Origin of the sequence: Roseomonas gilardii subsp. gilardii, assembly GCF_023078375.1 — a bacterium.
In the GTDB taxonomy this organism is placed as follows: domain Bacteria; phylum Pseudomonadota; class Alphaproteobacteria; order Acetobacterales; family Acetobacteraceae; genus Roseomonas; species Roseomonas gilardii.
In genome coordinates, this window is record NZ_CP095554.1 from 3,372,518 (window position 1) to 3,428,403 (window position 55,886).

53 protein-coding genes, 1 tRNA gene and 2 pseudogenes (2 of these 56 running past the window's edge) are annotated in these 55,886 nt (G+C 70.1%); 18 read left to right on the forward strand and 38 right to left on the reverse strand.

The genetic code is table 11. From position 1 onward, the window contains the following. Positions 1–197, reverse strand: the 5' portion of a protein-coding gene (locus tag MVG78_RS15520) for a 1-phosphofructokinase family hexose kinase (RefSeq protein WP_247552928.1). It extends 742 nt beyond the left edge of the window; the window shows 197 of its 939 coding nt (coding positions 1–197); its start codon is at positions 195–197; its stop codon lies beyond the left edge, outside the window. A gap of 100 nt (positions 198–297) precedes the next feature. Continuing rightward, a complete protein-coding gene (locus MVG78_RS15525) occupies positions 298–1,005 on the reverse strand; it encodes an SDR family oxidoreductase (protein ID WP_247552929.1) in 708 nt (235 codons plus the stop codon). A 153-nt stretch (positions 1,006–1,158) separates the two neighbouring features. Between MVG78_RS15525 and MVG78_RS15530 the strand changes: the two genes are divergently transcribed. After that, positions 1,159–1,791 (forward strand): DUF938 domain-containing protein, encoded by a 633-nt coding sequence (locus MVG78_RS15530; RefSeq protein ID WP_247552931.1) that lies wholly within the window; start codon positions 1,159–1,161, stop codon positions 1,789–1,791. Between the two features lie 16 nt (positions 1,792–1,807). On the opposite strand, the gene MVG78_RS15535 is transcribed toward MVG78_RS15530, so the two are convergent. Beyond that, positions 1,808–2,977: a multidrug effflux MFS transporter gene (locus tag MVG78_RS15535; RefSeq protein WP_247552933.1), complete on the reverse strand. Its 1,170-nt coding sequence runs from the start codon at positions 2,975–2,977 to the stop codon at positions 1,808–1,810. 206 nt (positions 2,978–3,183) lie between these two features. Beyond that, the gene (locus tag MVG78_RS15540; protein WP_247552935.1) at positions 3,184–3,717 is read right to left on the reverse strand and encodes a DUF2141 domain-containing protein; all 534 of its coding nucleotides are present in this window, start codon (positions 3,715–3,717) and stop codon (positions 3,184–3,186) included. Between the two features lie 353 nt (positions 3,718–4,070). Here MVG78_RS15540 and MVG78_RS15545 point away from each other — a divergent pair, with 353 nt between their 5' ends. Beyond that, positions 4,071–4,217: a hypothetical protein gene (locus MVG78_RS15545; RefSeq protein ID WP_247552937.1), complete on the forward strand. Its 147-nt coding sequence runs from the start codon at positions 4,071–4,073 to the stop codon at positions 4,215–4,217. 27 nt (positions 4,218–4,244) lie between these two features. Here the strand turns inward: MVG78_RS15545 and MVG78_RS15550 are convergent, their stop codons facing one another. The 10 genes and pseudogenes from MVG78_RS15550 to MVG78_RS15595 all read right to left on the reverse strand — a co-directional run bounded on the left by MVG78_RS15550 (position 4,245) and on the right by MVG78_RS15595 (position 14,152). Beyond that, a complete protein-coding gene (locus tag MVG78_RS15550; RefSeq protein WP_247552939.1) occupies positions 4,245–6,098 on the reverse strand; it encodes an AI-2E family transporter in 1,854 nt (617 codons plus the stop codon). A 194-nt stretch (positions 6,099–6,292) separates the two neighbouring features. Then, entirely contained in the window at positions 6,293–6,625 is a 333-nt protein-coding gene (locus MVG78_RS15555; protein ID WP_247552940.1) for a PsiF family protein, read from the reverse strand. A 111-nt stretch (positions 6,626–6,736) separates the two neighbouring features. Continuing rightward, positions 6,737–7,456 carry a gamma-glutamylcyclotransferase gene (locus tag MVG78_RS15560; protein ID WP_247552942.1) on the reverse strand — a complete coding sequence of 240 codons (720 nt, stop codon included), beginning with the start codon at positions 7,454–7,456 and terminating at the stop codon, positions 6,737–6,739. Positions 7,457–7,674: 218 nt separating this feature from the next. Next, on the reverse strand, positions 7,675–8,034 hold the full coding sequence (locus tag MVG78_RS15565; protein ID WP_247552944.1) for a DUF6481 family protein: 360 nt from the start codon (positions 8,032–8,034) through the stop codon (positions 7,675–7,677). Between the two features lie 304 nt (positions 8,035–8,338). After that, positions 8,339–8,414: transfer RNA gene (locus MVG78_RS15570), tRNA-Lys, on the reverse strand. A 104-nt stretch (positions 8,415–8,518) separates the two neighbouring features. Further along, positions 8,519–9,670 carry a rod shape-determining protein RodA gene (gene rodA, locus MVG78_RS15575; protein WP_247552946.1) on the reverse strand — a complete coding sequence of 384 codons (1,152 nt, stop codon included), beginning with the start codon at positions 9,668–9,670 and terminating at the stop codon, positions 8,519–8,521. Positions 9,671–9,698: 28 nt separating this feature from the next. After that, a pseudogene (gene mrdA / locus MVG78_RS15580) lies at positions 9,699–11,573 on the reverse strand (penicillin-binding protein 2); the annotation flags it as partial. 25 nt (positions 11,574–11,598) lie between these two features. Further along, complete coding sequence (gene mreD / locus MVG78_RS15585; RefSeq protein WP_247552948.1) at positions 11,599–12,147, reverse strand: rod shape-determining protein MreD; 549 nt, start codon at positions 12,145–12,147, stop codon at positions 11,599–11,601. Positions 12,148–12,187: 40 nt separating this feature from the next. Beyond that, positions 12,188–13,060 (reverse strand): rod shape-determining protein MreC, encoded by an 873-nt coding sequence (gene mreC, locus MVG78_RS15590; RefSeq protein WP_247552950.1) that lies wholly within the window; start codon positions 13,058–13,060, stop codon positions 12,188–12,190. 48 nt (positions 13,061–13,108) lie between these two features. Beyond that, entirely contained in the window at positions 13,109–14,152 is a 1,044-nt protein-coding gene (locus MVG78_RS15595) for a rod shape-determining protein (RefSeq protein WP_019461572.1), read from the reverse strand. A 205-nt stretch (positions 14,153–14,357) separates the two neighbouring features. Between MVG78_RS15595 and MVG78_RS15600 the strand changes: the two genes are divergently transcribed. The 4 genes and pseudogenes from MVG78_RS15600 to MVG78_RS15615 all read left to right on the forward strand — a co-directional run. Continuing rightward, positions 14,358–14,597, forward strand: coding sequence for a YMGG-like glycine zipper-containing protein (locus MVG78_RS15600; RefSeq protein ID WP_247552952.1), 240 nt, complete (start codon positions 14,358–14,360; stop codon positions 14,595–14,597). Between the two features lie 214 nt (positions 14,598–14,811). Further along, complete coding sequence (locus MVG78_RS15605) at positions 14,812–15,564, forward strand: SDR family NAD(P)-dependent oxidoreductase (RefSeq protein ID WP_247552954.1); 753 nt, start codon at positions 14,812–14,814, stop codon at positions 15,562–15,564. Positions 15,565–15,658: 94 nt separating this feature from the next. Then, on the forward strand, positions 15,659–16,648 hold the full coding sequence (locus MVG78_RS15610; RefSeq protein ID WP_247552956.1) for a Bug family tripartite tricarboxylate transporter substrate binding protein: 990 nt from the start codon (positions 15,659–15,661) through the stop codon (positions 16,646–16,648). A gap of 455 nt (positions 16,649–17,103) precedes the next feature. Further along, a pseudogene (locus MVG78_RS15615) lies at positions 17,104–17,448 on the forward strand (transposase); the annotation flags it as partial. 61 nt (positions 17,449–17,509) lie between these two features. On the opposite strand, the gene MVG78_RS15620 reads toward MVG78_RS15615, so the two are convergent. Beyond that, complete coding sequence (locus tag MVG78_RS15620; RefSeq protein WP_247552958.1) at positions 17,510–19,087, reverse strand: 2-isopropylmalate synthase; 1,578 nt, start codon at positions 19,085–19,087, stop codon at positions 17,510–17,512. A 756-nt stretch (positions 19,088–19,843) separates the two neighbouring features. Here MVG78_RS15620 and mprF point away from each other — a divergent pair. Genes mprF through MVG78_RS15635 form a run of 3 tightly spaced genes read left to right on the forward strand, consistent with a single transcriptional unit; the run spans position 19,844 to position 24,126 of the window. Further along, a complete protein-coding gene (mprF, locus tag MVG78_RS15625) occupies positions 19,844–22,678 on the forward strand; it encodes a bifunctional lysylphosphatidylglycerol flippase/synthetase MprF (RefSeq protein ID WP_247552960.1) in 2,835 nt (944 codons plus the stop codon). Then, positions 22,605–23,192 carry a virulence factor family protein gene (locus tag MVG78_RS15630; RefSeq protein ID WP_247552962.1) on the forward strand — a complete coding sequence of 196 codons (588 nt, stop codon included), beginning with the start codon at positions 22,605–22,607 and terminating at the stop codon, positions 23,190–23,192. Before mprF ends, MVG78_RS15630 begins: the two co-directional genes overlap by 74 nt. Then, positions 23,182–24,126: a TraB/GumN family protein gene (locus MVG78_RS15635; RefSeq protein ID WP_247552963.1), complete on the forward strand. Its 945-nt coding sequence runs from the start codon at positions 23,182–23,184 to the stop codon at positions 24,124–24,126. Before MVG78_RS15630 ends, MVG78_RS15635 begins: the two co-directional genes overlap by 11 nt. An 18-nt stretch (positions 24,127–24,144) precedes the next feature. On the opposite strand, the gene puuE is transcribed toward MVG78_RS15635, so the two are convergent. From puuE to thiS, 11 genes are all read right to left on the reverse strand, one after another. Further along, positions 24,145–25,089, reverse strand: a complete 945-nt coding sequence (gene puuE, locus MVG78_RS15640) for an allantoinase PuuE (protein WP_247552965.1) — start codon at positions 25,087–25,089, stop codon at positions 24,145–24,147. Between the two features lie 141 nt (positions 25,090–25,230). Further along, positions 25,231–25,368, reverse strand: coding sequence for a hypothetical protein (locus MVG78_RS15645; protein WP_247552967.1), 138 nt, complete (start codon positions 25,366–25,368; stop codon positions 25,231–25,233). 5 nt (positions 25,369–25,373) lie between these two features. Next, on the reverse strand, positions 25,374–26,423 hold the full coding sequence (locus MVG78_RS15650) for an ABC transporter ATP-binding protein (RefSeq protein WP_247552969.1): 1,050 nt from the start codon (positions 26,421–26,423) through the stop codon (positions 25,374–25,376). After that, entirely contained in the window at positions 26,420–27,445 is a 1,026-nt protein-coding gene (locus tag MVG78_RS15655) for an ABC transporter ATP-binding protein (RefSeq protein ID WP_247552970.1), read from the reverse strand. Before MVG78_RS15655 ends, MVG78_RS15650 begins: the two co-directional genes overlap by 4 nt. Beyond that, positions 27,442–28,380, reverse strand: a complete 939-nt coding sequence (locus MVG78_RS15660) for an ABC transporter permease (RefSeq protein WP_247552972.1) — start codon at positions 28,378–28,380, stop codon at positions 27,442–27,444. Before MVG78_RS15660 ends, MVG78_RS15655 begins: the two co-directional genes overlap by 4 nt. Beyond that, entirely contained in the window at positions 28,377–29,351 is a 975-nt protein-coding gene (locus tag MVG78_RS15665; RefSeq protein ID WP_247552975.1) for an ABC transporter permease, read from the reverse strand. The genes MVG78_RS15660 and MVG78_RS15665 overlap by 4 nt, the downstream gene beginning before the upstream one ends. An 87-nt stretch (positions 29,352–29,438) precedes the next feature. After that, on the reverse strand, positions 29,439–31,010 hold the full coding sequence (locus MVG78_RS15670; protein ID WP_247552978.1) for an ABC transporter substrate-binding protein: 1,572 nt from the start codon (positions 31,008–31,010) through the stop codon (positions 29,439–29,441). A 181-nt stretch (positions 31,011–31,191) separates the two neighbouring features. Next, positions 31,192–31,656, reverse strand: a complete 465-nt coding sequence (locus MVG78_RS15675; protein WP_247552980.1) for an Lrp/AsnC family transcriptional regulator — start codon at positions 31,654–31,656, stop codon at positions 31,192–31,194. A gap of 116 nt (positions 31,657–31,772) precedes the next feature. Beyond that, the gene (locus MVG78_RS15680) at positions 31,773–32,903 is read right to left on the reverse strand and encodes a type III PLP-dependent enzyme (RefSeq protein WP_247552983.1); all 1,131 of its coding nucleotides are present in this window, start codon (positions 32,901–32,903) and stop codon (positions 31,773–31,775) included. Positions 32,904–33,377: 474 nt separating this feature from the next. Beyond that, positions 33,378–34,169, reverse strand: coding sequence for a thiazole synthase (locus tag MVG78_RS15685; RefSeq protein ID WP_247552985.1), 792 nt, complete (start codon positions 34,167–34,169; stop codon positions 33,378–33,380). A 5-nt stretch (positions 34,170–34,174) separates the two neighbouring features. Continuing rightward, positions 34,175–34,411 carry a sulfur carrier protein ThiS gene (gene thiS, locus MVG78_RS21805; RefSeq protein WP_247552986.1) on the reverse strand — a complete coding sequence of 79 codons (237 nt, stop codon included), beginning with the start codon at positions 34,409–34,411 and terminating at the stop codon, positions 34,175–34,177. A gap of 164 nt (positions 34,412–34,575) precedes the next feature. On the opposite strand from thiS, the gene aroQ reads away from it, so the two are divergent. The 4 genes from aroQ (at position 34,576) to aat (ending at position 37,663) form a co-directional block, all read left to right on the forward strand. Further along, on the forward strand, positions 34,576–35,046 hold the full coding sequence (gene aroQ, locus MVG78_RS15695; RefSeq protein WP_027280399.1) for a type II 3-dehydroquinate dehydratase: 471 nt from the start codon (positions 34,576–34,578) through the stop codon (positions 35,044–35,046). Continuing rightward, complete coding sequence (gene accB / locus MVG78_RS15700; RefSeq protein WP_247552988.1) at positions 35,043–35,510, forward strand: acetyl-CoA carboxylase biotin carboxyl carrier protein; 468 nt, start codon at positions 35,043–35,045, stop codon at positions 35,508–35,510. Before aroQ ends, accB begins: the two co-directional genes overlap by 4 nt. Before the next feature lie 10 nt (positions 35,511–35,520). Continuing rightward, positions 35,521–36,873 carry an acetyl-CoA carboxylase biotin carboxylase subunit gene (gene accC, locus MVG78_RS15705; RefSeq protein ID WP_247552991.1) on the forward strand — a complete coding sequence of 451 codons (1,353 nt, stop codon included), beginning with the start codon at positions 35,521–35,523 and terminating at the stop codon, positions 36,871–36,873. 124 nt (positions 36,874–36,997) lie between these two features. Further along, positions 36,998–37,663 (forward strand): leucyl/phenylalanyl-tRNA--protein transferase, encoded by a 666-nt coding sequence (gene aat / locus MVG78_RS15710; RefSeq protein WP_247552993.1) that lies wholly within the window; start codon positions 36,998–37,000, stop codon positions 37,661–37,663. Here the strand turns inward: aat and MVG78_RS15715 are convergent. From MVG78_RS15715 to MVG78_RS15760, 10 genes are all read right to left on the reverse strand, one after another. Continuing rightward, positions 37,552–39,054, reverse strand: a complete 1,503-nt coding sequence (locus MVG78_RS15715) for an alpha,alpha-trehalose-phosphate synthase (UDP-forming) (protein ID WP_247552995.1) — start codon at positions 39,052–39,054, stop codon at positions 37,552–37,554. The genes aat and MVG78_RS15715 overlap by 112 nt on opposite strands. Positions 39,055–39,170: 116 nt before the next feature. Next, the gene (gene otsB / locus MVG78_RS15720) at positions 39,171–39,935 is read right to left on the reverse strand and encodes a trehalose-phosphatase (protein WP_247552997.1); all 765 of its coding nucleotides are present in this window, start codon (positions 39,933–39,935) and stop codon (positions 39,171–39,173) included. A gap of 73 nt (positions 39,936–40,008) precedes the next feature. Then, complete coding sequence (locus tag MVG78_RS15725; RefSeq protein WP_247552999.1) at positions 40,009–40,845, reverse strand: NAD kinase; 837 nt, start codon at positions 40,843–40,845, stop codon at positions 40,009–40,011. A gap of 175 nt (positions 40,846–41,020) precedes the next feature. Further along, entirely contained in the window at positions 41,021–42,025 is a 1,005-nt protein-coding gene (locus tag MVG78_RS15730; protein WP_247553001.1) for a GNAT family N-acetyltransferase, read from the reverse strand. After that, entirely contained in the window at positions 42,022–43,224 is a 1,203-nt protein-coding gene (locus MVG78_RS15735; protein WP_247553003.1) for a pyridoxal phosphate-dependent aminotransferase, read from the reverse strand. Before MVG78_RS15735 ends, MVG78_RS15730 begins: the two co-directional genes overlap by 4 nt. A 138-nt stretch (positions 43,225–43,362) precedes the next feature. Then, on the reverse strand, positions 43,363–44,565 hold the full coding sequence (locus MVG78_RS15740; RefSeq protein ID WP_247553005.1) for a pyridoxal phosphate-dependent aminotransferase: 1,203 nt from the start codon (positions 44,563–44,565) through the stop codon (positions 43,363–43,365). Positions 44,566–44,609: 44 nt separating this feature from the next. After that, positions 44,610–45,446 (reverse strand): ABC transporter permease, encoded by an 837-nt coding sequence (locus MVG78_RS15745; protein WP_247553007.1) that lies wholly within the window; start codon positions 45,444–45,446, stop codon positions 44,610–44,612. After that, positions 45,439–46,272 (reverse strand): ABC transporter permease, encoded by an 834-nt coding sequence (locus MVG78_RS15750; RefSeq protein ID WP_247553009.1) that lies wholly within the window; start codon positions 46,270–46,272, stop codon positions 45,439–45,441. The genes MVG78_RS15745 and MVG78_RS15750 overlap by 8 nt, the downstream gene beginning before the upstream one ends. Then, positions 46,272–47,318: an ABC transporter ATP-binding protein gene (locus tag MVG78_RS15755; protein WP_247553010.1), complete on the reverse strand. Its 1,047-nt coding sequence runs from the start codon at positions 47,316–47,318 to the stop codon at positions 46,272–46,274. The genes MVG78_RS15750 and MVG78_RS15755 overlap by 1 nt, the downstream gene beginning before the upstream one ends. An 11-nt stretch (positions 47,319–47,329) precedes the next feature. Continuing rightward, positions 47,330–48,460, reverse strand: a complete 1,131-nt coding sequence (locus tag MVG78_RS15760; RefSeq protein ID WP_247553012.1) for an extracellular solute-binding protein — start codon at positions 48,458–48,460, stop codon at positions 47,330–47,332. A gap of 219 nt (positions 48,461–48,679) precedes the next feature. On the opposite strand from MVG78_RS15760, the gene MVG78_RS15765 reads away from it, so the two are divergent. The 5 genes from MVG78_RS15765 to MVG78_RS15785 all read left to right on the forward strand — a co-directional run bounded on the left by MVG78_RS15765 (position 48,680) and on the right by MVG78_RS15785 (position 53,946). Continuing rightward, the gene (locus tag MVG78_RS15765) at positions 48,680–49,018 is read left to right on the forward strand and encodes a hypothetical protein (RefSeq protein WP_247553014.1); all 339 of its coding nucleotides are present in this window, start codon (positions 48,680–48,682) and stop codon (positions 49,016–49,018) included. A 140-nt stretch (positions 49,019–49,158) separates the two neighbouring features. After that, positions 49,159–49,806, forward strand: a complete 648-nt coding sequence (locus MVG78_RS15770; protein WP_247553015.1) for a hypothetical protein — start codon at positions 49,159–49,161, stop codon at positions 49,804–49,806. 47 nt (positions 49,807–49,853) lie between these two features. After that, positions 49,854–52,313: a glycosyl hydrolase family 28-related protein gene (locus MVG78_RS15775; RefSeq protein WP_282615014.1), complete on the forward strand. Its 2,460-nt coding sequence runs from the start codon at positions 49,854–49,856 to the stop codon at positions 52,311–52,313. Further along, positions 52,313–53,557 carry a hypothetical protein gene (locus tag MVG78_RS15780; protein WP_247553016.1) on the forward strand — a complete coding sequence of 415 codons (1,245 nt, stop codon included), beginning with the start codon at positions 52,313–52,315 and terminating at the stop codon, positions 53,555–53,557. The genes MVG78_RS15775 and MVG78_RS15780 overlap by 1 nt, the downstream gene beginning before the upstream one ends. Before the next feature lie 14 nt (positions 53,558–53,571). Further along, a complete protein-coding gene (locus tag MVG78_RS15785) occupies positions 53,572–53,946 on the forward strand; it encodes a phage tail fiber protein (RefSeq protein ID WP_247553017.1) in 375 nt (124 codons plus the stop codon). A 31-nt stretch (positions 53,947–53,977) separates the two neighbouring features. Here the strand turns inward: MVG78_RS15785 and MVG78_RS15790 are convergent, their stop codons facing one another. Beyond that, positions 53,978–54,370, reverse strand: a complete 393-nt coding sequence (locus MVG78_RS15790) for an MAPEG family protein (protein WP_247553019.1) — start codon at positions 54,368–54,370, stop codon at positions 53,978–53,980. A gap of 69 nt (positions 54,371–54,439) precedes the next feature. Then, positions 54,440–55,886, reverse strand: partial view of a GGDEF domain-containing protein gene (locus tag MVG78_RS15795; protein WP_247553022.1) — the 3' portion only. 260 nt of this gene lie beyond the right edge of the window; 1,447 of the gene's 1,707 nt are visible here — the last part of the coding sequence; its start codon lies off the right edge, out of view; it ends in the stop codon at positions 54,440–54,442.

A 55,886-nucleotide genomic window follows, 5' to 3' on the forward strand; every position in this document is an offset into this window, starting at 1 on the left:
GCACCGCCCGCCAGCATCAGGGCCAGGGTCTCGCCGCCGAATGCCTTCACCACGCGGGACACGTTGATACCGCCGCCACCGGGGTCATGGGCCTCGGATTCGGTGCGGATCTTGTGGATCGGTCGGATCTTCTCCGCGACGCTGGTCAGGTCCACCGACGGGTTCAGCGTCAGCGTCACGATGCGGGATTTCGTCAATGGCGCGTGTCCTGATCCTTGGGTTTCCCGCCGGAGCATGCCATGCCCCGGCCGCCCTCTCTCCACCACGGGCGCGGCCACGATGCCGCTACCCGGCCTGCTACTCTGCGTAGATCATCTTCCGTGTCATGCCGCCGTCGGTGATGAATTCCGCCCCGGTGACGAAGCCGCTGTCCGGCCCCAGCAGCCAGGCGATCAGCGCCGCCGTGTCCTCCGGGCGGCCGACCCGTCCCGCGGGGTGCTGGGCATGGTCCTCGGGGCGCAGCGCCTCGCCCTTCGTGTCGATCCAGCCCGGGCTGACGCAGTTCACCCGCACATCGGGCCCGAGGCTGATGGCCAGGGCATGGCTCAACGCCAGCAGCCCGCCCTTGCTGGCGGAATAGCTTTCGGTATCCGGCTCCGACTGGTGCGCGCGGGTGGAGGCGACCGTGACCACCGCGCCCTTCGCCGTGCGGAGCATCTCCTCGGCAGCCTTCACCAGAAGGAAGGTGCTGGTCAGGTTGGTGGCCAGCACCGAGGACCATTCGGCGAGGCTGAGCTCGCGGATCGGCTTGCGGATCATGAAGCCCGCGTTGCAGACCAGCGCGTCGAGGCGCCCCTCCCCGTCGCGGATGCCCTCGACCAGCGCCCGCACCGCCGCCGCCTCCGCGACATCCGCCCGGACGAAGCGTGCCGGCACATCCGGCGGCGGCTCCGCGCGATCGGCGATCACCACCCTGTAGCCGTCCCTGGCCAGGCGCCGGGCCACCGCCAGCCCGATGCCATGGGCGGCGCCCGTCACCAGCGCGACGCGTTGTTCCTGCGGCATGATCCTGCCCTCCTCTCTGCTGCCCATGAAGCGCCCGGGGCGCGGAGCGGCTGCATCCCCGCCGCGCCCTTCCGCCCCGGCGCCCGGGCGGGTTGCCGGACGCTCTTTCGCCGGGATCATGATGCGCGGCATCGGAGCGGAGGGTCGCGGCGCATGAGTGACGGCAGGACGAGCAATCTGGAAGACCCCCGGCGCCACGCCCCGGCGGCGGAGCGCAACCGCGACCCGATCCTGGCGGTGCTGCGGCGCCACCTTCCGGCGGAAGGGCTGGTGCTGGAGGTGGCGAGCGGCACGGGACAGCATGCGGTGCACTTCGCCGCCGCCCTGCCCGGGCTGGTCTTCCAGCCCAGCGACCCGGACTCCTCGGCCCGGGCCAGCATCGATGCCTGGGCGGCGGCGAGCGGCCTGCCCAACCTGCGCCCGGCCCTGGATCTGGATGCCGGCGCGGAGGACTGGCCCGCGCTCAGCCCCGTGGCGGTGCTGTGCATCAACATGATCCATATCTCGCCCTGGGCGGCAACGCGGGGCCTGCTGGCGGGGTCCGCGCGGGTGCTGCCGGCCGGCGGGGTCCTGCTGCTCTACGGCCCCTATCGGCGGGACGACGTGGAGACCGCGCCCAGCAACGAGGAGTTCGACCGCAGCCTGCGGCGCCGCAACCCCGCCTGGGGCCTGCGGCGCCTGGAGGATGTGACGGCCGAGGCCGCCCGGCATGGCTTCCGCCGGCAGGAGGTCGTGGAGATGCCGGCGAACAATCTCTGCGTGGTCTTCCGCCATGCCGCCGGATGAATGGAGGCTCCGCCCCTCAGGCGGCGCGGCGACGGAACCAGTCCGCGGCCAGCGCGCCGCAGACGCCGAGCAGCATGGTGAAGGCGAGCGGCCGCGCCGTGCCGTCGCTGAGCACGCCGACCACCAGCGCGGCGCTGGCGGCGATGGTGAACTGCAGCATGCCCATCAGCGCCGAGGCCGAGCCGGCCCGCGCGGCCTGCCGCGACAGGGCGCCCACCGCCGCATTGGGCATGATCAGCGAGGAGGTGGCGATGGCGAAGAAGATCGGCAGGAAGACGCTGAGCAGGCCAAAGGGACCGGTCAGCGTGACCACGACCAGGACCAGGATGGCCAGAAAGCAGAAGCGTGCCGCCCAGCTCATCACCCGGTGGTGGCCATAGCGCCCGACCAGCCAGGGATTGAGCTGCGACATGCCGATGAAGCCGATGGCGTTGATGCCGAAGAGCATGCCGAAGACCTGCGGGCTGAGGCCGAAGATCTCGATGAAAACCGGCGGCACGCCGCCGAGATAGGCGAACATCACGAACATCATGAAGCCGCCCATCAGCATGTGGGTGACGAAGCTGGGGTCGCGCAGGATCGCGATGTAGCGCGCGAGGAGGCTGGCGACGCCGAGCGAGACGCGGAATTCCGGCGGCAGCGTGTCCGGCAGGAAGCGCCAGACCAGCAGGCAGGACACGACGCCGTAGAAGGCCGAGACCCAGAAGATCATCCGCCAGTCCGCCACGCCGAGCAGGAGCCCGCCGAGGGAGGGCGCCAGGATCGGCGCCACGCCCATGATCAGCATCAGGCGGGACATCAGGCGCGTGGCCTCCAGCCCCTCGGCCTTGTCACGGATCACGGCGCGCGGGATCACCATGCTGGCGGAGCCGCCGAAGGCCGCGATGGCACGGCATATGGACAGCGTGGCGAGGTCCGGCGCGACGGCGCAGCCGACCGAGGCCAGGGTGTAGATCGCCGTTCCCACCAGCAGCGGCCCGCGCCGGCCGAAGCGGTCGGACAGGGTGCCCTGGGTGATCTGCCCCACGGCCAGCCCCATGAACCAGGCGGCGAGCGTGACCTGCGCCGAGCCGGCACCGCTTCTCAGGCTTTCCTCGATCGCCGGGAAGGCCGGCAGGTACATGTCCGTCGAGATCGGACCGATGGCGGTCAGGAAGCCGAGAAGAAAGGGAAGCCAGGAAGGCATCAGGACACGGGCACCGGTGGAAGGCGGCGATGCGTCGGCATCGGGGCAAGGAGGAGGAGGACGACGCCCGGACCCTGCCGCAAAGCAGTGGCCATGACCATGGGCGCGATCACGGATTCACCCGGCTGGGCGAGATATCCATGCACCTCCCCCGCCAGCCCGGCGCAATACCGGCAGGCGGAAGCCGGGGCCTTTGGGCCCCGCGGTCAGTAGCGCAGGCGGACCGTCACCTCGGTCAGGCCGGGCCCCGCCTGGAACCCGGCCTCGCGCAAGGACGGCGCGCGCATCGGAGTCGGAGCGTCGTTGGAGAAGCCGTATCCCTCCTCCGGCAGGCCGAGCAGGGAGCGGTTGAAGTGATGGTCAGCGTTCTCGTCATGATAGATGGAGACGGCATAGAGCCCCGGGCCTGAAATGGCGAAGCAGGCCTCCAACTGGGTCGCGCCGTTGAGGGGTACGCGCTGCCGCGCGATCGACCCGCCGCTGGCGAGGAAGCGGTCCGGTTGCGAACCGTAAAGGGTGACGGCCACTTCGCCCTTACCGCTGCGCGCGCCCACGACATGGACCATGATCCTCGGGTCCTGGCTGGTGGCGTTGCAGGGCATGGCGCTCTGCTCGGCCTGTGCCGGGCCCTCGGCACGGACCTGCCCCGGGGCCAGGGATGCCCACAGCATCGCCCCGGCGCAGGCCAGGGCCAGGTTCCGGGCGGTGTGGCGGCCCGGGATATGGGATCGCTTCGTCATGGCGGACCTCTCCCCTGATCTCGCGCGACCCGGGGCACGGCCGGCCGGGCCGGGTCCCGGGCCGTCATCCGGTGTCGTCCGTCAGGGCGATACCCCTTCGCCGACGGCTTGTCTGCTGCCGATGGCGCGATCGAGCCATGGCCCAGGAGCAAGTCTTATAAAAGTTATAGAATTTGCCGGAGGATGCATGAATTCTTGTGCAAGACAGATAACCCCTAGAAAAACCTACCAGACATACTTGGAAGTCATTGCTTTTGACTTGAATCATCCGTGTGGAGGGTCCATCTTGCGGTGCAGCGAGACAGGGAAAACGGCGCAGCCAAGCGCCCCCGCCGCAGATGAGGGAAATCGGGATGAACACTTTCCGTGAGATGGGTGAGTCGATGATCATGGCCCATGAGGGTCAGCGCCAGCTCGCCGAGATGCTCTTCGCCAAGCTGCGCAGCTTCTTCAGCCAGATCCGTGCTGCCCGCGCCGCCGCGGACGCCGTCTACCGCTGATCCGGCCGAGCACCAGCCGCCGGCTTTTCAGCCGGCGGGCTGCTCCTCGTCCTTGAGGGCCCAGGCCGATACGGCCTGACAGAGCGCCACAGTCTCCCGCAGGGATGTGGTGATGGTTTCGCCGGGGTTCTCGCTCCTCAGAGCGGAGAGCATCAGGCTTCCGGCCGGTGCGTGCCAGAGCGCCACCACGATCCGGGTTTCCGGCAGGCGCCGCCTGATGCGGCGCAGGAAATGCCGCACCCCCGCAGCGCTGCTGCCTTCCTCCAGAACCGACAGACAGCAGAGACGGATCGCCGCGGGGTCCAGCCGCTCCAGATTCGCCGTCTCCAGCACGTTGTTGCTTTCCGCCCGCGCGCCGAAGCCGTGGCGCCGGAAGATCTGCACCGCCATTTCCGCCGCGAGGTCGTCGAGCTCGCCCCGGCCCGCGATCACCACCATGGCGCCGTCGTTGCGCCAGGACGGTGCCGGCAACCCCTGCCGAATCGGGATCGCATCGGACTCCGCGAGTTCCTCGCCAGGGGCGGGAGTGGGCGGCGGGTCCTCGACCCCGACCGCCAGATCCTCCAGCAGCATGGCCACGTGCCGGCGCAGTTGCCCGAACTGCTCGGGCCCCAGTTCCTCGCGCGAGCGGTCCTCCTGCGCCAGGGTGAGGCCGCGCAGAGCGACCTCGTCGTAATAGACCGAGAGCGGCGTGTGCCGCAGCATCTGCCGCGCCTGGGCCACCAGCCCATCCACATCCCCTTCCAGCGCCCGTTGGTAGAAGGTCTCCTCCGGCCGCAGCGGCGGACCGTCCCCCAGCATGATGTCAAGGAACTTCATGCGTTCGACATGCCGCCCCAGCACCACGAGGCAGACGGTGAGCGGCGTCGCCAGCAGCAGGCCGATAGGGCCCCACATGAAGGCCCAGAAAGTAGCGGAAACGATCACCGATACCGGGGAAAGGCCCGTGCTGTGGCCGTAGAGGAGCGGCTCCAGCGCCTGTCCCATCAGGGGGGCGCTGCAGGCGAAGAGCAGCAGGACATAGATGGCCATGGACCAGCCGGGATCGACCGCCAGGGCCAGCAGCACCGGCGGCAGCACCGCGATGGGTGTGCCAACGAAGGGCACGAAGCGCATCACCCCGGCCAGGATTCCCCAGAGCACGGGATTGGGCAGGCCGATGAGCCAGAGGCCCGTGCCGACGAAGATGCCGTAGCCGGCGTTGAGCGCGACTTGCGCCAGGAAGTAACGCGACAGTCGATAGGCGGCATCGGTCATCGCCGTCATGGTGCGGTGAAGATCCCGCGTGCCGGCGAGGCGGATCAACCGGTCGCGCAGGTCCTCCCGGTACAGAAGAACGAAGATGGTGAAGACCACCACGATGCCGGTGGTCGCGATCGGCTTGAACAGCGGCTCCGCCACGCCACGGGCCAGTTCGAGCGGCGTCAGGTCGGATTGCGCGGAGACGGGTGGCGGGCGCCGGATGGTGCGGGCGCTGTCTTCCAGATTGCCCATGCCGCGCAGCAGCGTGTCCACCTGCCGCACCAGCTCATCCAGCCGCAGCGCGTTGACCTTGCGCTGGATCGCGGCCTGGTAGGTGGAGAGGTTCCCCGCCAGTTGCGCCCCCTGACGGCTGACCGCCAGGCCAATCCCGAGCAGCAAGGCGAAGGCGAGCAGCACCGAGATCAGCACGGCGGGCGCGCGGGGCAGGCGGAAGCGGCGCAGGACCCGCACCACCGGAGCCAGCACGAAGGCCAGCAGCACGGCCAGCACGATCGGCACCAGCAGATCGCGGCCGAGATAGAGGCCGGCGATGACGATGGCGCTGGCGATCAGGGTCATGATGCCCCGTGCCGGAATGGCAACCGGCAAAGGCGGCCGTCTGGTCTCGAACATGCTCATGCAACCGCCTGCTGTACCGCGTCGCCCTGACCCCCGCCACGATGGGCGTGGAATGCGGAGGCAACGCCGGCCGGCCATCCGGGTTCAGGCGGGGGGCCCAGCCCTGATGCATCGCACCACAGGCCGGACCAGTCAGGCAATGCCGCCGGAGCCGGCGGACGGACCCAGTACCCGGATACCTAGTGCCCGGATGCCTAGTGCCCGGACAGGCAGGCGCTCATGAAGCTGCGGCGCGCGTCGCCGGCCAGCTTCTTCGTGCCGGCCTCGGCATTGCAGCTCTTCATGCGGTCCTGCTGGGTGGCGGGCGCGGCGGCGCTTTGCGTGCTGTCCGCCTTTCCGGAGAGGCAGGCGCTCATGAACTGCTTCCGGCCGTCGCCGGACAGGGAACGGGTCTTGGCCGTGGCGTTGCAGTCCGTCATGCGCTGCTGCTGCGCCGTCTGGGCTGCCGACTGGGCGTGGGAGACCGAATAGGCGCCGGACAGGCTCAGAAGCGCTGCCGAGGCCAGGAGAGTCGGGAACAACCGCATGGCAGGAGGATTCTCCGCTACGACAGGCTCATGCCCGTCCGGCGCAGCAGAGACCGGTTTGCTCGCGGCGAGCAAGCATTCTCGCCCCGCCTGATGCGGGACACGAGGTTTTCACGCGGCGGCGCCGAATCCGGCCACCAGACCGGCCAGACGCTCGATGGCGGGATCGTTCAGTTCGAGGGCCGCCAGGCCCTCCCGCGTCCGGAACAGGTAATCCGCGGAGGAGCCGATCTGGCCCCGCGCGGTGGCGAGCCGGCGCACCGTCTCTTCCTCCCCGAGCCGCACGCATTGCGGCCCTGTGGGGTCGATGACGAAGGCGATCCCATGGCCGAAGACCTGCCCTTGGATATCGTGGAGCGGTACCCAGACGGGGCGATAGGCGCCGGTCAGCATCTCCCGCCGCCAGAGCAGGGAAAGCTCGTCCGGGAGGTGCTTCTCATCCAGGCGGAGGGCGACACCGTCGCAGCGCCCACCCTCGTCGAGGGCCAGGACGAGACCCGGATTCTCGGGCGTGCCGCGGCCGATCGGGGTCGAGAGGCAGAAGGAGCGGTGCCACCCCTCCACCCTCGCCACGCGCCGTTCGACATGATGGATGGTGGGGTTCCACATCAGGGAGCCGTAGGCGAAGACCCAGGCACCGTCCGCGCCGTCGGGCCGGGCCGCCAGGGTCTGCCGCAACGATGCCTCGCGTTCCGCATCGCTCATCAGGCGCAGGCCGGGCACCGCGGCGGATACCATCCGGTCCAGCTTGCCCGAACGCAGCAGGTCGCGCGTCAGGGCAGTGGAGACCTGGTCGGGATCGGCCGGGGAGGATGAATCGGTCAGGGACATGGGCTCCGGTTCGCCACGCCCTTCAGGGGCGCGAGAATACGGGGCCCCCTATGCAACAGCCCGGGCATTCCGGGAATGTGCCAAATCCCGATCCAGAACATCACGTAAACCGATGGTCCGCGAGGCCGCCGTGACGGGATCGGCGATTCTGTATCGCCGCCTGGGCCTCTGAGGTCTTTCCCGGGCTGCGGGGCAGCCCCGGGACGACCGGAAAAAGGTCAGCGCTGGTGCTGCGCCTTGCGGGCTTCCCGCGCCGCCTGATGGCCGGCCAGGATGGAAGCGACGCGCGAACGGGTCATCGGCTTGCGCTGGTTCTGCTCGCGCAGGGCGGCGGCGCGGGCTTCGGCCTTGGCCTTGCGCTCCTCCTTCTGGCGCTCGATCTCGGCCAGGCGCTCGGCACGGCGGGCAGCCATACGGGCTTCGCGGGCCTGCTCCGCGGCGATACGCTCGGCGCGGCGGGCGGCGAGTTCGGGATCGTCCTGGGTCGGGCGCGCACGAAAAGCCTCCAGCATCGCCTGCTTCGCCTTGGCCTGATCCTCAAGCCGCTGGGTCAGGCTTCCGGGGGTATGCTTGCTCATGCTCAGGCTTCAGCCTCCTTGCTGCGTGGAAATGGAATGGTCCGGCGCGGTTCCGCCGGGCACGGATGGGAGATGCCTTCCGGCCGCTGCCTGCCGCAAGCGGGTGGCCAGGACACAGTTCGTGCCGGAAGGACCATGCTGCATCAGCATAGCCCAGGAATCTCGGTTCCGGAAAAGAAACGGATCAACGACCCGCATGGACAGGGCTTGGGGCTCTTCGCCCGGGCGAGGTTCCCGATGGATCCCCGGATGTGCCGTCCACAGTGACAGTGGGTCGAATACCAGATCAAGTGATGGAAGGAATTGGTGGGCGCACTAGGGCTCGAACCTAGGACCCGCTGATTAAGAGTCAGCTGCTCTACCAACTGAGCTATGCGCCCGACCTTTTCGAACCGCCCCGCTTTTCAGTGGCGCCGTCCGTGTCGGTGGCGCCTATTTACCGTCTTCAACGGCAGGGTCAACCCCCTGCCCCAACTCTTTGCCGCTATTCCTTCGCCGCGGCGAATTCGGCGTCGCGATGCACCCAGACGCTGGCCAGAAGGCCGAAGCCGACCATCGCGGTGATCATCGCCGAGCCACCATGGCTGATCAGCGGCAGCGGCACGCCGCCCACAGGGATGGAGCCGGTGACCATGGCGATGTTGACGAAGACGTAGAGGAAGAAATTGGTGCCGAGCCCGACCGCGACCAGGCGGCCGTACTGGTGGCGGCAGCGGATCGCGACGAGGAAGGCGAAGATCACGACCAGCGCCAGCAGCCCCAGCGTGGCGATCGCGCCGAAGAAGCCGAATTCCTCGGCGATCATGGTGAAGATGAAGTCCGTCTGCTTCTCGGGCAGGAAGTTCAGGTGTCCCTGGGTGCCCTGCAGGAACCCCTTGCCCCAGAGCCCGCCGGAGCCGAGTGCGATCTTGGATTGGATGATGTTGTAGCCGGCGCCGAGCGGATCGCTCTCCGGGTCGAGGAAGGTGGTGATCCGCGCCTTCTGGTAGTCGTGCAGATGGTCGTAGGCGATGGGCGCCGCCGTGCCGATGGCGGCGAAGAGCAGGGCGAAGAGATACCAGCGCGCCCCGGAGGCCCAGAAGATGGCCAGGCCGATGGCGCCGGTGATGAGGGCCGTACCCAGATTCGGCTGCTTCAGGATCAGCGCCATCGGCACCAGCACGGCGATGGCGGGCGGGATCAGGAAGAAGAGGTTGCCCACCCTTTCCCAGGAAGCGCGGTGGAACCAGGAGGCGAGCGCCAGGACCAGGAGGATCTTCATCAGCTCCGAGGGCTGGAGCTGGACCGGGCCGATATCGATCCAGCGCTGCGCGCCCTTGCCCACCTGCCCGTGCAGCATCACCAGGACGAGCAGGCCGACTCCGAGGGCATAGCCGAGCCAGGACAGTTTCGCGATCACGCGGATGTCCACCAGCGCGATGCAGACCATCAGGATCAGCCCGAAGGCGAAGCGGATGGCATGCTTGCTGGCATAGATGGCTGGGTTGCCGCCGCCCGCCGAGTAGAGGGCGACATAGCCGACCCCGGCCAGGGCGCAGAGCATGAGGATGAAGAGCCAGGGCATGGCCCAGAGCTTCTCCAGCACGCCGAAGCCGCGCTCGACGCGCAGCAGGCGGCGTTCGTAGAGGCCGGACATCAGCGCCTCCCCCCGGGGGCCGGGGATTGGGGTCTTCCAGGGAGCCGGCATCGGCCACGCGGGGACCGGCGGGGTTGGGCACCTGCCGGAAGCGCTCGATGGTGTCCATCATGATCTGCTTGCCCAGCGGCGCGGCGGCGGCGGAACCGGCGAGGCCGTGCTCGACCACCACGGCCACGGCATAGCGCGGGTCCTCGTAAGGGGCGAAGCAGACGAAGAGCGCGTGCGGGCGCCATTCACGCGGCAGGTTCTCGGCCCGGAAGCCGCGTTCGCGCTGCTCGCGTGTCACGCGCTTGACCTGCACACTGCCCGTCTTGCCGGCAAGGATGCCATAGCTCGCGGGGATGCGGCCGGCGGCGCCGGTGCCGCGCTCCTCGTTCACCACGGCGAACATGCCTTCCCGCATCAGCCGCAGGTCGCGTTCCGGCATGCCCATGGAGGGCCAGTCCTCCGCCTTCACGCCACGGACCAGCTTGCCGCCGATGGCATGGGTCAGGTGGGGCTGCACCGCCCTGCCGGTGGCGAGACGGGCGGTCATCGTGGCCAGGGAGAGCGGGGTGAGCTGGTAGAAGCCCTGCCCGATGCCATGGACGACGGTGTCGCCGAGATTCCAGGGCTTGCCCTGCTTCAGGCGCCATTCGCGGGTGGGGACGAAGCCGCTGCGCGTGCCGGGAAGCTCGATCTGCAGGTCGACGCCCAGGCCGAACCGCTTCGCCATGGCGGCGATGCGGTCGATGCCGGTGCGCTTGGCCATCTCGTAGAAATAGACGTCGCAGGAGAATTTGAGCGCGTTGCGCATGTTGATCGAGCCGTGGCCGTAGCGCGACCAACAGTGGAAACGCGTATCGCCCAGATCGTAGTAGCCGGGGCAGAAGACCCGGTCCTCCGGCGTGACCACCTTGGCATCCAGCGCCGCCATGCCCACCACCATCTTGAAGGTGGAACCCGGGGCGTAGAGGCCGTTCGTCACCTTGTTGATCAGGGGCGTGGAACGCTTGCTGGTCCATTCCTTCCACTGGGCGGCGGACACGCCGGAATCGAAGAGCGAGGGGTCGAAGGAAGGCTGGCTCGCCATGGCCAGGACCTCGCCCGACTTCGCATCGAGCACCACGGCGCTGGTGCCTTCCTCGCAACGGCCGCGCACGGTGCGCTGGAGCTGGGCATCGACGCTGATCTGGATGTCCTGGCCTGGCACGCCCTCGCGCCGGTCCAGCTCGCGGATCACTCGGCCGACGACATTCACCTCGAGACGCTGCAATCCCGCACGGCCACGCAGGATGACGTCGTGATAGCGCTCGATCCCCGCGCGGCCGACCCGGACGCCCGGCAGTTCCAGCAGTGGATCCTTGCCAATGTCCCGTTCCGCCGGCGGAGCGACGTAGCCGACCACATGGGCGAGCTGCTCATGCTCCGGATAGTCCCGGGTGGTGCCGACATCGATGCTGATCCCGGGCAGATCCGGTGCATTGATCTCCAGCAGCGCCATCTCGTCCCAGGTCAGGAAGTCGCGGACGGTGACGGGAATGAAGCGGCGGCGGCGGCGGATATCGCGCTCGATGCGGGCCTTCTCGTGATCCTGCAACGGCAGCAGCTTCGAGAAGGTCTCCAGCACCGCCGGCACGTCGCCCGCGGATTCCGCGGTCAGCAGGGCCCGCCAGTTCAGCCGGTTGGCGGCGACGATCTCGCCATTGCGGTCCATGATCCGGCCGCGCGGCGGCGCGAGGAGGCGTGAGGAGATGCGGTTCTCCTCCGCCAGCGTGGCATAGCGGTCGCCCTCATCGACCTGCAGCCGGTGCAGGCGGTAGCCGAGGAAGCCCAGCCCGCCGAGCTGGATGCCGCCCAGCACCAGGGCGCGGCGGGTGAAGATGGAGCGGCGGCGCTCCTCCTCGCCCCGGCGGCTCATGGGCGGCCCCCTGGGTGCCGGGCGCTCATGCCAGGCTCTCGGCCTGCCGCATGGCCACATGGACCCGCGTCAGGATGGCCGCCACGGCCGGATAGGCGCCTGCGGCGAGGCCGGCCTGGACCAGGGCGGGCATGGGAGGCGTGAGCTGCCAGCTGAGCACCATCTGTAGAAGGTAGGAGAGCCCCGCCACCGCAAGGGCGAAGGCGCAGAAGATCAGCCAGACCGTGGCGAAGGAGCGGCGGGCGATGAAGCGGCGCAGGCGAAAGGCCGTGCCATGCACCAGGAGCAGGGTCAGGATGCCCTGGCCAAGCGGAGCGAAGTTCAGCAGGTCCTGCAGGAATCCCAGGCCGAAGACCGCCAGGGCCGGCATGGCCGAGGGGCGGAAGACCGTCCAGAAGAAGACGCAGCCCAGCACCAGCCCGGGCCCCAGCGCCGGCAGGCCGACCGGGGTGGCGGCGAGAATGAGGATCAGGGCGGCACCGGCCACCGGGATGGCGGCGCGTGCGAAGGCATCCAGCCGGCGCAGCAGCCCGGGCGCCGGGTCCGGCTGCCCCAGGGGAGGACGTCGCCACATCAGCGGGAGGCCGGTCCAGGCGGGGAGCAGGGCACCGGCACTATTTCCGGGGTTCCGGACGGGGTTCCGGGCGGGCCACCGCTTCTGGCGGCAGGATGCCGGCCAGGCCAAAGTCGAAGATCCGCACCATGTCCAGCCGGCCCAGTTGCGCGAAAAGTTCCACTTCCGGCGCGCCGGAATCCTCCGACCAGTGGACCACGCCGACAGGCAGGCCCGTGGGGAAGGCGGCGGCCTCGGCGCTGGTCACCACGCGCTCGCCCTCCTGCGGCGGCGTGCCCTCGGGCCAGTGCTGCAGGCGCGGGCGGGCGCCGTTGGTGCCGATCATCATGGCGCGGGAGCGCGATCCCTCCAGCACCACCGGGATCCGGCTGTTGATATCCGTGAGCAGCAGGATGCGGGCGGACCGCTCACCGACCTCGGTGATGCGGCCGGCCAGGCCGCGCTCGTCCAGCGCCACCTGTCCCTTGCGCAGGCCGAGCCCTGGTGCCTTGGCCACCAGCACCGCCCGGGCATAGATGCCGCCGGCATCGGCCACCACCCGCACGGTGTGGTAGGTGGCGGACGCGCTGGAAACGAAGGAGAGCTGCCGCCGGAGCTGGGCGTTCTCAGCCTCCAGCGCCAGGGCGGCGTTCTGCCAGCGGCGGAGGAGTTCGTTCTCCTCGCGCAGCCGCGCATTCTCGCTACGGAGTTGCCAGAGCTCGGTGGCCTGCTGCCCCAGCCCCTGCGCGGCCTCGACCGGCCGCGACAGCACCGCATAGAGCGGCGCCAGCGAATCGGCCAGCGACATGCGCAGGCGCTCGACCAGCAGCGGATCGGCCTTGCCCAGGAGCATCGCCCCGAAGGCCGCTGCGATCAGCACGGGCAGAGTCAGCCGTGACAGGGCCTGCCGGAGCGGGATGCTCAGTCGGATCATTCACACATGTCCTGGCGGGCGCCCGGCTCGGCCCCGCGATGGGAGTCCTCAATACATCGAGGACAGGACGTGGCGAAGCCGCTTCATCTCCTCAAGGGCCCGGCCAGTGCCCAGCGCGACGCAGGACAGGGCCTCGTCCGCCACGGAGACGGGCAGGCCGGTCGCATCGCGCAGCACCTGGTCCAGCCGGTACAGCAGGGCGCCGCCGCCGGTGAGCACGATGCCCTTGTCCACGATATCGGCGGCCAGTTCCGGGGGCGTGTTCTCCAACGCCACCTTCACCGCCTCGACGATCGCCGTCACCGGCTCGCTCAGGCTCTCGGAGATCTGGCGCTGGCTGACCCAGACCTCGCGCGGCACGCCGTTCATCAGGTCGCGGCCACGGACCTCGATCACCGGGCCTTCCTCGCCGTAATCGGGCACGGCGGCGGCGCCGATGGCCATCTTGATGCGCTCGGCCGTGCTCTCGCCGATCAGCAGGTTGAACTGGCGGCGGATGTAGCTGATCACCGCCTCGTCCATCTTGTCGCCGCCGACGCGGACGGAGCGGGCATAGACGATGCCGCCCAGCGAGATCACCGCGACCTCGGTGGTGCCGCCGCCGACATCGACGACCATGGAGCCAGAGGGCTCGGTGACCGGCAGGCCGGCGCCGATGGCCGCCGCCATGGGCTCCTCGATCAGCAGCACTTTGCGGGCGCCGGCGCTCTCGGCGCTTTCCTGGATCGCGCGGCGCTCGACGGCGGTGGAGCCGGAGGGCACGCAGATCACGATCATCGGCGAGGCGAAGGAGCGGCGGTTATGCACCTTGCGGATGAAGTGCTTGATCATCTCCTCCGCCACCTCGAAATCCGCGATCACGCCGTCGCGCATCGGGCGGATGGCGGCGATGTTGCCGGGGGTGCGGCCGAGCATGTGCTTGGCTTCCTCGCCCACGGCGAGGACCTGCTTGCGGCCACGGAGATCGGCGATGGCCACCACGGAGGGCTCGTTCAGAACGATGCCGCGGCCCTTCACATAGACGAGGGTATTGGCGGTCCCAAGATCGATGGCCATGTCGGCCGAGAGGAAGCCGAACATGCGGGAGAACATGCGCTTGACGCCTCGTGCGTGAGGAAGGGGGTAGCGGGGGAGCGCGCCTGACTAGCTCCCCTGGCGCGTAGGCTCAAGCCCCTCTTGCACCATTGCCGGCATGGCAGGGCGTCTCGAAAATGCAACCACGCGATGTGTGGCACGTTACCGGGCCGGAAAGCCAAATCAGCCTTTGGCTGCAAGAATGCAACGATGGAGCGAAGCCATGCGCAAGTCCACCCTCGCCGTCCTGGCCCTGGCGGGGCTGTCGCTGGGAGCCTGCGGCTACAGCACCGGGGACCGTGCGGTCTCGGGTGGGCTGTTGGGTGCCGGCACCGGTGCGGCGATCGGGTCGCTGTCCGGCAATGCGGGCACGGGTGCCCTGATCGGCGGCGGCGTCGGCGCCCTGGGTGGCGCGGCCACCAGTGGCAATGACGTCAACCTGGGCCGGCCGATCTGGCGCTGAGACGCCTCGCCTCCAGCAGACGAATTCCTGATGCCAAGACGCCGCCCCTGGCCATCCGGCCAGGGGCGGCGTTTTTCATGTTGCCGGCTTCATGGCGCCGGCGCCGCCCTCCGCGTGACCGGAAATCCCGCTTGATTCTACCGTTCAGTAGGTGAATGATTGGTCCATTGGAACGATGCCGGAAAAGGCACGGCCGGGGGAAACCAGAGATTCCATGAGCAGGACCGACACCCTTCCTTTGCGGGGGCGCCGTGCGATCGTCACCGGGGGCGCCCGCGGGATCGGCCGGGCCATCGCACGCGCCCTTCACGAGCATGGCGCGCAGGTGGCGGTCTGGGACCTCAGCCCGCAAAGCTTCGACCCGGATGATGCCGGTTTCACCCCGGCCCTGTTGCAGCAGGTCGACGTCGCCTCCCTGCCCTCCGTACAATCCGCCTTCGCGGAATGCCTGGCCACCCTGGGGCATGTCGATATCCTGGTGAACAATGCTGGGATCAACGGCCCCGTGGCACCGTGCTGGGAATATCCGCCGGAGGCCTGGGCGAAGGTGCTGGCCGTCGATCTGAACAGCGTCTTCTACGGATGCCGCACCGTGATCCCGCATATGCGGGAGCGCGGCCATGGGCGCATCGTCAATGTCGCCTCCATCGCGGGCAAGGAAGGCGTGCAGTTCATCTCGGGCTACTCGGCGGCCAAGGGCGGCGTGATCGCCTTCACCAAGGCGGTGGCGAAGGAGCTGGCGCAGGACGGCATCCTGATCAACTGCATCGCCCCCGCCATGGCGGAGACGGAGCTGCTGTCGCAGATGTCCGAGGCGCATATCGCCGCCAGCAGGGCCAAGATCCCGATGGGCCGGCTGCTGCGGGTGGAGGAGATCGCCGCCATGGTCGCCTGGATCGTCGGGCCAGGCTGCTCCTTCACCACCGGCTTCACCTTCGACCTCACCGGCGGCCGGGCGACCTATTGACCCCCGGCCGGGGCACCGGACGAGCACGACACCACGCCTGACCAGGCCGCCGGAGAGCGGCCGGGAAAACAAGATCAGTCCGAGGAAGAACATCATGACCCTGCTTCGACGCCATCTGGGCCTCTCAGCCTTTGCCCTGACCGCCACCGCCGCCGGGCGCGCGCGGCCAGCGGCGGCACAGGCCGCCTATCCGACGCGGCCGGTCTCGGTCGTCGTGCCCTTCGCAGCCGGTGGCTCGACGGATTTCGTGGGGCGGCTGATCGCGCAGAGCCTGTCCACCGCCTTCGGCCAGCAATTCGTGGTGGACAACCGCAGCGGGGCCAGCGGCACGGTGGGCGCCACCTATGTCGCCCGGGCGCGGCCGGATGGCTACACGCTGCTGGTCAGCCCGAACAGCACCTTCGCCATGGCGCCTTTCCTGTACAAGCTGCCCTATGACAACGAGAAAGCCTTCGCGCCCATCGGGCTGCTGGCCTCCAACGCCATGGCCGTCTGCGTGCAGGCCAACTCGCCCTATCGCACGCTGGCGGATCTGGTGGCCGCGGCGAAGGCGAAGCCGAACGAGATCAGCTTCGGCTCCGGCGGCACCGGGGTGTCGAACCACCTGGCGGTGGAACTCTTCGCGGCGCAGTCGGGCATCCAGATGCTGCATGTGCCCTATCGCGGCGGTGCGCCGGCGGCACAGGCGCTGCTGGGCGGGGAGATCCAGCTTTCCTTCATCGACACGGTGACCGCCGTGCCCTTCGTGCGTGACGGCTCGGTGCGGGCGCTGGCCGTGACCTCGGCGCAGCGGAACGGGCAGTTGCCCGACGTACCGACCGTCGCGGAGTCCGGCCTGCCCGGCTTCCAGGCCTCGACCGATATCGCGCTCTTCGCCCCGGCGGGGACGCCGGAACCGATCCTGAAGCGCCTGTCCGAACTGTCCTCGGCAGCGATGCGGACGCAGGAGGTGAAGGACAAGCTGGCGCCGCTCGCCATCGATCCGGTGGGCGGCACGCGGGAGGAGTTCCCGGCCTATTTCGTGGCGGAGAGCGCCAAGTGGGGCGGCATCATCCGCGAGCGGAACATCAGGCTGGAGGGGTAGGCGTTATCCTTCTCCGGCCCCTCGGGGGAGCGAGGGGCCGGGACGCCGGGTGCGGGTCAGTACAGGGGCCTCTGGCCGGCGCATGGGGCAGAGTAAAGTCGGGGCAGGCGGCTTCGAGCCCGAAGGCAAGGACAATCGTCACGCGATAGGAAAATATTGATATTTCGCCTCAAAAGGAATATTATCCCCCCCGGGGGGAGCATATCCCTTGTCAAACTGACCGAGGCCGATCTGCGCGCAGCCATGAGGGATCCCCTCTATTGGGGTTCCCATCAGCCTGGACAAACTGGCTTCCGCGACTGGGTCACGCGGGGATGGTGTGCCCTGGCTCAGGCGGAGACACGCGGTGGCGGCACCGTGCATGTGCGCGCTTATACGCGCACCCGTCATGGCCGGACGGAACAGGTCTCAGCCTAGAGGCTGTTGTGGACTGATGGGAGGGCCAGATTTGCGGGATGACCCGCAAGTCCTATCCGTCCGACGTATCTGATGAGGAATGGGCGCTGGTTGCGCCCTATCTTGTGCTGCTGCCCGAGGCGGCGGGGCAGCGGCGCCACGCCTTGCGCGAGGTGTTCAACGGGCTGCGCTATGTGGTCAAGACGGGCGCGCCCTGGCGCTGGATGCCCAATGACCTGCCACCATGGGACATCGTCTACGCCCAGGCCCGGCGCTGGCTGGCGGCCGGGGTGTTCGAGGCGATCGTGCACGACCTGCGGGTCGTGCTGCGGCTGGAGGCAGGCCGCGCGGCCGAGCCGACGGCGGCGGTGCTGGACAGCCGGACGAGTTGCAGGACCACCCCCCGGCCCAGGTCTGAGCACTCCCGCTGGCGCGGGCGGTCCCATCCGCCCGCGCCCGTTGCCCTCAGGCCGTCATCGCGGCCGGGGCGGTGCGCTCGCGCTTCACCAGCAGCTTGTTCAGCGCGTGGATATAGGCGCGGGCGGAGGCGACGATCGTGTCGGTGTCGGAGCCCTGCCCGTCCACCAGCTTGCCACCTTCCTCCAGCCGCACGGTGACGCGGGCCTGGGCATCGGTGCCGCCGGTGACGGACTGCACGGCGAAGAGGCGCAGGCCCACCTCGTGCGGGAAGGCGGCGCGGATGGCGTTGAAGGTGGCGTCCACCGCGCCGTCGCCGACCGCCATGCCCTCATGCGTCTCGCCATCCACCTCCAGCTTCAGCGTCGCCATGGGATGGGTGTGCAGGCCGGCGGTGACGGTCAGCGCGGTCAGCTTGATGCGGTCATGGGTGCGCAGGATCTGGTCGTCCACCAGCGCGACGATGTCCTCGTCATAGACGACCTTCTTGCGGTCCGCGATTTCCTTGAAGCGGGCGAAGGCGTCGTTGAGCTGGTTGTCGCCGACCTCGTAGCCCAGGGCCTTCAGCTTGTCGCGGAAGGCGGCGCGGCCGGAATGCTTGCCCATGACCAGGGAGGAGTTGGTCCAGCCGACGCTTTCCGGCGTCATGATCTCGTAGGTGCCACGGTCCTTCAGCATGCCGTCCTGGTGGATGCCGGATTCATGGGCGAAGGCGTTGCGGCCGACGATGGCCTTGTTCGGCTGCACGTCGAAGCCGGTGATGGTGGCCAGCAGGCGCGAGGTCTTGAGGATGTTCGGCGTGTTGATGCCGGTGGTCTTGTTCAGGGCGTTCTGGCGGGTGCGGATCGCCATGGCGACCTCTTCCAGGCTGGCATTGCCCGCGCGCTCCCCGATGCCGTTGATGGTGCATTCCACCTGCCGCGCCCCGGCCTGGATGGCGGCCAGGGTATTCGCCACGGCCAGACCCAGGTCGTTGTGGTTGTGGGTGGAGAAGATCACCGTATCGGCGCCCGGCACGCGTTCCCGCAGCATGGTGAAGATGCGGGCCATGTCCTCCGGCACCGCATAGCCGACCGTGTCGGGGATGTTGATGGTGGTGGCGCCGGCCCGGATCGCGGCCTCGACGCAGCGGCACAGGAAGTCGTCCTCCGTGCGGCTGCCATCCTCGGCGGACCATTCCACGTCGGCCACGTGCTGGCGGGCCAGGGTGACGGAGGCGGCGACGGCCTCCAGCACCTGCTCCTGCGTCATGCGCAGCTTGGCCCGCATATGCAGTTCGGAGGTGGAGATGAAGGTATGGATGCGCGGGCGGGCGGCGGTCTTCACCGCCTCGGCGGCGCGCAGGATGTCCTTGGGCGCGGAGCGGGACAGGCCGCAGACCACGGGGCCAGCCTTGCTGAATCGGTCGGCGATGGACTTCACGCTGTCGAAGTCGCCGGGCGAGGCGATGGGGAAGCCGGCCTCCAGCACATCGGCGCCCAGCTCGGCCAGGGCGTCCGCCATGCGCAGCTTCTCCTCCAGGTTCATGGAGAAGCCGGGGGACTGCTCGCCGTCGCGCAGCGTGGTGTCGAAGATGATGACCCGTTCGTCCGGGATGGTGCCGAAGGAGGGATGGGTGATGGACATCGGAAGGCTCTCGACTGGTTTACCGTGGCTGGACCGCCGCCGGGACGGATGTTCCGGTGGCTGATGGGCCCTGGCGCGGAATCTCTCGCGGCGCGGAGGGCCCGGGTCCCCAGGGAAGGGTCCTAGGGGAAGATCCCCTGAACGCGGCCGGCGGTCTCCCGCCGGGGTTACGCCCAGGGGCCGGTAAGTCGAAGGAGAAGGAGGCGCGCGCCATCGCGGGCCGGACGGCCCACGGAAAAGGCAGCGATGTGGCCGCGCGCGGTCATGGCGACAGCGTTAGCAGCACTTGCCGGGCTGGACAACCACTTCCCTTGCGGCTTCTGTCCGCGCCGGTGCGGACCGCCGGCCCCGCGAGGGTGTCCGGACCGTCATGGGGCGGAAAACTTTGATGCGGTGTCGTCCGCTATGAGGCAGGCGCCCTTGCGGCGAGGAACTCCGGGGACCATGCAGCCGCGTGAGGGAATCAGGCTCCGCCCCGGGGGGAGCAGGCCGAGGGTCATGGCCAGCGGGGCGCGACGGACCGGATACGAATCCGGCCCGTCCCCGGCAGGCCGGGCCAGACCAGGGGTACGATGGGAAGCAAGGCGGGAACCGGGGATCTGGCGAGGCCCGGAAGCAGGATGATGAGGCCGGAAGTGATGCTGCCATGACGGATCGGCCGGATGGGAGCCACGGGTCGCTCCGCCAGAGGGTGCCGCCCACCGCCGCGGCCTCCACCAGGAAGCTGGCCTCGCCGCACCGGTAGAGGCGGCCGTGATGCCGGATGCGACGGAGCCCGCGCTGGCGCCGGCCTCGCCCGGCTCCGCCTGGGGCCGGCGGCTGGCCAGGCTCCGGCCCTGGCTGCTCGGCGCGGTCTTCCTGGCCCTGGCGGTGCTGGTCATCCTCGCCGTTCGGAGCCTTTCGGCCGAGCTGGACTACGACGCCGTGGTCGAGGCGCTGTCGGGCGCGCGGCCAGGGGTGCTGGCGGCCGGGCTCCTCGCCACGGCGGTCAGCTATGCCAGCATGGTGGGCTATGACCGCGCGGCGCTGCGCTATGGCGCGCCCGGCACGCCGGTGCCGCTGCGCGTGGCGGCGCTGGCCTCCTTCACCGGCTTCGCGCTGAGCAACACGGTGGGCGTCGGCGCCTTCACCGGCGGGGCGGTGCGCTGGCGGATCTACACGGCGGCGGGGCTACGGCCCTCGCAGATCACGCGCGTCATCGGCTTCATCGGCGTGTCCTTCGGCCTGGGCGTGGTGGCCGTGGGGGCGGCGGGGCTGATCGCGGGCGCCGGCCATGTGGCGACCTGGCTGGGCACCTCCGCCGGGCTGCTGCGGGGCATCGGCGGGGCGGCGCTGCTGGCCCTGGCCGCCTTCGTGGGCCTTTGCGCGGGGACCGATACGCTGTCCCTCGGCCGTTTCGCCCTGCGCCTGCCCTCGGCGCGGCTGGCCCTGGCACAGCTCGCCATCTCGGCGGTCGATGTCTGCGCCGCGGCCACCGTGCTCTGGGTGCTGCTACCGGAAGGGGCGGTGGGCCTGTCCACCTTCCTGCCGATCTATGCCATTGCGCTGGTCCTGGCGCTGCTCAGCCATCTGCCGGGCGGCATCGGCGTCTTCGAGGCGGTGGTGCTGCTGGCCTTCCGCGATCTGCCCGTCTCGCTGGACGAGGTCGCGGCGGCGCTGCTGCTCTATCGTATCCTCTACTACGTGCTGCCCCTGGCCCTGGCGGTGGCTCTGCTGGTGCTGCCGGAGGCGCGGCGCGGCGCCAGCCTGGCCGGGCAGTCCCGCCCCGTGCGGGCGGCCACCCGGCTGGCGCCGCGCTTCCTGGGCGCGCTCGCCTTCATCACCGGGGCGGCACTGCTGATCGGTGGCGTGGCGCCCAGCGGCGAGGACGGGCCGGGCATGCTGGCCCCTGCCCTGCCGGGCCTGCTCTTCGAGGCATCGCACCTGATCTCCAGCGTCGCGGGCCTGGTGCTCCTGCTGGTCGCGGACCGGCTGGTGCACCGGCTGGACGCGGCCTGGTGGGTCACCACGCTCTGCGCCATCGGCGGGCTGGTGCTCTCGGTGGCGCGCGGCGGCGGGCTGCTGGAGATGGGCTCGCTGCTGCTGTTGCTGCTGGCCCTGCTGGCGACGCGGCACCGCTTCGACCGGCGCACCCGGCTTTTCGCCCAGCCCTTCACCCTGCGCTGGCTGGTCGCCGTGGGCTGCGTGGTGGCGGCGGCGGTCTGGCTGCTCTTCTTCGCCAACCGGGACGTGCCCTATTCCAACGAGCTCTGGTGGCGCTTCGAGTTCGACGAGGATGCGCCGCGTGGCCTGCGCGTGACCCTGGCGGCAGCGATGGGGCTGGGCGCGGTGGGGCTCTGGAGCCTGCTGCGCCATGCCCAGGGGCGGCAGGAGGAGCCGAGCCCGGCGATGCTGGCCCGGGCGGCCGAGATCGCGGATGCGAGCGACCGCGCCGACGCGCAGCTCGTGCGGATGGGCGACAAGTCGCTGCTTTTCTCGGAGGCGGGCGATGCCTTCGTGATGTATGGGCAGCGCGGGCGCTCCTGGATCGCGCTGTTCGACCCGATCGGCCCCCGCGCCCGCTGGCCGGACCTGATCTGGAGCTTCGTGGAGGCGGCGGATGCCCAGGGGGCGCGGGCCGCCTTCTACCAGGTGAAGGCGGAGAGCCTGCCGCTCTATCTCGATGCCGGGTTCCGGCCGATCAAACTGGGGGAGGCGGCGCGGGTGGACCTGTCCCGGTTCGATCTCAAGGGACGCGCACGGGCCAATCTCCGCAACGCGCTGAACCGGGCGGAGCGGGATGGCATGACGCTCACCGTCCTGTCGCCGGCGGAGGTCCCTGCCCTGCTGCCGGAATTGCAGGCGGTGTCGGATGCCTGGCTCGCGGCGCATGAAACGCGGGAGAAGGCCTTCTCCCTCGGGGCCTTCGCGCCGCATTACGTCTGCGCCCAGCCGGTGGCGGTGGTGCGGGACGGTACCGGGCGGCTGGTGGCCTTCGCGACGATCTCGGAAACGCCGGTGACCAAGGCAGAAGCCTCGGTGGACCTGATGCGGCACCTGCCGGATGCCCCGGGCGGCACCATGGACTTCCTGTTCATCCGGCTCCTGCTGCGCGCCAAGGAGCTCGGCTACCGCAATTTCGACCTCGGCATGGCGCCGCTGTCCGGCCTCGCGGCGCACCGGCTGGCGCCGCTCTGGCACCGGCTCGGCGGCTGGGTCTTCCGGCGGGGCGAGCGTTTCTACAACTTCCGCGGCCTGAGGGCCTTCAAGGAGAAGTTCGATCCGGTCTGGGAGCCGCGCTACCTCTGCGCGGCGGGGGGCTTGATCCCTGGGTCGTGCTGGCGGATGTGGCGGCCCTGCAAGCCGGCGGGCTGCGCGGGGTGGTGGGCAAATGAGGCGGCGCGGCATGGCGCGTCACCCGGTGCAGCGGCGGGCGCTGGTGCTGTCCGTGCTGGCGGGCTGTCTCCTGGCCGGCGAGGCGCAGTCGCCAGGGACGCGGGACCACTTCCCCTATCTGGTGGAGATCCCGGCCGATCCGGTGCGCTTCGACAGCTTCGCCCTGATCATCTCCGGCGATGGCGGCTGGGCGGATCTGGACCAGCAGCTCGGTGAGATCCTGCAGGAGCGCGGCATGTCCGTTCTGGGCTGGGATTCACTGAACTATTTCTGGAAGCACCGGAAGGCGGAGGAAGTGGCGCAGGACCTCGACAAGGCGATCCGCACCTATTCCGAGCTCTGGAACCTGCCGCGCGTGGTGCTGATCGGCTTCTCCTTCGGGGCTGACGTGATCCCCTCCGCCTATAACCTCCTGCCGCCCGAGACACGGGAGAGGGTGGCCCTGATCTCCCTGCTCTCCATGTCGAAGGACATCGACTACGAGGTGACGGCCTCGGGCTTCATCGGCATGGGTGGTTCCGACGAGATCCCGATCGGGCCGGAACTGGCGCGGATGGACCAGGCCAAGGTCCAGTGCGTCTATGGCGAGGAAGAGGCGGACGAGACCGGCTGCCTCCTGCTCGACCCGGAGAAGGCGCAGGTGATCCGCACCAGCGGCGGGCATCATTTCGACGAGGACTACGCCAAGCTGGCAGACCGCATCCTGGCGAGGCTGGCCGATGCGAGCTGAGCCGATGCCGACCGGCCGGCGCGGCCTGCTGCGGAGTGGGCTGGGGCTGGCGTTGCTGGCGGGTTCCTTCCTGCCGGCGCCGGGATGGGCCGCGGCGCCGGATGGGAAGACGGCGGAGGCGGGGCTGCTGGCCTTCCGCATGATGCCCCTGGGCCGCCCGGGCCCGGTGAGCTTCATCCTGCCCAGTTCGCACGCCCCGGACCCGCGCCTGCCACGTCTGCCGGTGGAGCGGCTCCTGGCCGGGGCGCGGCTGGTGCTGACCGAGAGCGGCTATGCCCCCGGGGAGGAGGCAGGCGAGGAACTGTTCCGGCCGGGAGGGGACTGGCCCGCGCTTTGGGCGCTGAGCCCCGCCGAGCGGGAAGCGCTGCGGCGGAACGCGGCCTGCCGGGGGCTGGAGACGGTGATGGCGCGGCTGCGGCCGATCCTGCTGCTCGCCGTGGCCCGGGAAGCCTGCCCTGCCGCCGGCGCCGACCGGGGCCGTTCGCCGGAGGACTGGCTGAGCGGCGCCGCCCGGGCCATGGGCCTCCGCACCGGGGCGCTGGAAAGCGTGGGCGAGAGCATGGCGGCGGCGGATGCCGTGCCGGAGGCGGTCTATCTGGACGCCCTGCGCCGGGCGCTGGCCGATCCCGCCGGCATGGCGGCGGAGGACCGCGCCCTGCAACGCGCCCATGAGGATGGCGACCTGAACGAGGTCCGGCGCCTGACCGTGGCGGCCATGGGCGGGGACGAGGCCGGGCGCGCGGCGTTCGACCGGATCGTGATCAGCGCCCGCAGCCGGCGGATGGCGGCGCGGCTGGCCGAGGCCGCCTCGGCCCTGCCCGTGGTGGCGGTGGTGGGCGCGGCGCATCTGGCCGGGGGGGACGGGATGCTCGCGCTGCTCCAGGCCATGGGCTTCCGGCTGGAAGCCTTCCGGATGCGGCTGGCGCCGGGATAGCGGGAGGACCCACCCGGCTCAGGCGGGCGGGTGCTCCTTCCACCAGTGCCGGGCGATCTCGGCGCGGGTGCAGACCCAGACATCCGGGCAGGCCACGACATGGTCCAGGAAGCGGGCCAGGGCGGCGGCGCGGGCAGGACGGCCGACGAGGCGGCAATGCAGGCCGACGCTCATCATGCGCGGCGTGGTCCGGCCTTCCTCGCGCAGGAAATCCAGCGAGTCCTTCAGATAGGCGGTGAAGGCATCGGTGGTGCCGAAACCGGGCGGCACCGCGAACTTCATGTCGTTGTTGTCGAGCGTGTAGGGGATGACGAGGTGCGGCTTGCCACCCACCGGCACGTAATGCGGCAGGTCGTCGTCATAGGCGTCGGAATCATAGAGGAAGCCGCCATGCTCGGCCACGAGGCGGCGGGTGTTGCCGCTGATGCGGCCGGTGTACCAGCCGACCGGCGTGGTGCCCGTGGTCTGTTGCACCGCCGCGACGTTGCGGGCGATGTGGTCGCGTTCCGTGGCCTCGTCCACCTCGGCATAGTTGATCCAGCGGTAGCCGTGGCAGGCGATCTCATGCCCGGCCTCGGCGAAGGCGCGGCCGACGGCGGGGTTCAGCTCCAGCGCCCGGCCCACGCCATAGACGGTGAGCCGGAGGCCGCGTTCCCGGAACAGGCGCAGCACGCGCCAGACGCCGACGCGGGCGCCGTAGTCGAACTGGCTTTCCGTGCTTTCGTCGCGCAGGCCGCGGCGGGGCTGGCCACCGGGCACCTCGTGCAGATAGGCCTCGGTGATCGGGTCACCGTTCAGCGGCGTGTTCTCGCCGCCTTCCTCGTAGTTCAGGACGAAGGACAAGGCGAGGCGGGCGCCGTTGGGCCAGCGCGCATCGGGCGGGTTGGGACCGTAGCCCGCGAAGTCCCGGGGGAAGCCGCTTTCGGCGGCCAGGATGGTGCCGCCGGTCTTGCCGTCGCTCATGCTCTCGTCCTTCGGTCCCTGGCCTGTCCCGCTCCAGCAGCGGAACCCCGGGGATGGGGTTCCAGCCATGGGGCGGGCTGGAACCCGTTCCTGTCGGGACACGGGCAGGAGCGCAAGGCCCCTGCCCTCCCACCCTGGGCGTCAGCGCGCGTTGAAGCCGGCGGAGCCGCCCACATAGGCGCCACGGGGGCTGGTGCCGTCATTCGCCGGGCGCTGGCAGGCCGCCAGCGGCAAGGTGGCGAGCGCCAGGGCCAGCAGCACGAGGACGGGACGCCGCATCGCCGTCACGCCGCCGGCAGATCGTTGAGGTGGCAGCGCGAACGGTGCCCCGGGGCGATCTCCTTCAGCACGGGCACCTCCAGCCGGCACCGCTCGAAGGCATGCGGGCAGCGCGGGTGGAAGTGGCAGCCCTTGGGCGGGTTCAGCGGCGAGGGAATCTCGCCCTGCACCACGGCGAAGCTCTTCTTGCGCGCCTCGATGCGCGGCACGGCGGCCAGCAGCGACTGGGTATAGGGGTGGTTGGCGCGGGCGAAGACCTCCTCCGCCGGCGCCTCCTCCACCACCCGGCCGAGATACATGATCACGACCCGGTCGCTCAGATGCTCCACCACGCCGAGATCGTGGCTGATGAAGAGGTAGGTGAGGTCCAGTTCCTGCCGCAGGCGCATGAAGAGGTTCAGCACCTGGGCCTGGATCGAGACGTCCAGCGCCGCCACGGATTCGTCGCAGACCAGGAATTCCGGCTGCACCGCCAGGGCGCGGGCGATGCCGATGCGCTGGCGCTGGCCGCCGGAGAACTGGTGCGGGTAGCGGCGCTTGTAGGCCGGGTCGAGGCCCGCGCGGCGGAGCTGTTCGTCCACATAGGCATCCAGGCCGGACCGCGTGGTCATGCCATGGACCAGCGGCGCCTCCCCCACGATGTCGGTGACCCGCAGGCGCGGATTCAGCGAGGACATCGGGTCCTGGAAGATCATCTGGGCGCGGAGCTTGGCCTCGCGCGCTTCCTTCGCGGAAAGCGTGCTGCGGTCGCGGCCGCGCCAGAGGATCTCGCCATCCGAAGGAGGCAGGATGCCGGCCACCATGCGGCCCAGCGTGGACTTGCCGCAGCCGGATTCGCCGACGAGGCCGACCACCTCACCCTTGCGGACGGTGAGATCGACCTTGTCCACGGCGTGGACGGTTTCCTCCCGGACAGGAGCGCCGAGCTTCTTCGCGATCTTGCCGGCGAAGTCGAGGGTCTTGCTGAAGCGGCGGGAGACGCCCTTCACCTCGATGATGGGCGCGCCCAGGCTCCGGGCGGCAGCGGCGTCAGGGCGGGCGAGCGTGGTGCTCATGCGGCCTCCGCGCGTTCGAAATGGGGGAAGAAACAGCGGGCCCAGCGATTGGGCAGCTTCTCGTCCAAGGCGGGATATTCGCGGCACTTCTCGGCCGCGCGCGGGCAGCGGGCCTGGAAGGGGCAGCCGGGCGGCAGGCTGAGCAGGGAGGGCGTCATGCCCGGGATCTGCCGCAGCGGCTCGCCACGCTTGTTGCGGCTGGGCACGGAGCCCAGCAGCCCCACCGTGTAGGGGTGCAGGGGCGCGTCCAGCGTCTCCCCCACATCGCCGTACTCGACGACGCGGCCGGCATACATCACCGCCAGATCGTCGGCGAGGCCGGCGACGACCGAGAGGTCATGGGTGATCCAGATCAGCGAGGTGCCGGTATTGGCGGCGAGCTTCTGCACCTCCGCCAGGATCTGGCCCTGGATGGTGACGTCGAGCGCCGTGGTGGGCTCATCGGCCACGATCAGTTCCGGGCGGTTCAGCAAGGCGATGGCGATGGCCACGCGCTGCCGCATGCCGCCGGAGAACTGGTGCGGATAGGATTTCAGCCGCTCGTCCGGGCTCGGGATGCCGACCATGCCCAGCGTGTCGCGGGCCCGCTGGCGGGCATCCTCGCGCGAGATCTTCTCGTGCGCCTGCAGCGTCTCGATCATCTGGGTGTCGATGCGCAGGACCGGATTCAGCGTCATCATCGGGTCCTGGAAGATCATGGCGATGCGGTTGCCGCGAAGCTGCCGCATCTCCTCCTCCGGGATGGTGGCGAGGTCACGGCCCTGGAACAGGATGTGACCGCCCACCACGCGGCCCGGCGGATCGACCAGGCGCATGATGGAGAAGCCGGTGACCGACTTGCCGGAGCCGGACTCGCCGACGAGGCCCAGCACCTTGCCGCGGCCGACGGAGAAGGAGACGCCGTCCACCGCCTTGATCACGCCGGCGCGGGTGAAGAAGTGGGTCTGGAGGTCGCGGACCTCCAGCGTCGGGGCGGCGCTGGTGGCCGGAACCCCCATGGGAGATTGCTTGGCGGCGCTCATTTCTGCAGCCTCGGGTTCAGCACGTCGCGCAGATGGTCGCCCACGAGGTTGATCGAGACGATGGTCACCAGCAGCGCGATGCCGGGGTAGAAGGAGATCCAGTACTTGCCCGAGAGCATGTACTCGTAGCCGTTGGAGATCAGCAGGCCGAGCGAGGGCTCGGTGATGGGCACGCCGAGGCCGAGGAAGGAGAGCGTCGCCTCCAGCGCGATGGCGCGGGCCACCTGCATGGTGCCCACCACGATCAGTGGCGGCAGGCAGTTCGGCAGCAGGTGGCGGAAGATGATGCGGTGCGTCGGCAGGGCGAGGCACTGCGCCGCCTCGATATACTCGCGCCGCCGCTCCACCAGCGCCGTGCCGCGCACGGTGCGGGCGTAATAGGCCCATTCCACGATGATCAGCGCCAGCACCACGTTCATGATGCCCTTGCCGAGGAAGGCCAGGATCATCAGCGCGGCGAGGATCGAGGGGAAGGAGAGCTGGAGGTCCACCAGCCGCATGATGAAGGTGTCGGTGCGGCCGCCGGCATAGGCGGCGAGCATGCCGAGCGAGGCCCCCACCAGCGCGGCGCAGATGGCTGACCCGGCGCCCACGATCAGGCTGATGCGCAGCCCGTAGAGGATGCCCGAGAGCATGTCGCGGCCCTGGTCATCCGTGCCGAGCCAGTAGGTCATGGTGTCGTCGGCGTTGCGCGACCCCGGCTCCAGACGCCCGTCCATGATGTCGAGCTGGGCGAGGTCGTAGGGGTTCTGCGGCGAGATCCAGGGCGCGAGGATGGCCAGCAGCACGATGATCGTGAAGACGATCAGCCCGAACATCGCCAGCTTGGAGGCAGCGAAGTCACGAACGAAGCGCTTGAAGGGAGTCTCGACCTTCGGTGCGGACGGGGCGGCGGCCGGGGCGGTTGCCCCGGGCTTGGCGGCGGTGGCGCTCATGCCTTGCCCTCCAGCCGGACGCGCGGATCAAGCGCGGAATACATCAGATCCACGGTCAGGTTGATGATGATGAACATGAAGACGATGATCATGAGGTAGGCCACGATCACCGGACGGTCGAGCACGTTGATGCTGTCGATGATCAGCTTGCCCATGCCCGGCCAGGCGAAGACGCTTTCCGTCACCACCGAGAAGGCGATGGTGGAGCCGAGTTCCAGCCCGACCACGGTGATGACCGGGATCAGGATGTTCTTGAAGACATGCACGAAGATCACACGGCTGTTGGTCAGCCCCTTGGCGCGCGCGAACTTCACGAAGTCCATCAGCATGGTCTCGCGCACGCCGGCGCGGGTCAGGCGCACGACCAGGGAGATCTTGAACAGGGCGAGGTTCAGCGCCGGCATGGCCATGTGCGCCAGCCCGTCCCGGGTCAGGAAGGACCACTGCACGCCCAGGAGTTCCGCCGTCTGGCCGCGGCCCGTGGAAGGCAGCCAGCCGAGCTGCACGGCGAAGACCATGATGAGCATCAGCCCGACCCAGAAGGTCGGCAGCGAGAAGCCCAGGATGGAGCCCGCCATGATGCCGGAGGAGATCGGCGAATGCGGCTTGAGCCCGGCATAGAGGCCGAGCGGGATGCCGATGATCAGGGCCAGGAAGGTGGCGCCGAGGGCGAGCTCCAGCGTCGCGGGCATGCGCTGCAGGATCAGTTGCAGGGCGGGCTCGTTGAACACGAAGCTGCGGCCGAGGTCGCCATGCAGCGCGTTGCCGAGGAAGGAGAGGTACTGCATCCAGAGCGGCAGATCGAGGCCGAGCGCCTTGATCGCCCGCTCGCGCTCCATCTGGTCGGCATCGGGGCTGATCAGGATCTCCACCGGGTCGCCGATGGCATAGACGCCGACGAAGACGATGACCGACATCGCCAGCATCACGAGAGCCGCCTGGATCAGCCGGCGCAGGAGGTAAACGGTCATGGATTCAACTCGTCATGGCCCCGGACGGCGCGGATGGGCCACGCCGCCGGGCTGGGAATTCCGTGCGGAGGTGCACGATCCGCCCATTTACTGGGCAGCCGGGCGGATATCCTGCGCCCGGGTCAGTTCGTCGGCACGGGCCTCGTGCACCAGGGTCGGGCGCATCGCCCAGATGTTCTTCTGGATGTGAATCGGGATGATCCCCACGTCGTCGAGCGCGATCTGGCTGGCCTCGCGCAGCAGTTGCTCGCGCTTGTCGTCGTCCAGCGTTTGCAACGACTGTGCCAGCTTCGCGTCCATGGCGGGGTTGCTGTAGGAGCCGCGGTTGGAGGTGCCCCAGCCCTTTTCCGGCGTCGGGGTGGCGAGCAGGGCACGCAGCGGCGAGGTCGCCTCGCCGGAGGAGATGCCCCAGCCGACGAGGCCGGCCGCGATCTCCCGCCGGGCCGCCTTCTGCACATAGGCGGCCCAGGGCTGGGCATCGACCTGGGTGCGGACACCGATCCGGGCCCACATCTGGCCGATCGCCTGGATGATGCGGGCGTCGTTGATGTAGCGGTCGTTGGGGCCGCTCAGCACGATGCGGAAGCCGTCCGGATAGCCGGCTTCGGCGAGCAGCTTCTTCGCGCCCTCCGGGTCGGCCTTGGCGGGCTGCAGGCCGGGGATCGAGCCGAAGGCGCCGATGGAGAGGAACTGCGCGGTCGGGGCGGCGGCACCCTCCATCACCCGCTGGGTGATCGCCTGCCGGTCGATGGCCATCGACAGCGCTTGCCGGACCTTCAGCGCCTTGAGCGGGTTCTTCTCCAGCGGCTTGCCGGCGTTGTCGGTGATGAAGGGCGACTGGGCGTGGAGGTGGTCCAGGAACAGGAAGATCAGGCGCAGCCCGTCCGCCTCGCTCATCCGCACGCGGCTGTCCTTGGACAGCTTGGCGATGTCGCTGGTCGGCACCTGGTCGATGAAGTCCACATCGCCCGAGAGCAGCGCCGCGGTGCGGGCGCCGTCATTGGCGATGATGCGATAGGTGACCTTCTTCCAGGCCGGCTTCTCGCCGAAATAGTTCTCGTTGCGTTCGTAGAGGATGCGGTCGCCGTTCCGGTAGGAGGTGACGCGGAAGGGGCCGGTGCCGATGGCGACCTTGAGGCTGTTGAAATCCTCGGTCCCCGCGCCCTGGTGCGTCTCGCGGTCCAGCATCTCGACCTGGGCGAGGTCGGTGGCGAGCAGCGGGTAGGGGCCGTCCGTGTGCAGGCGGATCGTCAGCGGATCGACGATCTCCACCCGCTTCACCCCTCGCGTGTAGATGGCATAGGAGGAGGGGCTGTTGGGGACGTTGGGCACGCGTTCCAGCGTGAAGGCCACGTCCTCGGCGGTGAAATCGTTGCCGTTATGGAACTTCACCCCGGGGCGCAGCTTGAATTCCCAGACATCCTCGGCCACCGGCTTCCAGCTCTCGGCCAGGCGCGGCTGCAGCCGGCCCTTCGCGTCGAAGGTCGTCAGGCTGTCGAACAGCATGTCCGCCACGGCGTAGTTCGGCGACAGCGCATGGTAATGGGGGTCGAGCGAAGTGACCGGCGCGCCGACCGCGAGGTTCAGCTCCTGCGCCCGGCCGGGGCCCGTCAATGCCACAAGGGCGGCGAAACCCGCCGCCACGAGACGAACTGTCATGTCCAAGGGAGCTCCCGACAACTTCGGACGCGAATATGTCTATGCTGCCGGGTTCTAGCAGCCCTGCAATGCGGTCGCCAGCTTTCGGACAGAACAAGGACAAATTTTCGTCAAAGGATCGTTTGACGAAACATTTCATCGTGGACACCGTCGGCCCGGCAGTCGGACCGCCTCCGGCCGGTCAGTCCTCGTCCGCTTCCGCCACCGGCAGGATGGATGTCTCCTTGGCCGTGGCGGTGGCCACGATGGTCTCGGTGCGCTCCACGCCGGGCAGTGTGCGGATCTCCCGGTCCACGAACTGCTCCAGGGCGGTCAGGTCGGGCAAGCGCAACTTGAGCAGCCAGGACCAGCCGCCGGTCACCGCGTGGCATTCGAGGACAGGCTCCAGGGCCTGCACGGCCTCCCGGAAATCCGCGCCGTCGCGGCCGGCGCGCATGCCCACGAAGACGAAGGAGAGGAGCGAGCAACCGATCGCGGCGGGGTCCAGGTCGGCCCGCCAGCCGCGGATGGTGTGGCGCTCCTCCAGCCGCTTGACCCGCTCAGCCGTGGCGGAGACGGAAAGGCCGGCGATCTTGGCGAGTTCCGCGAGCCCGGCCGCTCCGTCCTGCTGCACGGCGATAAGGATATTGCGGTCGATCTCGTCCATGGCCACAGCCTAGCCCGGCTCGTCACATTCCGAAAAGACGAACGGCCCGGCACGCCTGGGGCGCACCGGGCCGCGGACCCATGGAATGGGGGAGGAAGACCCCTCCCCCGCCCGCGTCAGACGTAATGCTCGGCCAGCGGCACGAAGCCGTTGAAGCGCTGGCTGGCATAGGTCGTCACATAGGCGCCGGTGGCCAGCAGCTCGATCCGGTCCCCGGCGTCGAGGGCCAGGGGCAGGCGGTAGTTCGACTTCTCGTAGAGGGTGTCGGTGCTGTCGCAGGTCGGCCCCGCGATCGTCACCGGCCCCTCATCCTCGCCATCATGCGGGGTGCGGAAGTCGTACTTGATCGACTCGCCCTCCGTCTCGGCCAGGCCGCCGAAGCGGCCGATGTCGAGATAGACCCAGCGGACCGGGTCGTCCTCGGCCTTGCGGGAGACCAGCACGACCTCGGCGGAGACCACGCCGGCATCGCCGACGATGAAGCGGCCCGGCTCGATGACGATATCCGGCAGGGCATTGCCGAAATGCCGGGTCATCGCGCCCATGATGGCGGCGCCGAAGGCATCGATCTCCGGCACCTCGGCCCGGTAGCGGACCGGGTAGCCGCCGCCCAGGTTCACCATGCGCACCTTCACGCCCGCTTCCCGCAGGTCCGTGAAGAGCATGGCGGCCCTGGCGATCGCCGCCTCGTAGGCGGTGGTCTTGGTCTGCTGGGAGCCGACATGGAAGGAGAGGCCGAAGGGGTCGAGACCGAGCTCGGCGGCCTGGACCATCAGCGTCTTCGCCATCTCGATCTCGCAGCCGAACTTGCGGCTGAGCGGCCATTCGGCGCCGTCATTGCCAACCAGGATGCGGCAATAGACGCGGGAGCCAGGGGCCGAGCGGGCGAGCTTCTTCAGCTCACCCTCGGAGTCGAAGGCGAACATGCGGATGCCGCGGTCGAAGGCCGCCTTGATGGCGGATTCCTTCTTGATGGTATTGCCGTAGGAGATGGTCTCCGGCGCGGCGCCCGCGTCGAGGCAGGCCGAGACCTCTTCGTAGGAGGCGGCATCGAAGCTGGAGCCCAGGCCGACCAGGCGGTCCAGGATCGGGGCGGCGGGGTTGGCCTTCACCGCATAGTAGATGCGGGCCTGCGGCATGGCGGCCTGCAGGCGGCGGTAGTTCTCCTCCACCCGGTCCACGTCGAGGACGAGGCAGGGAGTGGCCGGCGCGGCGTCGCGCAGGAATTGGGCGATCTTGGGGGTCATCGCGGCACCCTCCCAGAAAGCGGCAGGGCAGCCGCCTTCCCGGCGGCCGGCCCTGTCAGTGTTGCGAACGGTCGAACGAACCAGCGACCAAAGGTTGCCAGGACGCTTGACGTCGTTGCGTAACCACCCAGGGCCAGAGGCACGTGCGTACTGCGTTGGAGGGGCAGATAGAGGCAGCGGGGGTGCGGCACAAGTGCCAATTTCGGCCACAGCCGTTTTTTTTCCGCAGAAAAAGTTGGGGGGCCGGAAACCCCTCCCATGTTTTCCTTGGCCGTCCGGCTTATTCACCGGCCCTTCACGCTTTTCACCGGGAGTCTTCCGGTCAGACCGGCGTCTATCGCAGGCCTGTCGCGAGATGGACGCAAATCTGCCCAGGCTGCCCGGTGCCGGAGGGCCGGGAATCGGGCCGCGAGCGCGAAGCCGTTGCGGAAAAGCGGAGCCAGGAAAAGGGTGTGCCCATCCCCTGGCCGGGGTTCAGCGGATCAGGCCGCTGGTGGGGGAGGAAGGATCGGCGGCGTAGTTGCGCGGCATCCGGCCGGCAAGGAAGGCATGACGGCCGGCCTCCACCGCCGCCTTCATGGCGCGGGCCATGCGGACCGGGTCCTTCGCATGGGCGATGGCGCTGTTCAGCAGCACGGCGTCGCAGCCCAGTTCCATGGCGAAGGCGGCCTCCGAGGCCGTGCCGATGCCGGCATCCACCAGCACGGGGACCTTGGCCTGCTCCTTGATCGAATGGATCATGAAAGGATTGGCCACGCCCAGCCCGGAGCCGATCGGGGCGCCCAGCGGCATGATGGCGACGCAGCCCATCTCCTCCAGCCGCTTCGCCGCCACCGGGTCGTCGGCGCAATAGACCATGACCTCGAACCCATCGGCGATCAGGGCCTCGGCGGCCTCCAGCGTCGCCTTCATGTCCGGGTAGAGGAAGGGTGGCGGGCCCAGCACCTCCAGCTTCACCAGGTTCCAGCCCCCCGCCTCGCGCGCCAGGCGCAGGGTGCGGACGGCATCCTTCGCGGTGTGGCAGCCGGCGGTGTTGGGCAGGTAGGTGTAGCGGTCGGGAGGGACGAAGTCCTGCAGCATCGGCGCGCCGGGGTCGGACAGGTTCACCCGCCGCACCGCGACCGTGACGATTTCGGCGCCGGATGCCTCGATGGCCTCGGCCGTCTCCTCCAGCGACTTGTAGCGGCCGGTGCCGACGATCAGGCGGGAGCGGAAGCGGCGGCCGGCCACCTCCCAGCCGTCATCCGCCGTCTGAATGCCGTCCATGAGCCTCAGCCTCCGCCGATGAAGTGCACGATTTCCAGGGAATCCCCCGCTTCCAGGCGCGTCGCGGCATAGGTGGAGCGAGGTACGATTTCCTCGTTCCGCTCGACCGCCACCTTGCGGGTGTCGAGGCCCAGCTCGGCCAGCAGCGTGACCAGGCTGGCCCCGTGCGCCATGTGGCGTGGCTCGCCGTTGACCGTGATGCGGATCGTGTCCGGCCGGGTTGCGGAGGTGATCTCTGACATGGTCCGGATGTGGCGCGCTCCCGGGCGGGACGCAAGCGCCTCCGTGCCCTGGCGGCGCCTCGCGGGGCGCGCCGGGGCGGCCTCTCGCAGATGCGAAGATGCAGGCCGTGCTTGCCCCTTCCCTCTCACCCTGCTAGCCCCGCGCGGTTCAAGAGGTCACAACCTTGTCCCCGCCCCTGATCGCTGTCCTGAACGGCCCCAACCTGAACCTGCTCGGCACCCGGGAACCCAAGATCTACGGGGCCGATACGCTCGACGACATCGAGGCGCTCTGCGCCGAGGTCGCGGACCAGGAAGGGCTGGCCATCGACTTCCGCCAGACCAATGGCGAGGGCGAGCTGGTGTCCTGGGTGCAGGAATGCCGCGGGCGGGCATCCGGGATCGTGATCAACCCTGCGGGCTATTCCTTTACCTCCATCGCCCTGCTGGATGCCCTCGTGGCGGTCCGGCTGCCGGTGATCGAGGTCCACCTCACCAACATCCACCGGCGGGAGGCGTTCCGGCATGTCTCCTACGTTTCCCGCGCGGCGACCGGGGTGATCTGCGGGCTGGGACCTCAGGGCTATGCCCTGGCGCTCCGGGCCATGGCGGACATGCTGGCGACCGCACAGACCGAACTGGACGACGACGCATGAGCGGCCTTTCCTTCGACCCCGACGCCATCAAGGCACTCGCCGAGATCCTGCGACAGACCGATCTGACCGAGATCGAGCTGGTCGAGAAGGACAGCCGCATCCGCGTGGCGCGCGAGGTGACGGTGGCTGCCCCGGTGATGGCCCAGATGGCGGCGCCGGCGATGCAGGCCGCCCCGGCTCCCGCACCCGCGGCGGTCGCACCCCCGCCTGCCGAGGCACCGGTGTCGCATGCCAATGCGGTGACCTCGCCGATGGTGGGCGTGGCCTATCTTTCGCCCGAGCCGGGTGCGGCGCCCTTCGTCACCCAGGGCCAGCAGGTGAGCGCCGGGCAGACCCTCCTGCTGATCGAGGCGATGAAGACCTTCAACCAGATCAAGGCCACCAAGTCCGGCACCGTGACCCGGATCCTGATCGAGAACGGGACCCCGGTGGAGTTCGGCGAGCCGCTGATGGTGATCGAGTAAGGGCGGTCACGTGTTCCGCAAGATCCTGATCGCCAACCGGGGCGAGATCGCGCTCCGCATCCACCGTGCCTGCCAGGAGATGGGCATCCGCACGGTGGCGGTGCATTCCACGGCCGACGCCACGGCGATGCATGTCCGCCTGGCCGACGAGAGCGTGTGCATCGGCCCGCCCTCGCCGCGCGAGAGCTACCTGAACGTCGCCAACATCCTGGCGGCGGCCACCATCACCGGGGCGGAAGCGATCCACCCGGGCTATGGCTTCCTGTCGGAGAATGCCCGCTTCGCCGAGATGGTGGAGGCGCATGGCCTGACCTTCATCGGCCCGACCGCGGAACATATCCGCATGATGGGCGACAAGATCGCCGCCAAGGACGCGATGCGCCGCCTGGGCGTGCCGCTGGTGCCCGGCTCGCCGGGCGCGCTGGCCTCCATCGAGGAGGCGCGCGAGATCGCCGACCAGATCCTGTATCCGGTGCTGATCAAGGCGGCGGCGGGCGGCGGCGGGCGCGGCATGAAGGTGGCGCGTTCGGCGGACGAGCTGGAGGAAGCCTGGCAGGTGGCGCGCACCGAGGCCAAGGCGGCCTTCGGCGACGATGCCGTCTACATGGAGAAGTATCTCGACCGGCCGCGCCATATCGAGATGCAGGTCCTGGCCGACAACCACGGCAATGTGGTGCATCTGGGCGAGCGCGACTGCTCGTTGCAGCGGCGCCACCAGAAGCTCGTGGAGGAGGCCGGCAGCCCGGTGCTCACCGCCGAGGATCGCAACGCGCTGGGCACCACGGTGACGAATGCGCTGAAGCAGCTCGGCTACCGCAACGCGGGCACGCTTGAGTTCCTCTGGCAGGATGGGCAGTTCGCCTTCATCGAGATGAACACCCGGTTGCAGGTCGAGCATCCCGTCACGGAGATGGTCTGCAACATCGACCTGGTGAAGGAGCAGATCCGAATCGCTGCCGGCGAGAAGCTTGGCTACGAGCAGAAGGACATCCGCTTCCAGGGCCATGCCATCGAGTGCCGCATCACGGCGGAGGACCCGCTGACCTTCGCGCCGAGCCCGGGGCGGGTCACGACCTTCCACGCACCGGGCGGGCTGGGGGTGCGGATGGATAGCGCGCTCTACGCCGGCTACAACGTGCCGCCCTACTACGACAGCTTGGTGGCCAAGCTGATCGTCTATGGCGCGAACCGGCAGGAGGCGATCGCCCGCGCCCGCCGCGCCCTGGACGAGACGGTGGTGGACGGCATCAACACGACGCTGACCCTGCACCAGAAGATCATGGACGACCCGGAATTCCAGTCCGGCGACTACACGATCCACTGGCTGGAGAAGTTCGTGGCCCGCGAATCCGAAGGGGCCTGACCGTTCCGCTTCCGGGCGGGCCGTCCCGGCAGCCACCCGAAAGGGTGGGCAAGGGGCGGCTCCCGGATTCGGGAAGCATGGCGGGTGGTGCGGTGCGGCGCCGGCCGTGCCAGGATAGGCGCCGATGAGCCGGCGCGGGATCGCGATCACCCCAGACCTCGTCCTGCGTGCCTATGCCGCAGGGCTTTTCCCGATGGCGGAGGGCCGGGCTTCCGACCGGCTCTTCTGGCTGGACCCGGAGCAGCGGGGCATCCTGCCGCTGGAAAGCTTCCACCTGCCGAAGCGCCTGGCGCGCACGGTGCTGTCCGGCCGGTTCACGGTGACCGCGGACCGGGCCTTCGCCGAGGTGCTGGCGGGCTGCGCTGCCCCGGCCCCCGGGCGCGAGGACTCCTGGATCAATGCCGAGGTGGAGGCGCTCTTCAACGAGTTGCACCGGCTCGGCCATGCCCATTCCATCGAGACATGGCGGGACGGGAGGCTTGTGGGCGGCCTCTATGGCATCCGGCTCGGAGGGGCCTTTTTCGGGGAAAGCATGTTCTCCCGCGAGACGGATGCCTCCAAGACCGCCCTGGTGCATCTGGTGATCCGCCTGCGGCGCGGCGGGTTCACCCTGCTGGACACGCAGTTCCTGACCTCGCACCTCGCCCGCTTCGGCGCGGTCGAGGTGCCGCAGGCCGACTACAAGGCGCGGCTCGCCAGTTCGCTGCGGGTGCTGGCCCGGTGGGAACGCGATCTGCCCGCCGAGGAGGTCGAGTACTGGGTCCGCAGCCTGAGGTCGGGTTCCGGCTGAGGCTCGGCCTGGGCGGAATCGGGAATCTCCAGCGCTTCCAGGAAGGCCTTGGCCCAGACGCCGACATTCTGGGTTTCCAGCCTGCGGTACATGGCGGCATGCCGCTCCCGCCGCTCCTCCAGCGGCATCTCCAGCGCGTTGTGGATGGCCGAGGCGACCCCCACCGGATCGAGCGGGTTGACCTGCAGGGCCTCCGGCATGTTCTCGGCCGCGCCGGCGAAGCGGGACAGTACGAGGACGCCAGGATTTTCCGCGTCCTGCGCCGCCACATACTCCTTGGCGACAAGGTTCATGCCGTCGCGCAGCGGCGTCACCAGCCCCACCTTGGACACCCGGTAGAAGCCGGCAAGGCAGTCGCGGGACAGGGCGCGGGCGACGTAGCGCACGGGCGTCCAGTCCGGATCGGCGTAGTCGCCATTGATCGTGCCCGCGAGGCGGTCGATCTCCCGCCGCAGGTCGCGATAGCTCTCGATATCGTCGCGGGACTTGGCGGCGATCTGGAGATAGGTGACGTGGCCGCGATGCTGCGGGTATTCCGCCAGCAGGGCGGCGAAGGCGCGCAGCCGCTCCGGCAGGCCCTTGGTGTAGTCCAGCCGTTCCACGCCGATCACCAGGTCGCGGTGTCCCAGGCTGGCGACGAGGCGGCGGGTTTCCGAACCCCGCGCGGCGCGGGCGGCGGTCTCGTTGAACTCCCGGGTGGCGATGCCGATGGGGTGGGCCTGCAACCGCGTCTCGCGGCCGCGGAAGCGCACCGTCTCGTCCGCCGGCACCTGCATGCCGGTGCCCTGGTTCATGCAGTCGATGAGGCCCTGCAGGTCGCGGCGCGACTGCACGCCCACGAGGTCATAGGCCAGAAGGTCGTGCAGGATCCGGTCGGAATCCGGGAGGGCGGAGAAGAGCGCCCAGGGCGGGAAGGGAATGTGGTGGAAATAGCCGATGCGCTGCTTCGCCCCCATCGCCCGCAGCTCCGCGCCGAGGGGGATGAGCTGGTAGTCATGCACCCAGATCGTGTCGTCGGGACGCAGGAGGGGGAGGAGCCGGCGGGCGAACTCGCGGTTCACGTCCCGGTACACCTCGGCCTGCTGGCGGTCATAGGTCAGGAGGCCGAGGCGGAAGTGGAAGAGCGGCCAGAGCACGCCATTGGCATGGCCGACATAGAAGCCGCGATACTGGTCGTCATTCAGGTCGAAGACGGTGTAGTCCACGCCGGAACGCCGGACCGTCTTGGCCGGGCCGGGCTCCTCGCCGACGACATGGCCGCTCCAGCCGAACCACATGCCGCCGCGGGCCTTGAAGGCCTCCTTGAGGGCAACCGCGAGTCCACCCGCCGCAGGGGGATCGTCCCGCTTCGGCACGGCCACACGGTTGGATACGACGACTAGGCGTCCCACAGCCCCTCCTCCCTGATCTTCTTGATCGTCCCGATCGGTGAAATGAACCGCTTCCCCGGGGGAAGAACGACATGCTGACAGGCTCGGTTTCGCAACGGGGGCGACATGAGGATGCCTCAGCTCCTGCCGGACCGGCGCGGCCCCGGCCCCGCCTCCAGGGCATCGGCAGCCCGGGCGAGCCAGGCGCGGAAGCGCGCGGGCTGGCCGGAGAAATCCTCCGGGATACGGTATCCGATGCCGTCCATGGCATAGGCGGCGGTGATGCCGTCCTCATCCGTCACGTCGTCGCCCACGAAGATCGGCTTGCGCCCGGCGAAGGCGGCGCGGGCCATCAGCCGGTGGACGGCCTTGCCCTTGTCGGCGAAGCGCGGGCGGACTTCGTAGGCGGCATGGGCCGGGACGACGCGGAAGTCGTCCGGCAGCTCGGCCGCCATCGCTTCCGCCAGGGCATGGGCCGCCTCGCCGGCCTCGGGCGCCAGGCGGTAGTGCAGCACGAGACCGTGGCGCTTGTGCTCGGCCAGGGCGCCGGGATGCATGGCGGCGAAGCGGTCGGCGGCCTCCCGCCAGGCGGCGGGCGGGGATGGCAGCGGCGGCGAGGCCGCGTCCGGCGGGTCGAGCACCGCTCCGTGCTCCGTGGCCACGACGAGGCCGGGCACGGGCAGGAAGCCGCGCACGACCTCCAGCCCCCGGCCGGTCACGATGGCCAGCGCGCCGTTCAGCGCGGCGGAAAGGCGCTGCAGCACCGGGGGCAGGTCGGGCGGCACCACCACGAGGTCCGGGCGCGCCGCGATCTCGACCAGCGTGCCGTCGAAATCGAGGAAGAGGGCGGATTCGGGACCTGGGAGAGGCGGCAGGCCGGCCTCTGGAATCACGTCAGCCATGAGGCGTCCCTCTTCCGGGGGAACTGTGGCGGGCGCAAGGCGAATGCGGCAGGAATGACAGATTCTTGTAGGGTCAGACCGTGAATTGTTCCGCGACGATACGCTCGCTGAGACCGTGATCGGGATCGAAGAGCATGGTCAGCGCCACGCTCCTGTCCTCGCGCACCTCGACACGGATCACCTCGCGGACCTCGGTGTAGTCGGCCACCGCGGCGACGGGGCGCTTCTCGTGCTCCAGGATGTCGAAGATCACCACGGACTCGGAGGGCAGCAGCGCGCCGCGCCAGCGGCGCGGGCGGAAGGCGCTGATCGGCGTGAGCGGCAGGAGGTTGGCGCCGAGCGGCACGATGGGGCCATGCGCGGAAAGGTTGTAGGCGGTGCTGCCGGCCGGGGTGGAGACGAGGATACCGTCGCAGATCAGCTCGGCGAGGCGGATCTTGCCGTCCACGGTGATGCGGATCTTGGCCGCCTGACGCGTTTCGCGCAGCAGGTTGACGTCGTTGATGGCAAGTCCCGTCTGGACCTCGCCCCTGGCATCGGTGGCCAGCATGCGCAGCGGATGCAGCACCGCCGCCTGGGCGGCGGCGAGGCGCTCCGGCAGGTCGTCCTCGCGGAACTCGTTCATCAGGAAGCCGACGCTGCCGCAGTTCATGCCATAGACGGGCAGGTTGCGGCCCAGCAGCCTGTGCTGCGTTTCCAGCATGCAGCCATCGCCGCCCAGTGCCACCACCACGGCGGCCTCGTCGGGCGTCGCGTCGCCATAGCGGGCGATCAGGCGGGCGCGGGCGATGACGGCCTTCTCCGACCCGGCGCAGAGGAAGGAGATCCGGCCCCTCAGGTCGGACGGCAGGGGAGAGACGGATTCGGCGCCGGGCAGAGCGGGATTCGGCAGGCCATGGTCGGGGCCCATGTCAGCGGACCCGGATGTCCAGGCGGAAGCGGCATCCGGGCGACGGCGATCGGCGCATGGTCGGGATCCTTCGCTCCTGCGGGAGAGACATAGGACGCCGCCCGGACGGCGCCGGCAAGCCCGGAGGGAGGCGGAGGATGGCCGGCGAAATGGGCCGCGGGGACTGGATGCCTTCTCAAAGGGCCTTCCAGAACAGGGTCGTGCCGTGCGGCACGCCCTGGGCGTCGAGCGCATAGCCCGGGATGCGTCCCGCCTCGGTCCAGCCCATCTCGCGGTAGAGCGCCTCGGCCGGGCCGTCGCTCCGTGTGTCGAGGGTCAGCAGCCTGCGGCCGACGCCGCGCGCCGCCTGCTCGGCCTTGCGCATCAGGGCGCGGGCGATGCCCCGGCGGCGGAAGGCCGGGTCCACCAGCAGCTTGGCCACCTCGGCCCGGTGCGGCTGGTTGGCTGGCGTGTCGAGGACGAGCTGCACCGTGCCGGCGATCTGCCCCTCCGACCAGGCGACGAGGAGGAGGCGCTTGCCGGTGGCGACATCGGAGGACACGTTGCGCCAGAAGGAGCGTGCCGTCTCCCTGGGCAGGGGCGGCCGGAAGGAGACCGAGGCGCCGGCGTCGACGCAGGCCACCAGGATGGCGGCGAGGCGGCGCTCGGCGCTGGTGGCCGCGGCGGCGTCCAGGGCCTCCACGACGAGGCTGCGCGCCGGCTTGGCGTAGCGGAATTCCAGCGACTTGGAGATGTCGTCCAGGATGCGGATCGAGCCGGAGCGGACATAGCCACGCTTCTCGTAGAAGGCATGCGCCGTGTCGAAGCGCGTGTCCGTCCAGAGCACGAGGCGTTCCGCCCCGGCATCGAGCGCGCGCTTCTCCCCGATGTCGAGCAGCCGGTGCGCCAGCCCGGTGCCGCGATGGTCGCGGCGGACATAGACGCGGCAGATCTCCCAGGCATTGTCGGAGCCGAGCGGGCGGACGGCGACCATGCCGACGACCTCGCCGCCCTGCTCCGCCGTCCAGACGGCGCCGCCCACCTTGTCGAAATGCGTGACCAGGGCGCGGAGCTCGGGATTCTCGCCGTCCACGTCCAGGATGCAGTTCGGGTACTCCGCCCAGGCATCGCCGATCAGGCGGATGAAGCCTTCCGCGTCGCTGTCGGCACCCGGGCGGATGATGGCGCCGCCGTCGATCACGAAAGGCCCCGGCAGAAGCGGTCGATGCGGGCGCAGGCCTCGGCGAGCTGTTCCATGCCCGTGGCATAGGACAGGCGCAGATAGGGGCTCATGCCATAGGCCGCGCCGGCGACGGTGGCGACATGCTGTTCCTCCAGCAGGGCCATGGCGAAGTCCGTATCCGTTTCCAGCCGCCTGCCGCCCGCCGTGGTGCGGCCGAGGCAGCCGGCGATGTTGGGGAAGAGGTAGAAGGCGCCTTCGGGCTTGTGGCAGGCGATGCCGGGGATGGCGTTCAGCCGCTCCACCAGGAAGTCGCGGCGTTCGCGATAGGCCTTCGCCCGCTCCGCCACCAGGTCCTGCGGCCCGTCCAGCGCGGCGACGGCGGCGGCCTGGCCGACGGTGGAGACGCCGCCGGTGAGGTGGCCCTGCATCGTCACCATGGCCTTGATCAGCGGCGCCGGGCCACCGGCATAGCCGATGCGCCAGCCGGTCATCGCATAGGTCTTGGACACGCCGTTCAGCGTCAGCACGCGGTCCTTCAGGCGCGGCTCGACCTCGGCGATGGTGCAGAACTCGAAGCCGTCATAGACGAGGTGCTCGTACATGTCGTCGGACATGATCCAGACCTGCGGATGGCGCAGCAGGACCTCGGCCAGCGCCTGCATCTCGGCGCGCGAGCAGGCGGCGCCGGTCGGGTTGTTCGGGAAGTTGAGGACCAGCCACTTGGTCTTCGGCGTGATCGCCGCCTCCAGATCCTCCGGCCGCAGCTTGAAGCCGTTGTTCTGCGGGCAGGAGACGAAACTCGCGTCGGCGCCGGCCAGCTTCGCCTGCATGGCGTAGCTGATCCAGTAAGGCGAGGGGATCAGCACCTCGTCCCCCGCATCGCAGGTGGCGAGGAAGGCGTTGGTGATGATCTGCTTGCCGCCATTGGCGACCATGATCTCGTTCAGCGCGTAGTCGAGCTTGTTCTCGCGGCGGAACTTGCGCTGGATCGCCTGCTTCAGCGCGGCGATCCCGTCCTGCGGCGGGTACTTGGTCAGCCCTTCGAGCGCGGCGCGGTTCGCGGCCTCGATGGCATGCGGGGGCGTGGCGAAGTCGGGCTCCCCGACGGTGAGGCTGATGACCCGGTGGCCCTGGTCCTTCATCTCGCGCGCCTTGATGGACATGGCCACGGAGGGGGCGACCGGGATTTCCGTCAGGCGGGTGGCAAGGGCGGGCATGGTCGGGATCAGTCTCGGCAGGGGGCGGTTGTGAACGGGCGCCGCACCGCATCCCGGTGGCGGAGGATGCGGTGCGGGTCCCGGGGGAGACCGGCGGGACCCGCACCCTGAGCGGGGCGGATCGCGCCGGGCATGGAGCTACTTCAGCCCTTCGCAGAACCGCCTGATGCGGTTGCATGCGTCTTCCAGCACGGCGTCCGAGGTCGCGTAGGAGACGCGGAAATGGCCGGGGAACATGAAGGCCGAGCCGTGCACGGCGGCCACGCCCTCATCCTCCAGCAGCGCCGTGACGAAATCCTCGTCCGTCCCGATCTTCTTGCCCGAGGCGGTGGTCTTGCCGATGCAGCCGGCGATGTCGGGGAAGACGTAGAAGGCGCCGTCGGGGGTCGCGCAGCGGATGCCGGGGGCCTGGTTCAGCAGGCGCACCACGAGGTCGCGGCGGCGCTCGAAGGCCTGGCGCATGGTCTCCACGCTCTCCTGCGGGCCGTTCAGCGCCTCCACGGCGGCGGCCTGGGAGATGGAGGAGGTGTTGGAGGTGCTCTGCCCCTGCAGCTTGTCCATCGCCTTGATCAGCGCGAGCGGCGCGCCGGCGAAGCCGATGCGCCAGCCGGTCATGGCATAGCCCTTGGAGCAGCCGTTCATGGTGACGGTGCGGTCCTTCAGGCGCGGCTCCACCTGGGCGATCGTCTTGAAGACGAAATCGCCATAGACCAGCTTCTCGTAGATGTCGTCGGTGAAGATCCAGACCTGCGGGTGGCGCAGCAGCACCTCGGCCAGCGCCTTCAGCTCCGCCTCGGAATAGGCGGCGCCGGTCGGGTTGGAGGGGTTGTTCAGGATCAGCCACTTGGTCTTCGGCGTGATCACGGCCTCAAGCTGCTCCGGCGTGATCTTGAAGCCCTGGTTCTGCCCGGCCGGGACGATCACCGGCTTGCCGCCCGCCAGCGCGATGATGTCGGGATAGCTGACCCAGCAGGGGGCGGGGACGATGGCCTCGTCGCCCTCGTCGATCGTGGCGAGCATGGCGTTGAAGATCACCTGCTTGCCGCCGGTGGAGACGACGATCTCCTCGGGCTTGTAGGTCAGGCCGTTGTCACGCTCGAACTTCGCCGCCACCGCCTTGCGCAGCGCCATGGTGCCGGCGACGTCGGTGTAGCGGGTGTCGCCGTCCTGGATCGCCCGGATCGCGGCGTCCTTGATGTTCTGCGGGGTCTCGAAATCCGGCTCGCCGACGCTGAGGCTGATCACGTCGCGCCCGGCGGCCTTCAGGGCGCGCGCCTTCTGGGTGACGACGATGGTCTGGGAGGGGGAGATGCGGTCCATCCGCTCGGCGGTCAGCGTCATGGGTCTTCCGGGGCTTTCGAGGTCGGAGAAAAGGCGGCGGAACCCTAGTCGCCGCCCCTGCCCCGGGCAACCCGCCCGCGCATCAGGGCTGCCGCGAGCAGCAAAGCGATGCCGACGGCGGCCAGGATCAGCACGGCCAGGGCGTTCACTTTCGGCGTCATGCCCAGGCGCAGCATGGAGAAAAGGGCCACCGGCAGGGTGGTCGAGGCCGGGCCGGACAGGAAGCTGGCCAGCACCACATCGTCCAGCGACAGGGTGAAGGCGAGCAGCCAGGAGGCCGCCAGGGCGGGCGCCATCAGCGGCAGCGTGACGGTGCGGAAGACCGTGGCGGGCGTGGCGCCGAGATCGGCGGCGGCGTCCTCCAGCTCGCGCCCGCCCCGGGCCAGCCGGGCCTGGACCACGACGGCGGCATAGGCGGCGCCCAGCGTGGCATGGGCCAGGAGGATGGTGCCCGCGCCCCTGCCCTGTGGCCAGCCGGTGGCGGCCTCCAGCATGACGAAGAGCAGCAGCAGCGAGAGTCCGGTGACGACCTCCGGCAGCACCAGCGGCGCGCCGGACAGGGCGCCGAGCAGGGCGCGGCCCCGGAAGGTGCCGCCGCGCGCCAGCAGCCAGCCGGTGGCGCCCCCCAGCAGCATGGCCAGGGTGGCGGCGCCGACGGCGATGCGGAGCGAGAGGAAGGCGGCCTCCAGCAGCCGGCCGTCGGCGGCCAGTTCGCGGAACCAGCGCAGGGAGGCACCGCCCCAGCGGAAGGGCACGGGATCGGCGCTGAAGGCATAGAAGACCAGCAGCAGCACCGGCAGCCAGAGGAAGGCGAGGCCCAGCCAGAGGCCGATGCGCGCCCAGGGTGGCAGCAGGTCCGGGGGCGGCGCGCCGTCATTCACCCCGCCCCAGCCGCTGGAAGATCAGGATGGGCAGGAGGAGGAGCGCCAGCAGGGCGCAGGCCAGGGCGGCGGCCACCGGCCAGTCGCGGTTCTGGAAGAACTCGGTGAAAAGGGCGCGGCCCAGCGGCAGGGCCCCAGGCGGGCCGAGCAGTTCCGGGACGACGTATTCGCCGGCGGCGGGGATGAAGACCAGCAGGAAGGCCGCCAGCGCCCCGGGCAGGACCAGCGGCAGGGTCACGGTGAGGAAGGCGCGGGTCGGACCGGCGCCGAGATCGGCGGCGGCTTCCTCCAGCGACGGGTCCATGCGGGCGAAGGCGGCATAGAGCGCCAGCACCGCGAAGGGCAGGTAGGCATGGACCATGCCGAGATAGAGGGCGAGCGGGGTATAGAGCAGGGCAACGGGCTGATCGGTCAGGCCGAGCCCGCGGAGGAGGCCGTTGATCCAGCCCTCGTCCCGCAGCAGCCCGATCCAGGCGCCGACGCGCAGCAGGAATCCCGTCCAGAGCGGCAGGAGCACGAGGCCCAGCAGCAGGCGGGACCGGCGGGCCCGGGCGATGGCGAGCGCCATGGGCAGGGCGACCAGCAGGCAGAGCGCGGCGGTGACGCTGGCCAGTTCCAGCGATTGCCAGAAGGCGGCGCGGTAATAGGGATCGCCCAGGATCAGGGCGAAGTTGTCCGTGTCGATGCCCTGGCCGTTCCAGGGCGGGTCGAAGGGAGGCAGGCCCTCGCTCTGCCAGGACAGGGCCAGGGCCAGCAGGAGAAGCAGCGGCGCCGCGACCAGCAGGGCGAGCCAGAGCGCGATGGGGGGCAGGAAGAGGCGGCGCATCACTCGGCCAGCGGGACCACGGCGGCGGCATCCCAGCCCAGGCGGAGGATCGTGCCGCGTTCCGGCGGCAGGCCGGGCAACGCGGCGCGGAGCGTGGCGCCGCCGGGCAGGCGGAGCAGGACCAGGCTGTCGCCACCGCGGAAGGCGGCTTCCTCGACCCGGCCGGTGGCGGTGTTCTCGCCCTCTCCCTCCGTGGGGCGCAGGCTTTCCGGGCGCAGGGCGCAGGCGGCGGTGCCCTCCGGCAGCGGCGCCGGAGCGCGCAGGGTCGCGGCGGCGGCGGGGCTGTCCAGCGCGCCGTCGGGGGTGCGGTGGCCTTCCAGGATATTGGCGGCCCCGAGGAAGCCCGCGACGAAGCGCGTGGCGGGGCGGGCATAGACCTCGGCGGGCGGGCCGATCTGCGCGATGCGCCCCTGGGCCAGGACGGCGACCCGGTCCGCGAGGGACAGGGCCTCCGACTGGTCATGCGTGACCATGATGAAGCCGGCGCCGGTCTCGCGCTGAAGGGCGCGGAGCTCGAAGCCCGTGCGCTCCCGCAGGTTGGCGTCGAGGGCGGCCAGGGGCTCATCGAGCAGCAGCAGGCGCGGGCGGCGGGCCAGGGCACGGGCCAGGGCGACGCGCTGGCGCTGCCCGCCGGACAGGGCCTCGGGGCGCCGCCCTTCCAGCCCCTGGAGGTGCAGCAGGGCCACGAGGCGTTCCACGCGCCCCGCGATGGCGGCCCTGCCCTGCCCTTCCCGCCGCAACCCATAGGCGATGTTGTCGAAGACGCTGAGATGCGGGAACAGCGCATAGGACTGGAACATCATGTTCACCGGGCGCCGGTGGGGCGGCAGCGGGGCGAGGTCCGCGCCATCCAGCAGCACGCTGCCGGAATCCGCGCGCTCGAAGCCGGCGATCACGCGCAGCAGCGTGGATTTCCCGGAGCCGGAGCCGCCCAGCAGGGTCAGGAACTCGCCCGCCGGCATGTCGAGGTCCAGCCCGTCCAGCGCCGCCAGCGCGCCGAAGCGGCGGGTGACGCCGGACAGGCGCAGCAGCAATGGCGCGCTCAACCTGGCCTCTCTCAGCGTCCGGCCTTGAAGCGGGTCCAGAGCCGGGCGCGGGCGCGCTCGGCAGCGGGGGGCGGGGCGGTGACGGTGAAGGTGCGGGCGATCATCTCCGGCGTCGGGATGACGTTCGGATCGTTTAGCACCGCCTGGCTGAGATGGGCGCGCGAGGCAGGCACGGCATTGGGATAGCGCACCTGGTTGGTGACGCCGGCGATCACCTCGGGCCGCAGCAGGAAGTCGATGAAGCGCTGCGCATCCTCCGGATGCGGTGCATCGGCGGGAATGGCCAGCATGTCGAACCAGAGCTGCGCGCCCTGCTTCGGCTGCACATAGGCCAGCCCGTCGGCACGGCCGCCGGCCTCGGCCCGGACGCGGGCCTGGATGACGTCGCCGGAATAGCCGAAGACGGCGCAGTACTCGCCATTCGCCAAAGCGTCGGCGAGGGCGCCGGAGGAGATGATGGCGCGCACATGCGGGCGGATGGCCAGCAGCGCCTTCTCCGCCGCCGCGAGATCCTCGGCCGCACCGGAATTCGGATCCTTCCCGAGCCAGTGCAGCACGGAGGGGATGACGTCGATGCCACTGTCCATGAAGGCGATGCCGCAGCCGGCGATGCGCTTCGCGTTCTCCGGCTTCAGCAGCAGGTCGAGGCTGTCGAGCGGCGCGTCGGGCGCCAGGGCGCGGATCCTGTCCGGCCGCAGGCCCATGCCGATCGTGCCCCAGAGATAGATGGCGCCATGGGCGTTGCCGGGATCGCTGCTGGCGACGCGCTGGAGCAATGCCGGGTCCTGGTTGGCGAAGTTCGGGATCTGCGCGCGGTCGAGCCTGCGCAGCGCCCCGGCGCGCACGAGGCGGGCGAAGGTGGGTTCCGAGGTCGGGACCACCACGTCATAGCCGGATCGGCCGGCGGAGAGCTTGGCCTCCAGCGTTTCCAGGCTGTCGAAGACATCGTAGCGGACGGTGATGCCGGTCTCCGCCTGGAAGCGCCCGATGGCCTTGGGATCGATATAGTCGGTCCAGTTGTAGACATTGATCACGCGTTCCTGCGCCCATGCCGCCGTGAAAGGGGCCGCCGCGGGAAGGGCCAGCATGGCCAGCAGGGGCAGGAACAGGCCGAGGCGGCGTCGGCGCACAGGCAGGCGCATCAGGCGGAAGGCTCCGTGGTCTGGGGATGCGGAGGCGAGCCTAGAACAGCGCCGGGCCGGGCGGAACTGCGCGGATCGTAGGAATAAATTCGTTGACATAGGAACGAAGTTCTTCTAGGGAGGAGCGGCCAACGGGCGAGCCATGTCCGCCCGGTCCCCCCACCCGCCGCCGCCTTTCCCCGCCATCCGGAGCGCAGCCCGCGCCCCGGATGGCGGCGCGTGGCCGCGCGGCTTCTCGCCCAGGGAGCGCCGATGTCCTTCGATGCCAGCTCGCTCACCGCACTGGTCAGTGCGGGTTCCTTCTCGATCTGGGACTACCGCACCGGCGACAGCCGGGCCGCCGTGCTGGCGGGCGGCTATTTCGCGGCCGCCGCGGACCGGCTGCTGCCGGGGCATGTGGTGATCCTGCATTCGGCGGACGGGATGTCCTTCCTGCCGATGCGCGACGGGGGAGCCGTGGGCAACGGGCTGGTGCTGGATTCGGTTTCCGCGCCGCTGCGGCTGAGCCGCACGGCGGCCGGCCGCTTCGGCCTGTCGGTCACCGCCCGCCTGTCCTGACCCGTCCCGCCTGACCCCCGGCGGGCCGGGTCCTTCACGCCTTCCCGGGCCTTTCCCTGGGCCTCCGGCAGGCCCGCCCCGTCCCGGACGGGCACGGGGCCGTGCCGTGGCACGCCCGCCCCGCCGCAAGAGGAGATCGCATGGCCTTCGCCAGTTCCAGCCTGCTCACGCTCGCCAGCACGGGCAGCATGACGCTCTGGTACTACAGGACCGCCGACACGCGGAACATGGTGCTGTCCGCCGGCTATTTCGCCGCGGCCAGCGCGCTGCGGAGCGGCGACGTGATCCTGCTCCAGGGCGCCGACGGGCTTTCGCTGCTGCCGGTCCGGAGCGGCAACGCGGTGGGCGCCGGGCTGGTGCTGGATACGGGCATCGCGCCGCTGGCCCTGTCGCTGGCGGCGTCGATGCGCTTCGGCCTCGGCGTCACGGCGGCCCCCGTGCTGCGCGCGATCCGGATCGACGGCCTCGCCTCGCTCATCCCCTGGGGCCCGGCGATGAGCCTGGGCGCGAGCGTGGAGGGGCCGGTCGCCGGCCTGGTCTTCCGGGTGGTCGATGCCGGCGGCGGCACGGTCTCCGGCCCCGTCAGGGTGGCGGTGAATGCCGGCCGGGCGGTGGCGAGCCTGGACAGTCCGCCGATCGGCACGGGCTACCGCCTCCGCGCCGAGGATGCGGCGGATGCCGCGCTGTTCCTGCTGTCCCCGGCCTTTTCCGTGAGCCTGGGCCCCGGCCTACTCGCCGAGGCCGGCGGCACGCTCCTGACCGAAAGCGGCACCCGCCTGCTGCTCTGACCCCCGCCCCTCCCCGCGACATCCCCTCCCCCCGCACAGGAGCCCCCATGCCCGACGCGAAGATCAGCCAGCTCCCCGCCGCCACCCTCTTCTCCGACAGCGACTTCAGCCCGGTGGTCCAGGGCGCGACGCCGGAAACGCGGCGTGCCACGGTGGCGCAGTGGCGCAGCGCCATGCAGGCGGACCGGCCGCTGCATGTCCGCGACTACGGCGCCAAGGGCGATGGCGCGACCGACGATGCCGCCGCGATCCAGGCGGCGATCGATGCCGCCGCCGCCCAGGGCGGAGGCACGGTGCTGCTGGGGCCCCGGCGCTATCTCCTCGCGGGCGCCGGGCTGGACATCAAGCCGAACGTGGTGCTCTCGGGGGCGCTCTCCACGGGCGCGCAGCGCGCGGCGGGCGATTATGGCAGCGTCCCCTACGCCTTCCTGCTCGATCCTGCGCAGACCATCCGGCTGCGCCGCAATGCCGGGCTGAAGGGCGTGGCGATCCTGCGCACCGGCCTCGCCGCGCCGGCCGACATGCGCGCCGGCATCAACCTCGTGGCGGGCTTCGCCGGCACCGCGGTCACGGTCGGCGACGGCACGAACGGCAACGGTTCCGACGTGCGCCTGTCCAACCTGCTGATCCTGGGCTTCGACCTCGCCGTGCTCAGCGACTACAACGCGCGGCTTCGGATCGACGATATCGCGGGCGACAACCGCAACGGGCTGCGGCTGCGGCACTCCTACGACATCACCCGCGTGCACAACGTGCATTTCTGGCCCTTCCTCACGGGCAATATCGACGGCGTGGCACTGAACAGCCGCGATGTGTCGGCCATCGCCAACAACGGCTCGGGCACGATCCGCGTCTCCACCGGCACGGCGCACGGGCTGGCGACGGGCGATGTGGTGAACCTGACCGGATGCCTGGGCCTGGCCGCGGCGAACGGACGATTCACGGTGACGGTCGCCTCGGCCACCAGCTTCGACCTCAACGGCTCGGCCTATGCCGGGGGCTATACCGGCGGCGGCAAGGTCTGGATCTGGAACAACCGGCGCACGGGCACGGCCTTCCATCTCGAATATGCCGATGTGGCGGAGTTCACCAACTGCTTCGCCTATGGCTACGACACGGGTTTCAACCTGGGCCACAACGTGCAGGCGACGCAGTGCATCGACTGCTCGGTGGACAACCACCTGGACGTGGCTGATCCGCTGACCGTGGGGTTGCGCATCACGGGCGGCGGCGTCACCGCCTCCGATGGCAGCAGCACGATCGGCGCCTTCCGCACCAAGTGGATCGGCGGCTTCCTGTCCTCCCAGGGGCGGACGGTGCTGCTGGACCCGGTCTCCTCCACCGAGCAGCACCACATCGTCGGCACGGTGGTGAATGGCGGCACGCTGCGCACCATCGACCTGCAGCGCGGCGCGCTGACGCTGGAGGCCTGCGACCTCACCACCGGCGGCAACCTGTACGGCACGGGCAACCCGAACGTCGTGTATCTCGGCAGCGAGGCGCAGAACCTGACTCTGCTGGGCTGCGACCTGCGGAGCGCGACCTTCCAGGCCGCCAGCGACGCGGCCATGCAGCGCCTGAGCATGAGCGGCAACCGCGACTCCTCCGGCGTGGCGAAGCTCGCGGGCGGCAGCCTGGAGCTGCACACCGTGCCGAGCGCGAGCGCGGGGCCGACCCGGCGGCTGGACATCGCGGCCGATGGCACGATGACGGTGCGGCGCCGCTCCAGCAGCCTTGGGGCGCGCATCAACCTCGCCAACCCCTCGGACCAGGCGGCCTATTTCATCTCCGCCGGGCAGGCGGGCGGCAATCTCGGCCTGGGCGGCGATCCGGGCGTGAACCCGAATGGCGGGATCGACCTGGGCACCACCGGCAACGCCACCGCGCCGATGGTGGTGCAGATCCGGCGGATCTCCGCCAGCCCGGCGGCCAGCGACCGCCTGGGCTATCTCCACTTCAACGGCATGAACAGCGGCGCGGTGGAGACCACCTATGCCCGGCTGACCGGCATCTCCGACAGCATCGCCGCCGGCGCGGAATCCGGCACGCTGGTGCTGGAGTTGCGCCAGGGCACGTCCATGGTCGAGCGGCTGCGCCTCTCGGCCGATGGCACGCTGCTGCTGACCGCGGCGCCGACCGCGGCGATGCACGCGGCCACCAAGAGCTATGTGGACGGGCAGTTCACCGAAAGGCGGCTGCCGCAGGTGGTGCTTTCCGCCGCCACGGCGCTGGGCTTCGCCGCGCACAACAACCGGCTGCTGCTGGCCAATGCGGGGGCCAGCCTGAGCATCGACTACAACGCGGTCGGGCTCGGCTTCTCCTGCATGGTGGTCAATCGCAGCGGTGCCGACCTGGCGCTGGCGCTGGCCAACTTCACCGGCACCGCGCCGGTCAGCGCGGAGGGCTACACGAAGATCAAGGCGAATGGGGTGGCGAGCCTGCTGACCTACTCGCCCGATGGCGGCGCCACGCGGTACTGCCATCTCAGCGGGGCGGGCGCGACCTGATGCTGGGAATCGTCGCCGCCGCGCTGGGGGTGGAGGCGGGAGCCGGTGCCTCCTGGCTCACCCTGATCGGACCGCGCGGCCTGCACGGCTCCCTTGCCGTCACGCGCAATTCCACCGCCGGCGGCTACGATGCCGCCGGCAACTACCTGGAACTGGCCGCCAACCAGCCGCGCTTCGACACGGCGGGCGGGCTGATCGTGGAGGAGGCGCGGAGCAACGCGATCCGCAACCCGCGGATCGAGGGCGCCGTGGCGGGTTCGCCCGGGACGGTGCCGGCCTACTGGACCGTCACCGCCATCGCGGGCCTGACCCGGACCCTGTCCGTGGGGACGGAGGCCGGGGCGCCCTATCTGGACTGCAACTTCTCCGGCACCAGCACGGCGGCGGGCTATTGCGTCATCATGCCGGAACAGGTGGGCGCCGTCGCCGCGGCCGCCGGCCAGAACTGGACCTGCGCGGTGAACGTCGCCCTGGTGGCGGGGAGCATCCCGGGCGGCGGCAATCTCCGCCTGAGGGTGCAGGAGCGCGGCGACAGCACCTCGCCCGCCACGGATGTCAGCATCGCCGCGACGGCAGGCACGCAGCGTGTCGCCTGCACGCGGCTCCTCACGGCCGGCGGCACGACCAGCATCGTCCCTTCGGTGCTGGCTTATGTGCCGAGCGGCGTCGGCATGGACTTCACCCTGCGGGTATCCCTGCCGCAGATGGAGCAGGCCGGCTTCGCCACCACGCCGGTCCTGCCGCCCGCGGGCAGCCGGGCGGCGCAGGCCCGTGCGGCGGACCAGGTGCTGCGGCAGCCGGCGGGGGGCTATGGCAGCGCCGGCACCGTGCTGGTCGCCGCCAGCATTCCGCAGGCCTCGCCCGCGGGCGTGCCCCAGGGCCTGTGGCAGATCGATGACGGCACGGACGCGAACCGGCTGATCCTGCGCAACACCGGCACGGCGCTGACCGCCGAGATCGAGCGCGGCGGCGCCAGCGGCGCGGTGATGACGCTGGGCGGCATCGCGCCGGGCACCGCCTTCCGGGCGGGTTTCGCCTGGGCACCCGGAAGCCAGTCGGCCTGCATGGCCGGCGGCTCCGTCCAGACGGCGGCGGCCACCTTGCCCGCCGGGCTGGCGCGGCTGCTGCCCGGGCATGGATCGGGGAGCTGGAACCGGGCGCTGAACGGCTCGGTCCGGCTGCTGCAGTACCTCCCCGCGCGGCTGCCGGACACGCAGTTGCAGGGCCTCGTCAACCAGAGCTGAGAAAGGGCTTCTCCATGAGCGACCTGACGAACTATGCCCGCGACATGCTGGCCCGCACCCTGTGCGGCCGGGCGCCGACCCCGCCGGGCGCGGTCTATGCCGCGCTGGGCAGCGGCGGCAGCGCCACGGGCGGCGTGACAGGGGAGCCTGCGGGCACCGGCTATGCCCGCCAGCGCGTCACCTTCAACGGCACGGGCAGCCAGGCCAATGCGGAGGCGCTGCGCTTCACCTTCACCGCCGCCGCCGGCACGCTGAGCCATCTCGGCCTGTTCGATGCTGCCTCGGGGGGCAATCCCCTCACCTTCATGGCGCTGTCGCAGCCGGTGGTGATGTCGGGGCCCGGCACGGTCACCATCGCCGCGAGCGGGCTGGTGGTGGCGCCGGACTGACCATTCCCGAACTGCCGTGGGGGCCTCGCCCCTACGGCAGCAGCACCGCCAGCAGGACCAGGGCGAGGCCCAGCATCGAGACCGCCCAGACGATGCTGCGCAGCCAGGGGACGCCGGCGGCGTAGAGCGGCAGGTACACGACCCGCCCCCAGAAGTAGATCTGGGCGCCCCAGGCCGTCATCGCCCCCTCCCGCCCGGCGAGATGGGCGGCGAGGATCACAGCGGCGAAGAAGGGGAAGGTCTCCATCAGGTTGGACTGCGCGCGGTGCAGCCGGGCCGCGACGCCCTCGGGCGGCCGCTTCTCGTCCCTCGCCCCGGCGGACCAGGCCAGGCCGTTCTGCGCCGTGGTCGCCATGGCCGCCAGCAGGAGCTGGACAATGCCCAGTACCACCGTCCAAGCCAGAAGCCTCAGTTCCAGTGTCATGCCCGCATCCCACCTTGCCGGCCCTGCAACGCGCGAAACCCCGGCCGCGTCACCACGGGGGCGACGGTTCTATTTCAACCGGGCAACCTCCAGCCGTGGTGCCTCGGCAGCGCCTTCCGGCCTCAGCGGCCGGGCCACTTGCACCCGGTCGCGCCCCGCCTGCTTGGCTATATAGAGGGCCTCGTCGGCGGCCTTCAGCACCATGGCGATGGTCTGCCCATGGGTCGGCATGTCCGCCACCCCGGCGGAGATGGTGACACGGGGCAGCACCGTATCCGTCTCCTGGTGCAGCGCCCGCACCCGCTCGCGGATCTCCTCCAGCCGCCGGCAGGCGTTCTCCGCGTCGCAATCCGGCATCAGCAGCACGATCTCCTCCCCGCCGTAGCGGCAGGCGACATCGCCCCGGCGGAGGTCGCCCTGGATCAGCACGGCCAGGGCGCGCAGCACCGCGTCACCCGTGGCATGGCCATGGCGGTCGTTGACCTGCTTGAAGTGGTCCACATCGATCATGACCACGGCGACGGGGGTGCCCCGGCGGTCGGCCTGGCCGGCGAAGCGCTCCGACACTTCCTCCAGGAAGCGGCGGTTGTAGAGCCCGGTCAGCGAATCGCGCAGGGCCTGGTTCCGCAGCTTCTCGCGCAGGGACAGGTTGGCCAGGGCCATGGAAACGCCGTCCGCCAGCGCCACCGCCAGGTCGCGCTGCGGCTCGGGCGCATCGGGCAGGCCGGACACGGCGGCGCCGAACTGCATGACGCCATAGACCTCGCCCCGCGCCGTCATCGGGATTTCCAGCCCGGGAAGGCCCGGCGCGACGTGTTCGCAGGGGATGTCGGCGCCGGGGCCATGGCGGTGCGGGCGCCCGCGCTTGAGCGCCCAGCAGTTCTCCGGCGAGAAATGGTCGGCACTGGCCAATTTCGTCCCCTCGGGCCAGACCGCCGCGCAGTCCAGCCGGTCGCGGCTGTTGTTGAAGACATAGAGCGCCCCGGGCACACCCGGCAGCACCTCCTGCGCCGTGTGCAGCACGACGCACCGGATGTCCTGCTCGGTCTGGCAGGCCTGGAGCATGTCGCTCATGCGCAGCAGGCTGCGGATCTCCGCGCCGCGGGAATCCATCTCCCGCCGGATGGCCTGCTCCGCCCGGCCGTGGCGCGCGATCTGCCACCAGGCGATGGCCAGGGCCCCCAGGCAGAGCCCCGCCCCCATCATCACCAGGACCAGGATCCGCGCCTGGACCTGCTGCATGTCCCGGGCGACCTGCTCGACCTGCCCGGCCCGCAGGCGGACGAAGCGCTCCAGGGCGAGGCGGACCACGTCGCCCTGGGCCTGCAGGATGCCGCTGCGCCCTTCCTCGATCACCGTGTCGCGCTCCCCGGCCTGCAACCGGTCGAGGATGTCCTTCCGGGTGGCGACGATCCGCGTGATCGGGCCCAGGATCGGCGGGCTGCCGGTTTCCGCCTGGCTGGAATCCACCAGGCTGGCGATGCGGCGGAACTCCCCGCTTTCCAGTTGCTCCGCC

Bases quoted from the DNA above. Each gene is read 5' to 3' on its own strand.
- thiS (WP_247552986.1), bottom strand. From the start codon at position 34,411: ATGTCAGAGATCACCTCCGCAACCCGGCCGGACACGATCCGCATCACG.
- MVG78_RS15780 (WP_247553016.1), top strand. From the start codon at position 52,313: ATGCTGGGAATCGTCGCCGCCGCGCTGGGGGTGGAGGCGGGAGCCGGT.
- MVG78_RS15685 (WP_247552985.1), bottom strand. From the start codon at position 34,169: ATGGACGGCATTCAGACGGCGGATGACGGCTGGGAGGTGGCCGGCCGC.
- MVG78_RS15545 (WP_247552937.1), top strand. From the start codon at position 4,071: ATGAACACTTTCCGTGAGATGGGTGAGTCGATGATCATGGCCCATGAG.
- MVG78_RS15555 (WP_247552940.1), bottom strand. From the start codon at position 6,625: ATGCGGTTGTTCCCGACTCTCCTGGCCTCGGCAGCGCTTCTGAGCCTG.
- MVG78_RS15620 (WP_247552958.1), bottom strand. From the start codon at position 19,087: ATGTCCATCACCCATCCCTCCTTCGGCACCATCCCGGACGAACGGGTC.
- MVG78_RS15760 (WP_247553012.1), bottom strand. From the start codon at position 48,460: ATGCGCCTGCCTGTGCGCCGACGCCGCCTCGGCCTGTTCCTGCCCCTG.
- MVG78_RS15725 (WP_247552999.1), bottom strand. From the start codon at position 40,845: ATGGGCCCCGACCATGGCCTGCCGAATCCCGCTCTGCCCGGCGCCGAA.
- MVG78_RS15605 (WP_247552954.1), top strand. From the start codon at position 14,812: ATGAGCAGGACCGACACCCTTCCTTTGCGGGGGCGCCGTGCGATCGTC.
- puuE (WP_247552965.1), bottom strand. From the start codon at position 25,089: ATGAGCGACGGCAAGACCGGCGGCACCATCCTGGCCGCCGAAAGCGGC.
- mreD (WP_247552948.1), bottom strand. From the start codon at position 12,147: ATGTGGCGACGTCCTCCCCTGGGGCAGCCGGACCCGGCGCCCGGGCTG.
- MVG78_RS15770 (WP_247553015.1), top strand. From the start codon at position 49,159: ATGGCCTTCGCCAGTTCCAGCCTGCTCACGCTCGCCAGCACGGGCAGC.
- MVG78_RS15540 (WP_247552935.1), bottom strand. From the start codon at position 3,717: ATGACGAAGCGATCCCATATCCCGGGCCGCCACACCGCCCGGAACCTG.
- MVG78_RS15740 (WP_247553005.1), bottom strand. From the start codon at position 44,565: ATGACGCTGACCGCCGAGCGGATGGACCGCATCTCCCCCTCCCAGACC.
- MVG78_RS15750 (WP_247553009.1), bottom strand. From the start codon at position 46,272: ATGCGCCGCCTCTTCCTGCCCCCCATCGCGCTCTGGCTCGCCCTGCTG.
- MVG78_RS15680 (WP_247552983.1), bottom strand. From the start codon at position 32,903: ATGACCCCCAAGATCGCCCAATTCCTGCGCGACGCCGCGCCGGCCACT.
- MVG78_RS15530 (WP_247552931.1), top strand. From the start codon at position 1,159: ATGAGTGACGGCAGGACGAGCAATCTGGAAGACCCCCGGCGCCACGCC.
- mprF (WP_247552960.1), top strand. From the start codon at position 19,844: ATGCCGGATGCGACGGAGCCCGCGCTGGCGCCGGCCTCGCCCGGCTCC.
- MVG78_RS15785 (WP_247553017.1), top strand. From the start codon at position 53,572: ATGAGCGACCTGACGAACTATGCCCGCGACATGCTGGCCCGCACCCTG.
- MVG78_RS15655 (WP_247552970.1), bottom strand. From the start codon at position 27,445: ATGAGCGCCGCCAAGCAATCTCCCATGGGGGTTCCGGCCACCAGCGCC.
- MVG78_RS15635 (WP_247552963.1), top strand. From the start codon at position 23,182: ATGCGAGCTGAGCCGATGCCGACCGGCCGGCGCGGCCTGCTGCGGAGT.
- MVG78_RS15645 (WP_247552967.1), bottom strand. From the start codon at position 25,368: ATGCGGCGTCCCGTCCTCGTGCTGCTGGCCCTGGCGCTCGCCACCTTG.
- MVG78_RS15610 (WP_247552956.1), top strand. From the start codon at position 15,659: ATGACCCTGCTTCGACGCCATCTGGGCCTCTCAGCCTTTGCCCTGACC.
- MVG78_RS15600 (WP_247552952.1), top strand. From the start codon at position 14,358: ATGCGCAAGTCCACCCTCGCCGTCCTGGCCCTGGCGGGGCTGTCGCTG.
- MVG78_RS15550 (WP_247552939.1), bottom strand. From the start codon at position 6,098: ATGAGCATGTTCGAGACCAGACGGCCGCCTTTGCCGGTTGCCATTCCG.
- MVG78_RS15535 (WP_247552933.1), bottom strand. From the start codon at position 2,977: ATGCCTTCCTGGCTTCCCTTTCTTCTCGGCTTCCTGACCGCCATCGGT.
- MVG78_RS15790 (WP_247553019.1), bottom strand. From the start codon at position 54,370: ATGACACTGGAACTGAGGCTTCTGGCTTGGACGGTGGTACTGGGCATT.
- MVG78_RS15775 (WP_282615014.1), top strand. From the start codon at position 49,854: ATGCCCGACGCGAAGATCAGCCAGCTCCCCGCCGCCACCCTCTTCTCC.
- accB (WP_247552988.1), top strand. From the start codon at position 35,043: ATGAGCGGCCTTTCCTTCGACCCCGACGCCATCAAGGCACTCGCCGAG.
- mreC (WP_247552950.1), bottom strand. From the start codon at position 13,060: ATGATCCGACTGAGCATCCCGCTCCGGCAGGCCCTGTCACGGCTGACT.
- MVG78_RS15525 (WP_247552929.1), bottom strand. From the start codon at position 1,005: ATGCCGCAGGAACAACGCGTCGCGCTGGTGACGGGCGCCGCCCATGGC.
- MVG78_RS15595 (WP_019461572.1), bottom strand. From the start codon at position 14,152: ATGTTCTCCCGCATGTTCGGCTTCCTCTCGGCCGACATGGCCATCGAT.
- MVG78_RS15660 (WP_247552972.1), bottom strand. From the start codon at position 28,380: ATGAGCGCCACCGCCGCCAAGCCCGGGGCAACCGCCCCGGCCGCCGCC.
- MVG78_RS15735 (WP_247553003.1), bottom strand. From the start codon at position 43,224: ATGCCCGCCCTTGCCACCCGCCTGACGGAAATCCCGGTCGCCCCCTCC.
- aat (WP_247552993.1), top strand. From the start codon at position 36,998: ATGAGCCGGCGCGGGATCGCGATCACCCCAGACCTCGTCCTGCGTGCC.
- MVG78_RS15650 (WP_247552969.1), bottom strand. From the start codon at position 26,423: ATGAGCACCACGCTCGCCCGCCCTGACGCCGCTGCCGCCCGGAGCCTG.
- MVG78_RS15670 (WP_247552978.1), bottom strand. From the start codon at position 31,010: ATGACAGTTCGTCTCGTGGCGGCGGGTTTCGCCGCCCTTGTGGCATTG.
- MVG78_RS15560 (WP_247552942.1), bottom strand. From the start codon at position 7,456: ATGTCCCTGACCGATTCATCCTCCCCGGCCGATCCCGACCAGGTCTCC.
- MVG78_RS15665 (WP_247552975.1), bottom strand. From the start codon at position 29,351: ATGACCGTTTACCTCCTGCGCCGGCTGATCCAGGCGGCTCTCGTGATG.
- MVG78_RS15675 (WP_247552980.1), bottom strand. From the start codon at position 31,656: ATGGACGAGATCGACCGCAATATCCTTATCGCCGTGCAGCAGGACGGA.
- otsB (WP_247552997.1), bottom strand. From the start codon at position 39,935: ATGGCTGACGTGATTCCAGAGGCCGGCCTGCCGCCTCTCCCAGGTCCC.
- rodA (WP_247552946.1), bottom strand. From the start codon at position 9,670: ATGTCCGGCCTCTACGAACGCCGCCTGCTGCGCGTCGAGCGCGGCTTC.
- MVG78_RS15565 (WP_247552944.1), bottom strand. From the start codon at position 8,034: ATGAGCAAGCATACCCCCGGAAGCCTGACCCAGCGGCTTGAGGATCAG.